This is a genomic window from Halalkalibacter urbisdiaboli, assembly GCF_002156385.1.
GTDB lineage: Bacteria > Bacillota > Bacilli > Bacillales > Bacillaceae_D > Halalkalibacter_A > Halalkalibacter_A urbisdiaboli.
The window spans coordinates 1-57671 of record NZ_MVJM01000007.1; the positions used below are offsets into that span (position 1 = coordinate 1).

Below are 57671 nucleotides of genomic sequence, written 5' to 3' on the forward strand. Positions count from 1 at the left end.
AAATGGTGAGCTGATTAGCTCGAATAAAAATAAATTGACGAGATTTGATTTTATCGAAATAAAACAATCTCTTTTTCGCTTGGCTTTTGTTCAGTTTTCAAAGAACTAGTTTATCGCATCTCAGCGACAATTACTATTATAACATAATAATTTATTCTACGCAACATTTATTTAAAAGTTTTTTTATGACGACTTTAATTTATTGTTGGAGACATATAATAATGTATCATACAACAAAGTTCTGCGCAAGAATTATTTTATTTATTTTTCAAGCTAGATTTATAACTTTATCATACCCTTCGACAAAAATCAACACCTCACTTCTACAAAAAATAAACCACGCTCGCGTCGAACGTGGATTTCTTTAAAAATCGTTTTCCATTAAATTAAGAGATGCTTACTCCTAAAAATCAATCTTCTCTAAATACAGCCCATTGGGTTCCGCCATTCGACCTGTTTTATTTCTTTCTTTTGATTCGATGATAGCCGGTATCGATTCTGCCTCCATTGCTCCTAATCCAACTTCAATCAATGTTCCAACCATCTTTCTAACCATATTATAGAGAAAGCCATTTCCTCGAATTCTAATCTCAATGAATCCTTCATTTTCTCCTATATGTATTGAATGAATTTTGCGTACCATCGACTTTTTCTTTGATTTCGCATTGGAATATGCCGTGAAATCATGCTCACCGACAAAATATTCAGCCGCTTTTTTTACCTTAACTATATCCATCTTTTTATCAATATGCATACTATACTTGCGCATAAACGGATTCGGATGAGGTTCATTCCATATTTTATACAAATACGTTTTTTCCTTTGTATTATATCGAGCATGGAAACGCTCAGGAACCGAGATAACCTCTGTCACACTAATGTCTTGAGGTAAATATTGATTTAAATAACTCTTCACTTTAGATTCTGTAAACTTTTTATCAATTTTAACATTTGCAATTTGCTCAAAAGCATGAACGCCTGCATCCGTTCGACTAGAACCAATAATCTCAACATCGTCCCCTACAAGTTCAGATAGAACATACTCAATCTTTCCTTGAATCGTATTTTCTCCTTTACCGAGGCGTTGCCAGCCCTTATAGCGTCCGCCATCGTATTGAATAGTTAATTTATAATTATTCATCCTTATCTCCTTACCTCTAAATAAATGCTTTCTTAATTGTCCCATTGTAGCATATTTAATTCGTTCAAAGCACGTACCTAAAAGTTCGCTGCAATCATTTTATAATATACTCTACATTTATTATGCTATCACAGAGCTTAGAGCGTAAACCTCTTTGTAACGATATTCTATACGCTCGCTAAATTCACAATACTTGCAAAATCTAAGTCCTATATGTTTAATCTATTATAAATCTCTTGTTTCTACTCTACATTTCCATAGATAAATTCCATGGCAAGATCGTATATCATTTCAGGACCATATAAATAAATAGAGTGTGAGCCTTTGATTTTTATTACTTCTGATTTAACTAATTGTTCGGCCGTAGCTTCATATTTTTTGTTTTTTTGGATAGTATGATGAGAATTTTCATCTTGATCTGTATACGCAGACAGGAATAGGATAGGAGTATCGTACGGTAATGGAAGGGCGACTGATTTTAATGAATTATCATAGCTCTGTAAAATCTCTCGCTCCATATCATTGTTAAAAGCTTTTTTAAAAGAAATGGCTTTAAATATTTCTTTTTCTTCATCTGACAAAAAGGATTGCTTGATTACTTCAGGGTCATAGGTAGCAGTAGGGAATAATCTATGAATTCCTAAGCTTGTAACAAGATTCATTCCTTTTATAAATAACGATTGACTTATACCTAGTTTATTTTCAACGTACTCCACAGGTAAACCAATATCTAACGCAATGATACCCTTAACCTCTTCTGGATATTTTTGCGCCCAGTAAATAGCTTCTATTCCTGATATAGAATGCGGCACCAAAACATAAGGAGGCTTATTTCCACTTAAAAATAGCGATTTTCTTGTTTGGTCTAAAATTGTATCAATGTCCCTGTCATCATAATAAATATCACTATATCCATAGCCAGCTCTTTCAACCAACGCTATCTTATGCTCTTGCGAAAACTTGCTGTACAAATCCTTCATTTCATAAATCGGGGCAGCTATCCCTGCTCCAGGCATGAATACATAGGTATCCTTCCCGTCTCCCTCAACATAAACATTTAGCTTCTTTTTATTAACCTCAACAAGTGTTCCTTTATTCGTAATTAAATCTGATTCCAAACTTAGTTGATAATGATGGTAAGAAAAAATTGAAGTTGTAATAACAACCGTTATCACAATACTAAATAAAAAAATTTTCTTTACCCATTTAGATGCTTTTTTCATAATAAGTTTCTCCCTTCTCATTATATAGAAAGGATATAACAAAAAAATCGATTTGTAATAAATTTCCTTAAATTTAATTATAATTTTCACATCATTGGTATGATTCTCACGGAATGAGATTGTCTAAGTCTTTTTGTCAGTTCTTTATATAATAGATTCATAAAAAAATAACCCACCTTCAACCACAACTGAAAGTAAGTTACTCATCTTAATCCCTAAATCAAATAAATTAGGTTACTGCGTTTTTTCTGTAATATATTTGATAAATGTTTCACGATGCATATCGTTTTCAATTATTTTTTGGACATAGTATGGATCTACTAATAACCCTTTTTTCTTATTGTCTATAATCCACTTTTTTGTATTTGGATTTTCTAACAGCTGTTTAAACCAATCCTGATTCTCAAGCTTAATCCAAAGATCGTTCAAACTCGGCTCTTCTTTTCTGAAAATAACCTTTTGAAATAAATGAATAAAAAAAGCTCCTCCAAGTAAGCATATAAACAATAAAACAAGCACGATGCTATCCCCTTCACATCAATACACAAACGATTCCATTATAAAAAGAGCAAATTCATTATTTTCGCCCCTTCTAATACGAACCAATGCAACTAACATCTACCACATTTCGGCCTCAATATACATTATCTCAGGAAAAACTCCCGAACATCTTGCCAATTGTTTACCCTCACATAACCAGTTACATTAACATTGAGATGAGATGTGAACAATATTCCCTGACCCGAAAAGCGTTTGAAATGTCTTGCATTGTCATCAATTAAATAATCGGCATTAATAATACTTTTGTCTCCACAAAAAACAAAATTCATATCATTTAAAAAGCCAAAATGCTCCTTCAACCATTCATATTTCGCAGTAAATGACGCAGGAACCTCCATTGCTGCTGTTGTAATAAATATTTCGTACTGTTCACTTAATTCCTTTATCACTTGTTGACTATCCTTCATAACTGGTAAATCACGAAAAAAGGAAGGGTCACTTAAGTGTTTCGTCAACTCCTCTTTTAAGTGTGGTCGTATTAATCTAAGTCGGGTACCATGCAAATCTTCTATTGTAAGTTTTTCTTGAAAACGTCGATTAAAATAGGCTAAATGCTTTGGAACGAAATCCGCCATTACTTCGTCCATATCTATCGCAATTCTCTTCATAAGGACCTCCTTCAACTTCGTACACTTTCTCGATATTAACCCTTAAATTAAAGAATTCATCTATTCTCATTATAGTTGATGTAAATTTAATAGAAGATGCGCCAATAGTTGAACCATTATCCATTTTATCATTAAAATTGGCTTTTTATTAGGTAAATAACTAAAAAATCATTGGAGTTTCTTGTTACACATTCATTTAGTATAGTTCAGATTCATTCCCACCCCATCTTTGATTCTATTTTTTTACACATCTGGATTAAACGTTTGCCCAAATAACAATATTTAGCTATGATTATGTCAACACAGCTGCTCTAACATGAAAGGTGGAAATTATGAAACTATCTAGCATTATTAGCGACGGCATGGTTATACAACGTAATAAACAAGTAACCATATCTGGAAATACGAAACATTTCCAGAAAGTGTGTCTAACTTTTCTTGAAAAATCATACGAGACAACTTCAGATAGTAACGGAGATTGGTCGATTAACTTAGAGAATTTAGAACCAGGCGGCCCCTATCATATGGAGATTGTCGCAGAAGAAAAAATAGTTATTCAAGATATTTTAATCGGTGATGTATGGGTGCTTGGAGGGCAATCCAACATGCAGCTGCCTATAAATCGTACACTTGACTTGTTTTCCGATGAAATAAAAGATGCTAATGAACCTTTTATCCGTCAATTCTCTGTTCCTCAGAACTACAATTTTCATAAGCCAGAGCAATATTTAGTAGGTGGAACCTGGACGAGCGCGACTCATCCTGATGTCATGAATTTTAGTGCAGTTGGTTATTTTTTCGCAAAGGAACTATACGAAAAGTATTGTGTACCAATCGGGTTAATTCAGACAGCCGTTGGTGGAACACCTATTGAGGCTTGGATCAGCGAGAAAACCTTACGAAAGATCGGAGGTTACGATGCGGATTTAGATTATTGTAAAAATGATTTCCACATTGCCGAGAAAAAGCGTAGCGACGAAGAACGACATGACCTTTGGTATAAGAATTTAAATGCCAAAGATCCAGGGCTGAAGGATATAAGTTGGTATGATTCCACCATGAATGTAGATGATTGGGATGAGTTTGAAATCCCGAATTCTTGGAAAGACAGTAACCTTGAAAACATCAGAGGTTCTGTCTGGTTCAGAAAAGAGTTTAACCTTCCTTCTTCGATGCTAGAAAACGAAGCAAAATTGGTGCTAGGGACGATCATAGACGCAGACGAAACTTATATCAATGGTACATGTATTGGAACTACTGGCTATAAGTATCCACCTAGACGCTACCTTATTCCAGAAGGGTTATTAAAGTCTGGTACAAACTCCATTACCGTCCGTGTAATTAGCACACAAACAACTGGTGGATTTGTAAAGGGTATGCCTTATAAGCTTATTGCCAATGGTAAAGAACTAAACCTACAAGGGACGTGGAAATACAGGATTGGTGCCATAACAGAAACTCTTGAACCGCCCACTTTTTTTCAATATAAACCAGCAGGTGTTTACAATGGAATGATTGCACCACTCGGAAATTATTGTATGAAGGGCGTCCTTTGGTACCAAGGGGAATCAAATACACAACATCCCAAAGGCTACAGTAGACTTTTTAATGCGTTAATGAATGATTGGCGAGAAAATTGGAAGAGCGATGCAGTTCCATTTATCTATACTCAGCTTGCAAATTTTGAGACTAGTGATACGAATCCAGACGAAGCAAACTGGGCAGTGCTTCGGGAAGAACAACGCCTGGCTCTTAATACCTCTAATACGGCAATGGCTGTGGCAATTGATATTGGAGAATATAACGACTTACATCCACAAGATAAGAAGACGTTAGGAAAGCGCCTTGCATTAGGTGCCATAAATAAAGCTTACCATGAGGACATTGTATATAGTGGACCACAGTATAAAAGAATGGAACATATCGGAAATTCCATTCATCTATCCTTTGATCATGTAGGGAGTGGTTTAACTGCACGTGATGGTAACCTAAAGTATTTCACCATCTGTGGCACGGACGGGAAGTTTGTTCCTGCTAATGCATTTTTACGTGACAACAAGGTCATCGTTAGCCATGAACAGATTAAAGATCCGTGTCATGTTAGGTATGCATGGTTAGATAACCCTGAGGGTGCAAACCTTTATAACAAAGAAGGTTTACCAGCATCTCCGTTTACTACAGAAAGTAAATAGAACATAAAGAGACAAACCCATTACCACGTAATTGGGCTTGTCTCTTTATTTTATTAAAATAGTCTAAAGGAAGCTATCGTTTTAAGGAATGGTTTGGACTAAATACAATATCAATTTTTTAGAGTTTGCAGTTAAGTATGATACGCTTTACTGCACTCTCTAGCCGCAAATCTTTAAAAAAGAACCTTCAATCCAAAGTAGATCAAAGGTTCATTGTTTTAGTTCCAATGAGTAAATGTTTCATTTTATATCTGTATTTTTCAATCCATATTATTATTAAAACAATTCGTTCATTAATGAATCTTGATGCTTAAACTTTTTCATTCAATACCTTTGCTTCTTCATCCAAAGAATGAACTAATACCTGTTCTTTTTCGCTTAGACCAAGAATCTGCGCTGTTGAAGTATGAATTTCGTGGAGAAGCTCTGGGTTTTCCATTAATGAAACGCCATAAGAAGGAATCATTTCTTTGATTTTCGGTTCCCACTCTTTCATATGTTCAGGGAAACATTTTGTCATGACTTCAAGCATGACGGAAACAGCAGTAGAAGCACCAGGAGAAGCACCAAGTAATGCTGCTATCGAACCATCAGCGGCACTAACCACTTCCGTACCAAATTGAAGCGTTCCTTTGCCACCAGCTTCAGTATCCTTAATTACTTGCACACGTTGGCCCGCTACTACTAAATCCCAATCCTCACTTTTTGCATTCGGGATAAACTCGCGTAGCTCTTCCATACGTTTTTCTTTTGATAACATCACTTGCTGGATTAGGTATTTTGTCAATGACATGTTTTTTGCACCTGCTGCCAGCATCGTTAAGAGATTATCCGGTTTTACGGAAGTGATTAAATCAAACATTGAACCGTGCTTTAAAAACTTTGGTGAGAAGCCGGCAAACGGTCCAAATAGCAATTCTTTTTTATTGTCAATAAATCGTGTATCAAGATGCGGAACAGACATAGGCGGAGCACCAACCTTCGCTTTGCCATAGACTTTAGCATGATGCTGTGCTACAACATCCGGATTATTACATACCATAAATATTCCGCTTACCGGGAACCCACCAATAGCCTTCCCTTCAGAAATACCGGATTTTTGAAGTAAATGGAGACTTCCTCCTCCGCCGCCGATAAAGACGAACTTCGCAGTATGTCGTTCGACAGTACCGCTATCCTCATTCCGTACCTTTAATTCCCACATGCCGTCACTAGTACGTTTAATACTGTTAACAGCATGTTTGTAGTTTATATCAACATTTTTATTCTCTAAGTGTTCAAATAACATGCGTGTTAAAGCGCCAAAGTTGACATCCGTTCCTGAGTCAATCTTTGTTGCTGCTATCTGTTCATTTGATGCGCGTTCTTGCATAATAAGCGGAATCCATTCCATCAGCTTTTCCGGCTCATCGGAAAACTCCATTCCATGGAATAGTGGATTATTTGACAGCGCTTCATAGCGTTTCTTTAAAAATGTTACATTTTGTTCACCTTGCACTAAACTCATATGAGGCAATGACATGATAAAGTCCTGTGGATTTTGGAGCAGATTGCTGTTTACTAGATAAGACCAAAACTGCATTGAAACCTGAAACTGTTCATTAACACTTATAGCTTTACTAATATCTATAGAGCCATCCGGTTTTTCGTTCGTGTAGTTAAGCTCGCAAAGTGCAGCATGCCCCGTACCTGCATTATTCCATTCGTTAGAGCTTTCCTCCCCTGCTTTTGCAAGCTTTTCAAATACTGTAATTTCCCATTCTGGTACTAATTCTTTCAAGAGCGTCCCTAAAGTCGCACTCATGATTCCGGCGCCAATTAAAATGACGTCTGTTTTCGTTTCTCTATTGCTCATTTTTACCAACCTTTTCACTAAATTTTATGTAGGCGTCACACCTAGCTAAGGCGCGACCAAGTCACACATCTTTTCTGTCTATTATCATATATTGTTTATTATAATTATTTATAGATTAATATATCTACTATTATATGATAATTATAAATTATTTAAAAGCTAATAAAAGTAGAAGTCCGACCAACGACTAGAACCACACATAAACTAGAGCCTTAAAATCAAGCTCTTTGTAAGGGTTAAGGCTTGGGTTTACCGTTAAACCATCAACCCCTAATTTTCGCCTTTACTTATCATAATCCTCATCAATAGTTTAACGAAATTATAAAAAATTGCAGCCTCCCTCCCCAAAAATCAATCTAAAACATCAAGATAAGTATTCTTATTATTAGTTCACGATGATAAAAAAATCCAAATTAAATAAAGTAATATTGATACTTTTCGATTATACTGAACATACTACGATTGTAAGCAGTAGAGAAAGGAACGTCACAATGACAGAACAAAATTCAACCGAAACACCTAAAAAGAAAATTAGTCTTCAAGAAGCAATCAAACAGCAACTTGAAAACAAAAAAAAGCAAGCTTTATCAGAAAAACAAGCAAAACATCACTCACATGCCACGAAACAAATGAAAAGCCAACAAACAAAAAAGCAAAATAACCAAAGAAAAAGAACAGGCGTGTAAGAACATCAAATAACAGACTAAACAGTTTGTTCAAAGTATAAGTAAGCAGAACCCTCCCTTTTAGTAGCAAATTTTTTTTAATCTAGTTACTTAAAGGGAGCTATTAACTTTAGACTATTTTCTTCATTTCAATTAAATCATCTATTTCCAAACATATTAAATAAAATAAACGAATAAATCCAATTGTCTCAAATCCTACCTATGTAACACCGAAGGACGGTAGCAAACACACCCTTACCCCAGGTTACGAGCAATTATTGATATATTTCTAACACTTTTATCAAAAAATCATTCCTTTCGTTCTTTACTTTTATCACTCTTTCTATCGTACCATATTCTAATTTCACATTTTACCATTTTACGGAGATTTTTTATTGTCGTTAACATGCAATAACAAGACGAAAATCGATGTGATTTTCGCCTTAACTATTTCGATTGTGTATTGGATTAGAATATGAACGTAACACCTACATATAAGACGGACGTAATTCCAGCTGCAATTAATGCTGGTTTTAATTTATATTTAGCGTAATCCATAACTGAAAGACCTAATATTTTTGCAATTGTATTCGTATCATCACTTAACGGCGAAGCAAAGGCACCGAAAGATCCACTTGCAAAAACAGCACCGATGACTAACGGAAGCGAAACATCCGCAACGGTTGCAAGTGATAGGCCAAGTGGCATTAAAATCCCCCAAGTCCCCCACGCCGAACCGATAAAATATGAAACCGCAGCACCAAATATAAAAATGAGCGGAGCAATGAACATTTGTGGAATCCAACCTGAATGTGCTGTAACAAAAGCAGAAAAACCTAAATCATCCGTGACAGCTGAAAGACCCCAAACAATCGATAGCAATAAAATGACCGACATTAACTCATTTCCACCCTCAATAAATCCACCGACAAGTTCGTCTAACTTAAAGCGTTGAAATAGATAGAACGCCATCGATACTAACACGGTAATAATAAGTGCAATCACCATCGCATCAAGGACATCCGCTTTAATAAATGCTTCCAAAAAACCAAAGCCTTGAACATGGCCATCCCACCATGTTAAAAATAACGTCAAACCTATAACTAAAACCAAGGGAAGCAAAAGGTTCATCGGTTTTATCGGTAATTCTTTCGCAACCGAAGGATGACAATCATGCCAATCCTCTAATTCTTCTTCTACTTCCTGCTCGTTAATTTGCATTGGAGCATTTGATTTTTCTTTCGAATGATGGAAAAAGCTTAAATATACCCCTAAAACAATGGTTACAATCGAAAAAAAGTTAAAAGGAATACTCTGGATAAATAATGAGTAAGGATCAGAAGTAATCCCTTGGTTATCTGCTGCTATTTGAATAATCGAAACCATATAACCTACAAATGCCGTCGCTACTGGGATGAGAACGATAATAGGTGTAGCTGTTGTCTCAATTACAAAACCTAGTTCCGCTGTCGTCATTTTTACTTTTTTCAGCAACGCTCTCATAATTGGCGCGATCGTAACAAAGCGAAAGGTAGGAGCAACGAAGGTTCCTATCGTTGAGACATATGTAAGCATAAGCGCTTGTTTTCGTGTTTGGATTCTTTCCGCTGCTTTTTCAACAAATCCTCTAATTCCTCCCGTCATTTTAATCATGCCCACAAGCCCAGAAAATGCATATAAAAAGACAATAATTTTTATATTATTCGTATCAATCAATGCTTGAACAACATAGACGAACATTGATTGGATCCCGCCAAGAATAGTCGGTTCCATCAGATAAGCCCCCACTAACAAGCCAAGAAATAGACCGGGTAGAACTTGTTTTGTATAGATGGCAACAGGAATAACGACTAAAAATGGGAGAATCGATAACCAGCTTGATTCCATCAACATCACCTTTATTGTATCCGACTTAAACATTCATACTGTCTTAGGTTGTGATGGAACCGGAATAATATACTTGGACTATTTTCATAATCTAAATAAAACAAAGGCTGTGCCAAAAAGGGTGTTTATTAACCTTTTGGCACAGCCTTCATCTCTAATTACACTTCAATTATTATCGGTAAAATCATCGGCTTTCTCTTAATTTGTGCAAAGAGATATTGTCCTACTGATTTTTTCACGGCTTGTTTAATCGCATTCCATTGATGTTTATCCGCTTTAGTTAAATCATGAACGGTTTTTGAAATAAGGCGATTGACATCTTGTAAAAGTTCCTCTGCATCTCTATTATAAACAAATCCACGAGAGATAGTATCAGGATCTGAAACAAGCTTGCCATCTCGTTTACTCATTGTCAAAACAATCACTAACATGCCATCCTCTGAAAGCTGCTTACGGTCACGTAACACAATTTCACCTACATCCCCAACACCGACACCATCAACATACGTATTTCCAGCGTGCACGTGACGAGTTTGTCTTGCCACAGAATGTTGAATGTCGACTACGTCCCCATTTTTCATAATAAACGTGTTTCCTTGTTCAACCCCAACAGATTCAGCTAGTAAACGATGGTGGTGCAGCATTCGATATTCCCCGTGTATAGGGATTAAATATTTTGGTTTCATTAATGTAAGCATAAGCTTTAAGTCCTCTTGGTAGCCGTGGCCAGAAACATGCATTCCAGATGAGCTACCCGAACCATATATCACATTCGCTCCAAGGGTAAATAAATTATCGACGATTCGTGTAATTCCTCTCTCATTCCCTGGAATTGGGCCTGCCGCAAAGATAACCGTATCTCCAGCCAGTACATCAACCCCTCGGAAGTTCCCCGTAGACAAACGCGATAACGCAGCCATCGGTTCACCTTGACTTCCCGTACATAAAATCGCTACGTTCTCAGGAGCCAGATCGTTAATTTGATTTTGATCAATCAACATACCATCAGGAACAGTTAAATACCCCCGCTCCATTGCAACTTCAACGACATTAACCATACTTCGACCGAGTAAGACAAGCTTTCGCCCTGTTTTCCATGCAGCATCTATAACTTGTTGAACACGACTAATATTTGAAGCAAACGTAGATACAATAACTTTACGCTCGGCTCTTATAAATGCCTCTTCAACATGCTTTCCAACCATTTGCTCAGATGGAGTTAAGCCTGGTCGTTCAGCATTTGTACTTTCTGAAAGAAGAAGCAACACACCTTCTTTTCCGAGTTCAGCCATTTTGTGAACATCTGAATGCTCCTTCGTCGCAGGGGTCAAATCAAATTTAAAGTCTCCTGTATGTACGATATTTCCTTCTGGAGTCCGAAAAACAATCCCTAAACAATCAGGAATACTATGATTTACTTTAAAAAATTCAACACGAATATCATCAAATGTCAGATTCGAATTTGAATCAATCTCAATTAATTCAGTCTCTCTTAACAATTTATGCTCCCTTAGCTTTAATTCAATTAAACCTAATGTAAATCGTGTTGCATATACAGGAACATTTAATTTTTTCAAAAAGAATGGGATTCCCCCAATATGATCTTCATGCCCATGTGTAACAATTAACGCTCGAACTTTTTCTTTATTTTCAATAAGGTAACTAATGTCAGGAATAATTAAATCGATTCCTAATAAACTTTCATCAGGAAACTTATTCCCACAGTCAATAATGAATATATCATTCGCATATTCGATGGCATACATATTTTTTCCGATTTCATTTAAACCACCTAAAGCAAAAATGGATACTACATTTTCTTGTGTACTCAAGATTGTTGCCTCCCTCTTTATATACTACTTTTTAGTATGTCCCTTATTTATTTTCTTTATAAGGAAGGGGGGATTATGGAGGCCACTGAAAAGCCCCTTGAAAGTCATAATAGAAAGCAGCACTGGCTCCGCACATTGCTTCGAGAAGAATCAAAACAGGTAAATTCTTAAAAATACTAGATTAAAACAAAATTTCTGAAATTTTTTCTTGCCCCCTTAAAACAGGCTGTCCATTCGTATAGAGTGACTAAGGACCTTCTTCCTTTTTATGTGCATTTTTATTGGGTGGTCGGGGTTGAGCCACCCAATAAATAATAAACAGCGGAATATTTGTTTTAATATAAACTATTCAATTTTAAAGGATGTTATCAAAACGAAAAAACATGATTTCCTATCACTTTAGAAACCGTCCGACTCCGAATCCACTGATCATCGGTTTTGTCCGGATTAAAAAAATAGAGAGAGCCGTTTGTCGGATCCTCACCTCGTATTGCTCGTTTTGCTGCTTCAATACTCTTAGCATCGGGTTCAGCAGAATAGATTTCGCCACTTGCTGCTGGACTAAATTGATAGTGACCACCATGTTCCTCTAATATGACGTCTTTTACACGTTCAGGAAACTCTTCATGTTCTATTCGATTTATAATCACTGCACCAACAGCAATCTGCCCCTCGATTGATTCACCTCTCGCCTCACAATAAATCATTTTAGCAAGCCATTCGAGATCATCTTCATCCATTTCAATTTCTTTTTCGGTTCGTTCCGGAATCACTATTGACTCTTCCAAATTCGGCAGTTTATTGATTTCAGACAATAGATTATCTGTTTCTTCATAAGGCTGTAAGATGTCTTCAATATCTAAAGACGCATCTGTTAAGAGAGACCCTTCATCCCCTTCTATTGAATCGGTCATAGAACGCTCAGCGCGCTTCTCATCCTTAACAGTTAGTAATCGTTTATCCTGCTCGGTTGCATCGTCTGTCTCAGCTGTAACACTTTTCTCTGTACCTAACACGAAGGAAGTCACTAGCAAAGCTCCTCCCATTATCTTGACAACGCCTTCTTTTAAGTCAGGGAGTTTATTTTTTATAAAACGAGTAGCTTCTTTCTCAAGCGTTTCTTTATCTTCAGCCCGTCTCCCTAACTCCTCCGAAATCTCCTCATAGGATTGACTCATATACAAAAGTACGTCACATCCATTTTTACTTTCTGTTACTTTATAATCACTAAATGAATACAAGTGAACACCCCCTTTTAAACTTACTCTCCCCAATCTTGAGCTTTTCTAAAATATGTGAAATGTAGCACCTAGAAAGAACATTTGACTAAATTCACTCTATAAACCTTGATAAAACGCCAAATAGAAAAAGCGTGTTCTGAAAAAAGATTGCTCAAAACACGCGTAGTATATTCATTTAAAGCTTTATAAAAAAATGCTCATTTCTATCAAGTTCCGGCAATGTTGACTGTTCGATAACGACTGGAAGAAGCCTTTGACGACTCTTCTGCCAGTTCTCTAAACTCTTTGGATTCCTCTGGTCTCTGTATCCATTTCGCTATTGGAGAAATTCCATTTTCTCACCATTTAATTTCCAAGCTTCTAGACCACAGATTTTCACATAAATATATACAAGCCTTAATTCTTATGGAGGTTATCATGAAGCTTTTCGACATGTCTTTACTGACTAAACGACTTGAACTAGTAGGATCTTTCTCTACTCCTAGAGCAATATTAAGTTTAGCTACAGTATTTATACCAATTACGTTAATAAATGAACAATTTTTAAGCTCTGTTTATTTGCAAATACTCATTATGTATTCTTCTATTACAATCCTTGGCTTTCTAATTGGCGGACAGGACTTATTAAACTACCTACAAAAAGTTAATTATTCATGGAAAAAAACCTTCAAAATAGCAATTATTATTTACGTGGCAAATATGATTTTAACCTATTTAGGAATTTTATTAGTCGGTTCAGATCCACAAGGAATCGCTGGAAAAGAAGATAGTATTTATGTTTTCTTTAAGAACCTATCCCTTCTTCCCTTCATTGGATTTGGAGAAGAAATATTTAGACTGCTTACCTTTCTTGGCTTTTTCTCATTATTGCTAGGAAATATTTATGTTAGATTTATTACAGCAAGCGTATTAACGTCGTGTCTTTTTGGCCTTATGCACACCTTTGATTATCCACTGGCAACATTTCTCCCACTCGCTTTAGGTGCTATACCAGTTATTGTGTTAACCATTTACTATAAAAGTGTGTTACCAGCAATTATTCAACACCTACTATTGGACGGATTAAGTTTTCTAGCACACCTTGAACAAATTGGCGAGTGGTTAGCTGGTACAATAATACTATTTGCTGTATTCATTTGGATATTTAGAAAGTATTTCATTAAATCCAAGGATACTACATAAAGCTTCGATTAATTCAAAAAGGTGCTATCTAAAAAACTTAAAGCAAGTAAGGCAGTGCCAAAAGGTTTAAAAAAATCTTTGGCACTGCCTCTTTTTTGCTTAGAAACGTCTGGGCTCAACTAAGATAAGTGCATTTATCATGCTTTACAAAGAAACAGTCTCATTATCTCATTTTCATAGATGTAATGTTATTATAACTCACCTCATAACCTCACCTTAAACCAACGTTAATAACTGAATATACAGGAGACCCACTAAAAGAAGCATCACGGCAAACAAAATATTTGTACGGAAGCCATTATCAATTAAACTTCGTCCGTTTTGACTACTAATTAATAGTAAAGGAACAGTAACAGGTGCAATAATAATTGTCACAGAAACACCAAGTAATAATGACAATGCTACTAAATCAGTCGGATAACCACCTGGAACTCCACTTAAAATTCCAGAAAGTAGCACCATCACCGGAATAGGCGGAAAACCACAAAAGCCGAGTAAGATCACAACGAAAGTTAAACCAACTAGGATATTTACGTTCAACCAGTTGATAGCTACTAAAAAGAATGAAAATAATTCCTGCCCATAACCTGTTTCCTTTAGGGTTCCAACTAAAACGCCTGCAGAAAAATTAGGAGCATTTCCTTTTTCTTTTTCCCTAAATCCTCTGTCACTAGACGAATCCACAAACGTTTATACTGTGCTACGTTTCGATTACTAACAAAATAAAGCGTTGTAATTACAACAATAATAACAGGGGCCGAAAGCAAAATGTTTATGTTTAGCCATTGTGTCATAGCTAAAATCCCCCCCATAAGAAGCGCAACCCAAAACAAAAATTTCCCAACAAGCCCATCGAGGCTTTCATCAGATCGTGCTGAGAGATCAGGTATGACCTCAAAGGTAATTTGCTTCCGATTCAGTTGCAAACGGTACATAATTACACAAAGAATAAAGCCGACACAAGCCAAACCAAACCCCTTTACCATTGTTGGTAATAACGGAGCATTTGTACCTGCAATCACATAAGCAAACGCCGGATGGACAGCCGTCCATAATACTGTTAATGTAAAACCCCTCATAATTGCACTACTTAAAGTAAAATCCCATGCCTCCTTTACAGCTGACTCTTTTTTCGCGTTACGAAACATATGATACACAAAAGGAATCCCTCCAACTGTCATAAAGGAAGAAACAAAGTGTGACAAAGCCGCAACAAGAGTATAAAACCGAGTTGGCGTTGTAATATATTGTTTACCACAAATCAAAAGAGCTTTTACATAAGGCCGGTCGCCAATTATCCAACTGACAAGACTAAACAAAATAACAAGCGGGATAATCGAACTCATCTCGCGCAGTCCTATCCATAAAACAACCGGAGAGGAAGAAGTAACTCCCAAAATAACAATTGAAACAGTGATTAAACAAACAGGGAGAATCATACTCCGTTTCGAACTTACAAAAAAAATAGATAAAAGCATCAATAAACCCGCACCAGAAATAAATTCCCCCAGAAGAGTTAGGTTCCAGACTGTTGAAAGAAAATATAATAGAATAAAAGCAACGAGTGAATAAACAAAAAGTTTATTTATTATAAAAGATAGCATCTTTCTCTCTCCTTAGAGCACCATATAGTTCCTTCTTTTGAGTTTGTGATGAATATTGAAAACCTTTGTCAATCATACCTGAGTTTATAAATTTTTACTGATTATATGCTTACTTCCAAAAACTTTAATGGAAATAAAGCAGTTTTATTAAAATTCTTACACAGGACAAGCTTTTTGCCGTCACAAATATCTTACGGACACATCTTTTTCACCACCTACACGCAATTTTTGTACAATTCAAAAAAGCATAACCCGATTGGGCTATGCTTTATCTGCTTGGCAACGTCTTACTCTCGCAGGAGGAATCCTCCAACTACCATCAGCGCAAAAGAGCTTAACGCTCGTGTTCGGCATGGGAACGGGTGTGACCTCTTCGCTATCGCCACCAAAACTTGTCCGCCGCATTCTAGCGACAGGAATATTAATCATTTAACAACAAGTAACTTTTTCCAAACCTTTTTAAAGCCACATTTGCCGTTTCAATCATCGAGTTTCAAACCACCACTTCTAAAAGTGGGTGTTTGCAGAACTGTTTCAGACGTCCTCTAGCGTTCAAGGCTTGTCATCCACAATACAATGTAAAACTCCCGATATAAGCTTAAAGGTTGAAACATGTATTTACACGAACAACGTAGCCTGTATAAAAGAACTTGTTCGTCGCATCTCTTATTGACATTTATTATCATAACATAATAATTTATTCCACGCAACATATTTTATGATATTTTATATATATAAATTAAATTATATCTAATATAAACTTTTAATAATGTACCACACTAATTAATTCTACGCAATTGTATTTCCGGGTAATAATCTACAGCTAGGTTTAATAATTTATCATAATCATAGTTTAATAGCAACCGTTCATTCTCCTATAATCGAAATTCTTTTTTAATCATTTGGGCTGTTTCTTCTGGACTTAACGTTGTGTTATTTATTTTCATATAATTCTCTTTTTGAATTTCTCCTTCATTAGAGTTTAACCTGTACTTTTGCATACTGTTTTTCAATTCAAGTTCCGACTGTTCGATATTTCTCTTTGTTAGCTTATGTTCTAGCCTATATGGACTTCTATTTCGCTCGAGTCTAGCTTCTATCTCTGCCTCAAGTTCAACAAAATAAATCTCACCTCCATTCGATTCAAAGATTTCACATACCTCCTCTACAAAATCCCAGTCCTCCTGTTGATCAAAAGCCCAAACAAAGGTAAAGATGAGGCCATTAATTGTATTATTTTCAGAAACAACTTTAAATATTTCTTTTCGAAATAGCGTTGATAATCGCCAAGTTTCACTACTGAAGCCAAAAAACGGATAGAGTAGTTCAAGCGTCATATGATTATGGAATAATTTTAATCCTGTTACGTTTTCTAATTCACGGCCTACCGTCATTTTCCCAACGGCTTGTGGTCCAAAAACAATAATAACCTTCATTTATTCACTTCCTCTCAATTGATAAAAGCCGGCTTCATCTTTGAAAGAACACGATGGACCTCAAGAACATTCACCTTTTCAAAGTATGTTTCAAAAAGAAAAAAACCCACGAAAAGCGGATTTTCTTCTTGTACTGTGTCTTATTTTTTTAAGTCTGAAGAATCATCATAATCATAGCGAAAGCCGTCTTCTTGGACGGATTTCGCTTGTTTTGCTTCCGCATTATCAACTGCACTTTGTACTGACTGTTGCTTATTGCTCATTTTTTTGTTTTGTTCTTTATCCACGTGAATACCTCCTAGAAACTTAATTCTCCACATTTATTATCTCTAGAAGTTAAAATTGATATTCACCATGTTCATTCTTCAATCTTTCTTAGTGGCACTTAATAGCGGAAAATGCATAATAAAGGTTGTCCCTTTATCAAATTCACTATCTATCTTTAGTTTTCCTCCCATTCCTTCAATCAAACGAAACGACCATCAAAATGCGGCATTCATTTTTCTGATCAAGAAAAAGGGCTTCCGACTCGGTATGATTTTTCAAAATCCTATATTTTAAAAAGCGTTGATGGGATCCTAACAAGACTTGGTATCGACTACTTAGATATTCTCTTACTCCACCGTCCTGATGCGTTAATGGATTCACATGAAGTTGGAGAAGCCTTTCATGAGCTAAAATCTTCTGGTAAAGTCCGCTATTTTGGTGTTTCCAACATGAGTGCGGGGCAAATCAGATTGTTGCAGCAGCACTGCAATGAGAAAATAATCGTTAATCAATTAGAAATGAGTTTACATAAACTCGGCTGGCTCGATACTGGTGTCCACGTAAACCAAGCAGCAGCTCGTAATAACGTATTTCCTGAAGGGACACTCGAATTTTGTCAAATGGAAAACATCCAGCTACAAGCATGGGGCTCTCTTGCACAGGGCTTGTTTTCCGGAAAAAATATTGATAACGAACGCGACACAGTTAAAAATACCGCTGCCCTTGTAAAGCAGCTTGCCGATGAAAAACAAACGTCACTTGAAGCGATTGTCCTTGCTTGGCTAATGAGACACCCAGCTGCGATTCAACCCGTTATCGGTACGATCAACCCTGCTCGTATTAGAGCATCCGCCGAAGCCATGAACCTAACCTTAACTCGCGATGAATGGTATAGCTTATACGTTCAATCAAGAAGTGTCGCATTACCGTAAATACTTAGAAAGCCTGCTAGTAATGCAGGCTTTTTCACATCGATATCATCATTTCTCTGTTTTTATCATCATTTTTATCGATTTATCATCATTTTTTGAAAGTTATCATCATTTTTGCGCCTGTTATCATCAAACTTCCCACCGAGCTATCTCTTCACGAACCTCACGCAATCGTTGTGCATGACTGATCACCTTACCCGTTTCGGGGTCTGGCGTTGTTTCAACAAAAGTACTTACACCAATTTCCACAAACAATTCCTTCTACTTTAGGTCCGTTTTCGATCAGTTTTATTTTAACTGACCAATTTCTTTTTAACAAAATTAACGTATCCACTGTCTTAATGTACAGCAAAAAACCCCAGGTAGCCCTGGAGTTTAATCGTTCTTATGAAACATGGAGTTAAGCTCTACGATACATCCAACTATTTAAATAGAAGAAAACGGTCGGTAAGCCTCCGAATTTTATAAACCGCTTTGCAGTTTTCTTTAGCTCTTTTTGCACTTGAACCTTTTCATCGGCTAAATAGAGTGCAATAAGCCCCTTGTTTATCATTTTGTGAAACTTCCAATCAGGGAGGCTTCGAATGCTTATTTCCGCTTGTTCTTTTACATATTTCATTCGTTCGACCATTTTCTCTTCACTTTCATAGTAAAACATAAAATTGAGGTCATTCTCTTGTCGGTCTTCTTCTTGATCGATAAAATAGTCAAGCATAATATGCAGACCTTGAACCCAAGGAAAATAACCCTTTTTCAACAAGTTTACACGTTCTCGGTCCAATACACTATTCGCAGCATAGGCAGCAAAGCAAAAAATCCCTAAAGTCGAGCCGGCGCAAGCTGAGAATTCATACCACGTCATCTCAGGCCAGTCGTGCTTATGTCCATCAAACCAATTTTCAAGCAATTCGACTCGTTTACTCTTTTCTACATGCTTATACACCTGTAAATCCACATAGTACTCCGCTAACTGCAACATTTCAGATTGAGCATGTTGAAAGCCTGGCAACTCCATAAGGACCTCCTGACAAGTCGTAACAAGCGAAGCTAAATATCCACCGTCATCCTGCTCGTCCCGGTAACGATAATAATTCATTGTGCTCTTTCCGGGGGTTAATGCATGAAACATCGATGTATGCAGCTCTCGAAAGTCATTCATATCTAAAGAAGTACTTCTGTCACACAAATTATCTAAATAATCACTAATCGTTTGATACGCAACAATAAAACGAATAATTTTTCTGCGATTTTTTCCAGCCAATAGTCCATAAACCGCCCCACCTTCACAGTGAAAGGCTTTATCTTTAATACTGGCAAGTGCCTGTTTACGAAGCTCTAGATCGGGAATCGTCTTTGCCTTTTCTCTCCATTTGTCTAATTCTTTATGTGAATCTGGCAGAACATCTCGGTAAATGTTGAATAACAACGTCCACGGTTTAGTCGGTACTTTCAATCGTTACCCTCCTATTAAGAAATTTTCAGCATAATAATCAGCAACAAGCTTCCAATCTTCAAAAAATAGAGACCGTAAATTAGGGCGCCGCCTCACAGCTAATGGATGATACGCGACAGCAGTTTGAAAGCCTTGAACATTATGAATACGGCCCCGTAACGATTTTACATCCTCATCTGGATTCCTAAAAAAGGATTGAACAGCCACGTTTCCTAAGCAGAGAATTAAAAAAGGTTGTTTCTTTTCAAGTTGGTCATAGAGATGCTCCATACATGCTTGTCGTGCATGCTCCTTGTCGTAGGTGCGTACTGGCTTTCTTTTTAAAATAGATGTTATGTATAAATCATTGTTCGACAACCCCACAGCATGCGCAGCCTCTTGTAACGTTTGCCTCGTCCCACACACAAATGGTTGGTCTTCACGATCTTCACGTGCACCTGGGTTGTCAAGGATGACCATGATTGGCGCTTCTGGATTTCCTTCTCCCCAAACCATTCGTGTACCATGTTGATCTAAGCCACATTCGCTACACGTTATAAGATTGTCAGGCGTTGGTTCCTCTGGCCAGATAACCGGACAAAAATCAGTCAAACTATCCCGCCCCCCAGATTCATTTTTTACATTCCTTAGTATGTCCTTTTATGATTTTCAATACTTTATTAGGCCAAATAAATCACTAAAATTTCTCTAAAGTTAAAAATGGCTAAACTGTGAACAAAATAAGCCAAAGATATTGACAAATTTGTGAAATGATTTGATAATTAATGGTAGGAGGTTGATTGATATGGAAACAAGAGCTAAGCTTTTAAATGCTGTTAAATATATAGGTGGAACCGTTCTTTCTATTGGAATTTTGATTTTTTTAATTGGTTTTTTCGGAAACGATTACACGATTTTAACATCCATCGGGGTTGGCACGATTGTTGGAGCCGTATTTATCTTTTTAATGGGCGTATTCTTTGTTGTAACAGAAGAAATGCTTGAAAAGACGTATAAAGGCGAAAAGGTACTACCAAAACTAAACAAATAAGGAGCATCTTTTGAGATGCTCCTTTTTTCGTTCGTATATCTAAAAATACCCCCAGCTCATTGCTAGTAATGTCCCGAAAACGGTGACGATCGCAATGAACACTCCATAATAAATATTAGCGTAGATTGACTTACTATCCTCTGTTTCACCTGCATGCATGAACACAATTAACTGAACAGCGGCTTGCGTAAATGCCGTAACAAGCAAAATTGACATCCCAACCGCAAATGACATATCTAAGAAATAAACACTAAGTGCAATCACGGTCAAGAGCAATGAAAACACAAAGCCCAGGATTTGTTTCATTGGAAATAATTCTTTCATCTTACATCATTCCTTTCAAATAGACGAAGCTGAAGATGAAAATCCAAACAACGTCTAAGAAATGCCAGTATAGAGAGAAAATAAACGATTTATTAGCTGTTTGCGGTGTCAGCCCTCGTTTTTTTACTTGCATGATGATGAAAATTCCCCAAAACAAACCAAAGGTAACGTGCGCCCCATGTGTGCCAAGTGTCGTTAACAAAATCGCTGAGAACGCACTCACCTGCAATCCTGCCCCGACATGAACATAATGGATAAACTCATAAATCTCAAAGCCTAAAAAGCCAGCCCCTAACACAAGCGTTAGCACAAAGAACGTAATCATCGCCTTTTTGCGGCCAAGACGCATCGCGTGAATACCTAGACCAATTAGAAAGCTACTCGTTAAGAGCAAGAGCGTTTCAATAATAACCGGAGCAATTTCAAATATCTCCGCACCAGTGGGTCCACTTCCTGTGCGATCAACTAACGTAAAATAAGAGGCAAATAGTGTTCCGAACAGCATAATTTCGGCACCAAGGAAAATCCAAAAGCCTAATATCTTTAAACGATTTTCTTCAGAACGATATTCAAGTGGAAGCGAGTGATCTAGTTTCATTATTTAGCACCTCGCAATTCGATTTCTGTTTCTTCAACCTCTTTCACAGAAATATGATATCCATGGTCCTCTTCAAATGAGGAGTAAATCATACACGCAAAGATTCCTAGAGTCGTGATAATTAATAGTGGCCATAATGCGAACACAAAGGCAAATCCCCAAACGAAGAAAATACTACTCATAATAAATGGGATGCCACTATTATTCGGCATATGAATTTCTTCATAATCCCCTTTGAACAATTGATGCCCTTTCTTTTTTGAATCCCAGAACGCTTCACTTGAGTTCACCTCTGGTACAATCGCAAAGTTATAGGCTGGTACTGGATTGTGTGTTGCCCACTCTAGAGAACGAGCATCCCACGGATCAGCACCGATATTTCTTGAAGCGAAACGTGTACTGTAATAAATGTTGTATACTATTAAAGCGAATCCAACTGCCAGCCCAAGTGCACCGATAAACGAAATCATATTCCAAATGCCAAAGCCAGTCGCTTCAGAGTACGTATACATCCGACGTGCCTGCCCATCTAATCCTGAAATAAACATCGGGAAGAAGGCGACACACGTACTAACGGCAATAAACCAAAACGCCCAGCGACCAATTCGTTCATTCAACAGGAAGCCAAACATTTTTGGCCAATAATACGTGAGACCTGCAAGTAAGGCAAACACAACACCCGGGATGATCACTAAATGAAAGTGCGCCACTAAGAACATCGTATTATGATACTGATAGTCGGCAGCTGACATTCCAAGCATAACCCCGGTTACCCCACCAATTGTAAAAATTGGAATAAATCCGATTGTATAAAGCATAGGAACCGTAAATTCAATCTTCCCTCTCCATAACGTGAACAACCAGTTAAAAATCTTAATTCCCGTTGGTACGGCAATTGCCATCGTTGTAATCGAGAAGATACTATTCGTAAGTGCTCCCTGCCCCATCGTAAAGAAATGGTGAACCCATACTAAGAATGAGAGGAAGCAGATGATAACCATCGAGGCAACCATAGATTTATAACCATATAGATTTCGTTTCGCAAACGTAGAAATAATCTCACTATAAATCCCAAATGCTGGTAATATTAAGATATATACTTCAGGATGTCCCCAAACCCAAAACAAGTTTGCCCAAAGCATATCCATTCCACCATTTGACGTTGTAAAGAAGTTCGTCGCAAACAAGCGGTCCATCGTTCCCATCGCCAGTGCCACCGTTAAGACGGGAAAAGCAAACACGATAATAATGTTCGTAATTAATGAAGACCACGTAAACATCGGCATTTTCATTAACGTCATACCAGGTGCTCTCATTTTTAAAATCGTCGTGATAAAGTTAATCCCCGTCATCAACGTCCCGAACCCGGCAATTTGCAAGGCAATCATGTAATAATTTGTTCCAACCGAATGACTAAACTCTGTCCCGGCTAATGGGAAATATGATGTCCATCCCGCGTCAGGAGAACCACCGATGACGAACGAAATGTTAATCAGCATCGCGCCCATGAAGAACAGCCAAAAGCTTAAGGCGTTCATCCGCGGAAAGGCAACGTCACGTGCCCCAATTTGTAAGGGAATGACAAAGTTCATCAATGCCATAATGAACGGCATCGCCATAAAGATAATCATAATTATCCCGTGAGTCGAAAACACCTCGTTATAATGCTGAGCATCTAACACCGTGTTTTCCGGTACAGCCAGCTGCGCTCTCATCATCAGTGCATCGACACCACCACGGAATAGCATTAGTAAAGCTGAAATCAAATACATAATCCCAATCCGTTTATGATCAACCGTCGTCAGCCATTCACGCCACAGATAGCCCCATTTTTTAAAATAGGTTAAGCCGAAGATAATTGCTATCGTCGTAAGGGCAATCGCAACCATTGCCGCGTAAATCGCCGGACTTGGATGAGGTATCGCAAATCGTTGAAAGAATTCCATGCTTTTTCTACTCCTCTCGAAAGGAAATAATAAGACACTATGAAAGAATGAAACTATTCATGATGACTGTGATCCGTAGCCTCATCTTCTGAATGAATAACAGAATCACCGTGATTATGACCACCATGCTCAGCTGAAGGAGGTGGGAAAAACGATAGCTGAGTACCTGTGTATGTTAACTGGCCTAAATGGCCTGGCTCTAGCAGCTTCGTAAATGTATCCTCTGTTAACGGCTTCGCTGTTGCTTTCACTTCTTCGACCCAATCTTCAAATTCAGCTTCTGACATCGCAGCCACGTTAAATGTATTTTCAGCAAACCCTTCCCCGCTAAAGTTCGAATTTCGTCCCATAAATTCACCCGGTGAATCAGCTGCTAAATGCAACGTGTTCACCATGTCAGCCATTGCATATTTCTGTCCACCAAGTTGTGGAATCCAGAAGCTCGTAATGGGCCCATGCGAATAAAGTTTGAATTCGAGCGGGCGTCCCGTCGGAATATACAAATAGTTTACCGTTTCAATCTCTTGCTCTGGGTAACTAAAATGCCACTTCCAATTCGAGGATGTCGCGTAAATAACCAAAGGCTCCTTATCCTCATACCCTTGCGGTGGTGCTTCGATTTTGTAATTACTCTGAACATTAACAAATGAAAGGAATGCGACAATTAGAACCGGAATCCCAACACAAATCCATTCAACAATCGCATTTCCCTCAATGTGAGGCGGTTCATAATCCTCACTTTGCTTAGAAGCACGAAATTTTATTAACATAAAGACTAAAATCGCCAAAACAACAATCACAACAAACAACATCACCCACATCGATAATACGATGTCATTAGCTAGTACTTGAGCTTGAGGACCCTTTGGATCCAGAACCATTAATGGTTCACACCCTGTAAGTACCGTGAGTATAGTGAAAACGATTAAAATAAAAGCCCATCTCATTTTCATAGAGGAACCCCTTCCTTCTGTTCAAAAAGTTTAAAGCTGGGAAACAATCATCTAAGATAACCGTGTGGACCTTATATTAATACGTACGATTACTTTAAACAATTATTTATAATAATTATCACAAATTATTCACGAAGTGTTTGTGAAGTTTGTCACAAATTGTTCAATGAATCCTGCCAAACTCCTGTTATATATGGATTTTGTAAAATTGTCGAAATGAAACCGTTCAAATCGAATCACTATTTTGAACGGTTTCTTGTGACTGCCTTTCATTTTATCAGCGATTTTAGAGGATTTTTCAGCGAATTTGCATTTGAATACAGCGATTTCACTAACTTAATCAGCGATTTCACTATTTTTAACAGCGTTCCTAACTTGCTGTTATAATAAGGAACAGTTAAACTAAAATTTGTTCTAAAGACTAGTGAACTAGTATTTGGCTATTGTTAAATAGCTTCAGGAGGTAAGAAAAATGAACGTAATTGAAGTTCAAAATTTGCGCAAAGAGTTTAAATCACATTCAAGTCGCTCTGGTTTATCAGGGGCATTCCGTGACTTATTTACGAGAAATTATAAAGTGCTTGCGGCGGTTGATAATATTTCATTAACCGTCAAACAGGGAGAAATGGTAGGCTACATCGGTGAAAATGGAGCTGGTAAATCAACGACCATAAAAATGTTAACCGGAATCCTCACACCAACTTCCGGCTCAGTTATCGTAAATGGGATGGATCCACATAAAGAACGCGAACAGTTCGTTCGCTCCATCGGCGTCGTTTTCGGTCAACGCTCCCAATTATGGTGGGATATTGCCGTACAAGAGTCCTTTAAGTTATTGAAAAAAGTATACCGCGTTTCGGATGAGGATTATGAGAACCATATGGGCCATGTCATCGACACCTTAGAAATTGGTCCATTATTAGACAAGCCCGTCCGAAAGCTTTCACTTGGACAACGAATGCGCTGTGAATTAGCAGCGGCACTTATTCATAATCCCCCCCTCCTCTTTTTGGATGAACCAACGATTGGCTTGGATGTGTTAGTAAAATTAAAGATTCGAAAATTCCTTAAAGAAATCAATGAAACCTATAAAACAACGATTCTTTTAACAACACATGACTTAACCGATATTGAAGCCCTTTGTGAACGAGTCGTGCTACTGGACGAAGGAAAAATCATTTATGATGGCAAGTTGAATCAACTTCAAACACAAGCTGTTGAAGGAAGAAAACAAGTAGAATTTGAATTCCTAAAAGAAGTTCATGATATCGACTTACGAGGTACTGCAAACGTTCATTGGGAACAAAAGGATGCGACGACGTGGCTTGCCTACGTTAATGGTGATGAACGATTTGTTTCCGAGCTCATTAGCGATGTTGTTCAAAAGAACCCGATTAAAAATGTCCGGATCAATGAAATTTCCACAGAAGAAATTGTTCGAAAGATTTATGAAGAAGGAATGGCAATCACATGAGTCAATACATTGAAATGATTCGCATTCGTTTTTTAATGATGCTCGCCTATCGGACGAACTATTATAGTGGAATTTTAATTTATAGCATTAACATTGGGGCTTATTATTTTTTATGGTCTGCGATTTACGGAGGAAAAGAAGAAATTCAAGGGCTATCCGTTTTACAAATGACCACTTATGTTGCTGTTGCTTGGATGGCACGAGCGTTTTATTTTAATAACATCGATCGAGAAATCGCTATGGAAATCAAAGAAGGTAAAGTTGCGATTGAGATGATTCGACCATACAACTATTTAGGGATGAAAACGATGCAAGGTCTCGGAGAAGGACTATTCCGATTGTTGTTTTTCTCTGTCCCAGGTATGGTTATTGTGGCCCTCATCTTTCCTATCAGTTTTTCTGCGAGCTTGGCAACATGGGGTTTCTTCTTCCTCTCGCTCGTGTTTAGCTTTATCGTCAATACACAAATTAATTTACTTACAGGAATTATGACGTTTTTCTTATTTAATAATTCTGGGTTGATTCGAGCCAAGCGTGTCGTTATCGACTTATTTTCAGGTCTATTACTCCCAATCTCGTTTTACCCACTTTGGGCTCAATCTGTCATGACGTATTTACCATTTCAAGCGATAAGCTATATTCCTAGTATGATTTTTACTGAGGGATTCGTAGGAAAAGAGATTTATACCGCTGTCCTATTGCAAGCATTTTGGGCACTGATTTTACTCATTCCGATTCGTCTGTTATGGGCTCTCGCAAAAAAACAATTAATCGTACAAGGAGGCTAAGAATGTTTTATATCTCAATTTTCTTTCAATACGCCTCTCAATATTTAAAAACAAGATTAACCTATCGTGTTGACACCGTAGTCGAAATTCTATCGGACTTATTATTTCAGGCTGTCAATTTAATTTTTATTTTAGTCGTTTTCGGTCATACGACCTTGCTAAGTGGATGGAGCCGTGAAGAAATTATCTTTATTTATGGATTTTTCCTCGTTCCCTACTCAATCTTTACATCCTTTTTTAACATTTGGGATTTCAATGATCGCTACATCGTCAAAGGTGAAATGGACCGTGTGTTAACCCGACCGATTCATAGTTTATTTCAAATCATTATGGAACGAATGGAGTTAGAATCATTATTTGGTGTCATTACAGGGTTAGTGATTATGTTTTATGCCGGATCGAACTTAGGATTAACACCCGCTTGGTATGATGTATTAATCTTTCTTGCCATGGTTCTTGGTGGAGCGTTTATATACGCGGGGATTTTTATTTCGATAGCTTCGATTGGTTTTTGGTCAGATAGCCGAACCGACATTATGCCAATGATGTATAACATCGGAAATTACGGTCGTTATCCGGTTGATATTTATCACCGTGTCATTCGGTTCGTTTTAACATGGATTTTACCATTTGCCTTTGTAGGCGTGTATCCCGCAGCTTACTTTTTACAAAGAGAAGAGTGGTATGTTTATGCGTTCCTAACACCTGTCATGGGAGCCATCTTTTTAACACTCGCAGTGCTGTTATGGAATGCCGGGGTTAAGAAATATCGCGGGGCTGGGAATTAAAAAACACAAAAACTCCAGGTTATCCTGGAGTTTTTTTAGATCTACTGCAGCATAGGGTGTGATGTATCAGCGTTTTTTGGCTGTTTATCATCATTTTTTTGTGTTTATCAGCGTTTTTTACAATTAATTCAGCGAAAATGGCACTTTTATCAGCGAATTATATAAAAAGGCATCTACTCTCCAAGTGGGAGTAGATGCCTACAGGATTACAGTACAAACTTTGATTTTAAATAATGATAAACCCCATCTTCATCACATGTAAACTCAGTTACGTCATCCGCCACTGCTTTGATGTGGTCTGGTGCATTTTTCATCGCCACGGCAAAGCGAACAAAGTCCAGCATCGGCAAATCGTTATCACTATCGCCAATCGCCATAATATCATTCGCTGACAGCTCAAAACGGTTTAACATTTGTTTAATTCCAGTAGCTTTATTTACGTTCGCCACCATGAGCTCGACATTATAAGGAGAAGAAATAGAGGTCGTAAAGTCAACTTCTTGCTTTAGTTGCTCAAGCTCCTCTTTCCATTCGTTAATATGCTCTTTCGTTCTAGCAAAGAAATAAAATTTTGAGAAGGCAGTCCCCTCTATTTCTTCCTTCCAGGCAATTTCTTCTTTAATCGCTTGTTTACGTGAAAGCCACTCATTAATCCCAACATTGTCAGGCTTCGGATCACTAATCTCAGCCTCTACATAAGACTGGTCTTGCTTTAATGTTATCCGAGGTGCACCATAAGGAAAAAGCTCATAATACACTTTGTTGATTCTTGCTCTGTGAATCACCTCGTCCACTAATTCACGCGAAAGAGAATGTTCAAATACGACTTCATCTCCTATGTACCCTGCCATTCCGTTTGAAGAAACAACTCCATCGACTAAAAAGCCCTTAGGTACAACTCCGTCAATTTCATCAAAGGAACGGCCTGTCGCGATAAAAACAAATAGTCCCTGATTGCGTAATTCATCAATGATTTCCTTTGTATGAATACTCACTTGATTATGATGATTTAGAATGGTCCCATCCATGTCTAAAAAAATGGCTTTCGGTTTAAATTCCATTTTTGTTCCTCCATTTAATTTTAGTCGCGGCATTATATTACCAAAGTAGTATGTAGAAAAAATACTCATTATAAATATACTTAACTCACTGATACACAAGGTACAATTTCCCACAAAAAAAGGACTCAATAGAGTCCTTTCAATTAATATGCTTTGTTTACGTTTGTAGCTTGAAGTCCACGGTTACCTTGCTCTGTGTCAAATGTAACTTTTTGGCCTTCGTCTAAAGATTTAAATCCTTCGCCTTGGATAGCTGAGAAATGTACGAATACATCATCTCCACCTTCAATTTCAATAAAACCGAATCCTTTTTCAGCGTTAAACCATTTTACTGTACCTTGTTGCATATGTGTAATCTCCTTATGTGGACTCAAATCCACGTTTTATTACTATCGTTGCTCAATTAGATATCAAAGGCGAAAAGTTTAATACTTAACTTTTAATATAGACCGAACAAAAATAACTTCTTAATAATATCATATAATTTTTTGGAAAGCAACCTTTCATTGGATTTGTTACAAAAGAAAGATGCTGTGCCAAAAGGTTAAGAAACAACCCTTTGGCACAGCCTTCATGCTTTAAGCTTTCGAGACAGCACCTTCCATTAATTAGTTAGTTCATTAACTGCTCAGCAAATGCAATCAAATAGTCAGCCTGTTCATTAGTTAATGCTTTGTCTATTTGAACTTCGACTTGGTTAATAAATGCTTGCAGTTGACCATCTCTTGCTTTTGTATTGCCTTTTTCCTCAGCAGCTTTGGCTGCTTCTAATTTTGAAACGAACGAATTGGCATCCTTATTTTCACCATTTTCTGTTGAAAATTGCTCTGTTAAGCTAGCCAGCTTACGATGATGGTGATTGCTGTATTCCCTGCTTTGTCTACTGCTTCTGCTTCAAATATATGCTCACCTGCTCCAAGTTCATACGCAGAATGTTTTTAGCTTCCAACCGTTGAACAAACCACCCGTGAGAACAGGTGGTTTGTTCAACGGTTGGAAGCCTTTGTTACTGACCAGACCCTAAAGGGCCACTGAATGGTTCGCCATGTGTACTACTTTTACTGGCCAGACCTAAAGGGCCTCTCTCTACTTTATTTTTTCTTCTGTTCTTTTTTACCTCCTCTCCTGTAAATGGATCTATATATTCTAATAAACTTAATTGTTCTGCGATTATATCATCTTGTATTTTACTGTAATCATACATATATTAAACTATCCTAACTTATTGGTTATATTTGTTTACATAATAAATTTATAAACAACTAATGTAAAAACAGACCGAATTCTGTGCGAATTGGTCTGTTTAATCAGTAAATTAAAGCAATGCCGTACTCTTAGCTAATTCAACTTGAGCGCCGCCTTTTACTTCAACAATCCTCTCATCAACACTTAGCCATACGGACATGGCAGAAGGATTATAAACAAAATGGCTATCGGCAGAAAACTTCAGATGTTGAAACGCCTTTATGTAATCAACGATTTCAATGTTTGTCGCATACCAGATGTCGTCACGATTGCCGATATATTTGCAAAACCCTTCAATCAAATCCCAATTTTGGTCGTTGTCAAATTCATAGCTGTGCCCCCACACATACATCATATATAAATACTGCTTTTTGTGGAGGTTTACAAAATCCTCCGCAATATTCATTAACTCCCGCTTATGATGACACGTCGGATTCCATTCTAAGAAATCATCAGGCATCGAAAAGTTACCCGTACTATTCACGGTTCTAGAATACTCGATACCCAAATACGGCAATAAGTCCTTAATATAACTGCTATACGATCCGTTTGGATACGAAGACCCTCTTACGGTATAGCCAACGATGTTCTCTAAATTTTTGCGGTCCTCCACAAATTCTTCAACAAGCTGTTCTTTCGGGGAGCGAGCAATTGTCGGATGAGTAACTGTATGAGTCGACACCTCATGACCAGCGTATAGTTGGGCAATTTCCTCCTTTGGAATCCGATCACCTATGCCAAGTAAACCTGAGTTAATATGAAACGTTCCTTTTACCCCATTTTCGTTAAAAATCTTAACCAGTCTCCTATCAGCAGCCTTCCCATCGTCATAACTCATCGTCAGCACCTTATGCTTTCCTTCAGGGAATGTCATAATTACTTTTGGCATAACCTTCATCTCTCCTCTTTTTTCCGTTTTTTTATTAATTGGTCGTGAAACGGTGAATGAGCTTTAATAAAATACTCATAGTTAGAGAATTTTTTTAAGCTTAACTCATCACGCATCCATACCCAGTCGTTCATTTCTGATTGGGTTTGATGGGCGCGGTATGCTTGTAATTTGTACGGAAGATAATCCTTTACCTCAATCTTCGTTACTTGCTGTGGTAAAAGTCCATATTGGTGCGGGTTATTTGCAACATGACCATTAGAGACATAAAATAAGGTCACATCGGTATTCCCACGTTTTTCGTACAGTTCAAACGCTTTCGTTGTAGCAAGTCCAATTGCACAGTGATCAGGGTGCCCGCCCAGCGATTCATGAAACGTAACGACGGTATCTGGTTGGACATCCGTCATTTGCTCAAGAATCATTTGTGTCAACGTTTTCAAAGGTTGAATTTCAACTAATTTGTCACGAATCCCCAAAAATCTCAAACTATCAATTCGTAACGCATTGCACGCGCTTATTAATTCTTGTTCACGAATGAGTGGAATATCTTCACGCGTTGCAGTTGGCGGGACCCCCATCCGTCGCCCCATTTCCCCTTTTGTTGCGCAAATCAATACAACACGATGACCTTCATATGCGTATTTTGCGAGCGTTCCACCACAAATAAAGGTTTCATCATCTGGATGTGCAAATACTGCTAATATCGTTGCCATATGTAGAATCCCTTCTCTTTGTTAAAAAGTTAGATTGGAAACGGCCGAGAACTGACTTCCAACGTCCGCGCTAGTCGCCCATGCTCATCATAAGCTGTAACGATCACCAGATCATCTGCTAAACGCATATGGGTCAAATGATCAACATGAATGATCGACGCTTGTTCGTCTAATTCTAAAAAAACACGAATTGACTGCTCACCTTTTACATGCACTTGATGCAAAGATGCTTTGCCGTTTCGAAAATAACCGCCCGGATTCACCTCAATATGGACGTAAATATTCGTCCCAATCCAATGTTGAAGCTTTTTCAACAGCAAGTCCCTGGATATCTCTTCCAAGCTCCACCCCTCCTCAGATTTAATGGACTTTACGATGTGTCAACATGATGGTATACAGTATTATACAACTTTGTAACCCCTTTCACCAACAAAATGGCCTGACCTCCACCACTGCGATTAATTTACTACAAAAAAACTCATCCCCAACAAAAGATGAGTTCCATGCAATTATTATCCTTCCTTCCAACACCCTAACGCCAACAGCCGCTTCGAAATCTCGCCCCACTCTTTCGAAAGGTCGAGCGTCTTTATTTGGATGACATTGTCTCCTATTTATAAATAACTAACCCGAACATTCATTCTATCAAATACCAAATTTTATGTTATAATTACAATGTAATAGAATATGGTTTCTTAAGGGTGGCGGCACATCCCCATTAGAAAGGGGGTGATGCCTATGATGACAGTGTATGAAGCATTAAGGTTAATGCTTTTATTTGGTATGTTTGTCATTGCCTTGCTGTCGTTTAAAGACACAAAATAATCCACCCTTAAGCTCCCTAGGCTGAGGTGGATTATTTTCCCTTACGGCCGCCCCTCTTAAGGGCACTCTATTGCATTAACCGTTGATGTTCCCGCATCAGCGGTCTTTTTATCTTACACTTATAATAATTATTTTATGCGACATTGTCAATTAATGGTGCCTAACCCCTGTCGTTTTACCTCTTTAATTACACTTTATATAAGGTACCTGACCCCTTCCCTACTAATCCATCAAATGGTATAATCGACTACAAATTTCGTTTGAAAGGACACTGATTATGCAATCATATGTAACGCAGAAGGATGGCGTGTTTCCATCAGTATGTTCCCTCGACTGTCCTGACCAGTGTGGATTACTCGTTCATAAGAAGGACGGAAAAATCATCAAAGTAGAGGGCGACCCAGCTCACCCTGTTACCAAAGGTGCGATTTGCAACAAAGTAAGACATATGACGGAACGAATCTATGATTCTAATAGATTAACGACTCCACTAAAACGAGTTAGTGCAAAAGGCTCAGGCCGGTTTGCTCCCATTAGCTGGGAAGAAGCGATTGAACTAATTGTGTCCAAATGGAAAGCATTGATTGACGGGCACGGTCCTGAGTCGATTCTTCCTTATAGTTTCTATGGAAACATGGGTAACCTGACTGCCGAAGGGATGGATCGCCGCTTTTTTCATCGCCTCGGCTCGAGCCAATTAGAGCGTACGATTTGTTCTGTCGCTGGTGGAGTTGGTTATTCATACACAATGGGCTCGGCTGCTGGAATCGACCCCGAAGAAACGATCCATTCAAAGCTATTTATTATGTGGGGTATTAACGCTGTTAGTACGAACATGCATCAAATGACAATTGCCCAAAAAGCACGCAAAGAGCATGGTGCCAAGATTGTTGTCATTGACGTTCATAAAAATCAAACAGGTCGCATGGCAGATTGGTTTATCCCGATTCACCCAGGAACAGACAGTGCGCTCGCGCTTGGCATGATGCATATCCTTTTTTCTGAACAGCTCGTCAATCACAATTTCTTGAAAGACTATACAGTAGGCTATCAACAACTAGAAGAACATGTGAAACAATACGACCCAAAAACCGTATCGTCGATTACCGGTGTCCCTGTTGAAGATATTTATAAATTAACACGTATGTATGCCGAAGCTTCCCCCTCTTTCATTAGAATTGGAAACGGCTTGCAGCATCATGATAATGGGGGCATGATTGTTCGAACCATTGCTTGTCTGCCTGCATTAACCGGGGCTTGGCTCGAGCGTGGGGGCGGTGCTTTGAAATCGAGCAGCAGTATTCTTGCTTATAACGTAAATGCCCTCCAAAGACCGGACCTCTTAGAAAACAAACAGACTAGAAGATTTAACATGAATCAATTAGGTCAGACCTTACTAGAAACGGAGCCACCTGTTTACTCTTTATTTGTATACGGGACGAACCCGGCGATTGTGGCGCCGGAGAGCAATAAAGTACGCCAAGGACTTGAACGAGAGGATTTATTTACCGTTGTCCATGATCTGTTCCTAACAGAAACAGCAAAATATGCAGATGTCATCTTACCCGCAACATCTGCCTTTGAGAATTTGGACTTTTATACATCCTACTGGCATCACTACTTACACCTGCAGCAACCTGTTATTGAACGATACGGTGAGAGCAAATCAAACACAGAAGTCTTTCGCCTACTTGCAGAAGCAATCGGCTTTGATGACGAAGCCTTAAAAGACTCAGATGAAGAATTAATCCGTCACGCGCTAGATTATCCAGAAAATCCATATCTAGAAAAAATAACGTATGATGCGCTAGTGGACGAAAAATATATAAAAGCCAATCGCTCGGACGACTTTCTTAAAAATCTCCAAACCCCAAGCGGAAAAATTGAGCTTTACTCAGAGCAAATGGTGCGTCACGGCTACCCTGCCCTCCCGACGCATACACCGTTAGTTGAGGATGGACACTTCCCGTTCTTATTTATACCTGGGCCAAACCATAATTTCTTAAATTCAACATTCTCTAATAATGAAAAGCATCAATCGTTAGAGAAATCAGCAAAAATTCACCTCAATCACGAAGATGCAAAACAACTAGGAATAGAAGATGGTGAGGTCGTTAGAATTTGGAATGAGCGCGGCGAATGTGAAATCATCGCGTCCGTTGGTGAGAATGTTTTACCTGGGGTTGTCGTGAGCCAAGGCCTCTGGGCCGACATGCCAGGGAAAAAGCAGTTAGTGAATGCACTCGCACCAGACCGACTTGCAGATATGGGCGGTGGCGCAACATTTTTCTCTGGACGTGTGAATGTGAAGAAGCTCTCTTAACGATGATGATCCTGTTCCAACTTCGAACAGGGTCATCTTATATTAAAGAATTGCTATGAATATCTGTATCAAGTAAGTCACTTAACCAAAACTGCTCAATTCCTCCGCTGCTATCTTGTTTTCCATACGAAATTTTTTGTAGACCACTCCTTTATCCGTTTCTCTCTAATGTCATGAGCTATTGCTTTATATTACCAAGCCATAGCTTAAGCTTATTAATTCATTAAACAATGCTCCATGTAAGGCATTGCTCTATATTTTTAAATCTTGAAAACTTCATTTATATTATTAGTAGGTTTTGTACGAAAACAGCATAAATAAAAATTCATAAGCTTTGACAGCTTCTCTGAAGGCTGTAAGCCCCTCATCCAAGGTCATTACTCATTTAGCTCATGGGACAAAAAACAGTGAATTCAGATGGTGGTTTGATAGTTTTTTCAAGGAAGGTGGTAAAACAGATGTTATTGGTGCATCATTCTACCCTTATTGGGAAGGTAAACCGTATTGGGAGCTGATGGATGCTTTATCCTACAACTTGAATGACATGGCTTCCCGTTATAACAAGAACGTTATGGTTGTTAAAGTAGGCGGTCACGAAAATAACCCTACAGATACTTATTGGACAATTTATGAAACGATTAATATAGTGAAAGCAGTTCCAAACGGAAAAGGGACTGGCGTATTTTATTGGGAACCTGAGGCTCATTCAAATGTACTTCCAGATAGCTATTCATTAGGAGCAACTAGCGAAGTATCTACGAATGTCTTACAGTATACAACTGCTATCGATGCCTTCAGTGATGTATTCTCAGGGTCAACACCACCTCCCTTATCTGAAGAAGATAATCTTGTTTCAAATCCTGATTTTGAATCAGATGGAGCGACACAGAATCCATCAGGTTGGACGACTTGGTCAAATGGAAATGATGATGCTAATTATACCGAAGCTGGTGGATATTCAGGAAGCTACAGGTTATCCCATTGGAAAAACAAACCATATCAAATCAGTACCTACCAGATTAAAACAGGGCTTACAAATGGCACGTACACCATGAAAGCATGGGTGAAAAGTAGTGGTGGCTTTAAAACAAGCCAAATGTACGTCAAAAACTTTGGAGGAACAGAAAAAAATGTTGCTATTCCCGCAACAAACACCTGGACTCAAATTACGATAACAGGAATTAATGTTACAAACGGGCAAGCTGAATTCGGTTTTTGGACTGATGCAAATAGAAATAACTGGATTAATGTTGACTACGTGGAGTTTTATATAAATTAAAATGAAGGAATGAAAAAAAGGAATCAATTATTTTAGATTCCTCAGGTTGTAGAAAGGAGTGCGCGGAGTCGCTACATGTTTTAAAAGCCTTATGATGAGAAGGCCACTGAAAAACTACTTCTTTGTAACTCAAAGAAGTAGTAATGACTTCACACGTTGCGCGCCTTGCTATGAGAAAACCACTCATAGCAAGGCTTTCAAACCATGCAACGGCTCCGCACATTACTTAAGGCTCGTAGCGAACTCGCCCTACTGTAGTTTAAAGACGCCTTAAGCAGTCTTGGTGAATGATTTGCCAACAGCCGACCATAAAGGGCAGTTCTATTCATTGACCGTTGATATATTCGCATCAGCGGTCTTTTTGATAATTTTATTTTATACAGTGTTGTCGACTTGTTTATTCGTGCCATGCAACGCATTAACGCAGCATGGGCAGGCACCCGCAATTACAGTTCAGCTGCTTCCTTCCATTTTCCCCGCCACTTTCCCCGTTCTTGCTCCTCTATTTGTTTTTCAAGTGTATCATCCCAGCGTTCGAGCCACGTATTCCAGACACGTGCATAGAAAATGTCTTGGTCTTTATTGTACAGTTGAAATTCCAGACATGGTACATGTTTGACTGTCTGTTGCTCAAAGCTCTTTACGTCAGCCACGACCGTTTGATAGCCATTTTCGTCCAACCCATTTTCACTATCGGAGAGAACCTGCACCATATGGTCCGTATTGATACGCTCCTGATTATTCGCATAGCGATACACCGGCAATTTCCCCTCTGTTTCGTGCTCAGCTACGGTCATCTCCGGCCAGTATTCATCATGACTTGGACTATAAAAAAGCTCTGTCCATTCTTCTTCCATTTCCTCTTCAATGATACCTGTCTTCAACTGTTCATGCCCTTTTGGTGTAAGCTTGTAGATGGCTTTTTCCAGCCGAATTAAGCCTGTTCGCTGCATTTTTTCAATCAAATCTGCAATGAACAGCTCCTCTACTAGAAGCATTTCGGACAAATTGGCTGCACGACGGATTTCTGTTTCCTCAAAAGTAATCAGCAACATTTTCATGAGAATATCCATTTTAGACCTCTTGACCCGGTTAAATGCCACTTGCAATGTCATGACCGGCAAATACCAACTAGCAGACTCTTTGATTTGAACAGCTGGATTTTCAAGCAAGTTGGCCCGTAAACGTTGTGTCAGCTTATCCATGTTACTTCACCTCTTCAAGCATTCGCAGCCCTTGTTGTTTTTTTACAGTTTCTAATACGTGCGTATACATGCGTTTCGTATCGGCGTGCCTTGTCCGTTCTGTAAACATCTTTGTGCTTCCTATTAAAACGAGCAGCTCTTTCGCTCTCGATAGGGCAACATTTAGCCGGCGGTAGTCTTTGGCAAAGCCAATATCGTCGTGCTTATGATCATGATTGCGCACCATACTTAATAGGATAATGTCCATTTCCATCCCTTGAAACTTGTCCACTGTCCCCGTGCGAATCGCCAAGTGGCACAGAGATAGCTCTTGATGAATCATGCGGTCGATTCTTTTTACTTGTTCCCCGTAGAAACTGATCACGCCAATGCTTTTTTTCTCGTCTGCTTTCATTCTTCCGGCTTGCTTCGCCTGTTCTGCCGCTTCGTTCATTTCCTTAAGCAAGCCACCAATCTCACTCAATTCAGCTGGGTTATACAGGCTTTTTCCGCCTTTCATTCTTTCTTCAAAAAATGCGGGCTCATTCGGCATATCCAGCCATACTAAATGATCGTCACGCTGAATACGTGCTGACTCTAACAAATGGTCCCGTACCGAATCGGAATCGGTCAGGCCACATTGAAGCCGTTCGTTTTCCTGCTCATAAAACGGCGCAATTGTTGCCATAATGTTTTCATGCATCCGATACTGAAGCGCAAGCATCGTTTTATTGCTTTTCGGCAAGTTTTTATACAATCGTTCAAACAATGATTCTTTTAACAGCTTTTTTAATTCCGCTTTGCCTTCAAAGTCTTCGCTTTTGTCCGCCATTTCCTGCAGCGTCTCTTCTAGCGTATCGTTTCCTAAAAGAGGTGGCAGCTGGTGATGGTCACCAACTAAAATGATTTTTTTCCCTTTCAACATCGGTAACAGTAGCTCAGGCGGGGTTGCTTTTGATACTTCATCAATAATCACGACATCAAAAACAGGGTAATTGTCGATAAAATCTTTTCGTGCCGATGCCACACATGTCGTTCCGATCACGTTCGCATGCTTTACATAAAGCTTGCGAATTTCATCTAGGTCATGGTCATTTGCTTCTTCAAGCAACGAAAGCCACTTCCCTTGGATGGACTGGAACAACGGGAGTTTCTGCTGTTCCTGCTTTAATGACTCCCGATTAAATGACAAACTCGCGAGTTGCTTTAATAACTGTTCATGTTCTAGTTCCGGTTGCATAGACAGAATCTCCTTTAAAGATGTCTGTTCTTCTTCCAGTTGCTTAATCATGTGATACAACTCGGTTAATCGAACCTGATTTTGGTCGAGTTTCTGTTCCTGTTCCTGCAGCTGAATCGTTTCTGTCTCACGTTTTTCGCTATTTATTTCAACGCGCAGCTTTACTTTGTCATACTGTTCTTTCTTTTGCTGCAGTTCAAGAGCTTTTGCTTCTTTTTGAACGAGTAATTCTGTTGCGTTTGGAATCAGTTCTACTGATGCCGTGATTTGCTTATACTCGCTTTGAAGAGCGTGAAGCTCACTGCTCTGCTCTTCCAGCATCCGCAGCCACTTTTGATGCGATTGTTTGTTTTCATGCTGCTTATGCTCAAGTTGTTTTATCATTTCTTGCTTCAACAGCTGAAATGCTTCCTGCGCCACTTTTTTATACGTGTCAAACGACTCTAGTCGTTCTCTTTTTTGCCATATAAAGAGTCTCCTACTATATAAGCCTTTGAGAGATTCAACTAGCATCTTTGGGTAGATGTTTGGTCTTCTTGCTAATTTGCTTCTAAGTTCAGTTAGATATTGATCAATTTCCTCAGCTGTATAAACGGCTGACCGATTCATTTGACGCAGTTGCTCAAATGATACGCGATTCTTCACTAAAAGCGATTCAATATATGAAATTGCGTTAGTTAGTTTATCATTATACTCTTTTAATTTTTCCAGCTGGTTTATAGCTCCACGAATGTCCTCTAGCTTGTCGATTAATTCCTGAACTTGTTGAGGTCGTTCCAAATTTTGTTCAAGGATGATCCATCTCAAGCCGTCGATTTGTTTGACGGCTGTTATTTTTGCGATTAAAGCATCCATATGCTTGGTTGCCTCTACCCATTTTTTACGTTCGGCAGTCGTATGCTCGATCGTTTGTTTTCTATCATTTATCTTGCTTTCTAGCTCATGACACGCAATGCTGTGCCGCAATTGCTGTATAACTTGTTCGTTAGCATCCCACTCTTTTTGAATTGCGTCAGTATCCGGCCCGCTACGAAGAAAGATTTCATCTTCTTCAATCGATAAAAGCAATGAACGAAGAGATTCTCCGAGTTCCTCGACGTGTTGCTTAGCCTTTTGCTTCTCCTGCTCGGTAACATCGACAGTCTGTTTTTGCTCATGAATTATTGTCTCAATGTCGCTAAATCGTTTTTCTGCATTCTGTTTCGCTTCAAGCTCCGCCTCTACCCGTGCAAGCACCGGCTCTAGCTGCTCTTGCTCCCGTTCATTCACTGCCCATTCCGCTTCGATTTCTATTTTTCGTTTTTTACGAGCTTCATCATGAGCAAAGACTTCTTTTAACGTATGCTCTTTCCAATACTGACCGACATTTTCTTCAATGAATCTTTTGCCTTCTTCTTCAATGCTTTCCGTACGCCCGACGCGAAGAATGCGAATGTCTTTATTCTCCAGCAATCGTCCAAGAGCATTGTCGACCGCCAAATTGGACTGCGAAGCAACCAATGTCCGCAGTCCTGCCCGCGCATTTTGCAAGCAAATTTCAGAAATGACGGTTGTTTTTCCGGTTCCAGGCGGCCCTTGAATGACGTATAAATCTTCAGCCGATATCGCGCCTCTGACCGCTTCTTGCTGGAACTCGTTCAAGCGATTGTGAAACCGAAGTAAGGCTTCGTTTTTCGACGCTCGAACTGGTGGCTTATTTTCAAATAAAAGCCGCTCAAGATCAGGATTTGCAGCCAATCCGTTTTCTAAATGCTTAAACCCTTGCCGCAATCTTTTCACCTGACTCAATGCCGCAAAATTACTGAAGATAACTTCTTTTTGCTTCATGTCGAATTGCTGCTGCCGGGCCCGTTCCTCCATATACCCGTGCAACTCCACTTCAACTGATTGAGCAGAACGATTCGCTTTTAGCACCTTCCCAACATCCTGGTCAATCCCTTTGAGTTTCACGCTCAAATCTTTAAGTGATTTCCATTCCTTATCACGCAATTGGCAGCCGGTAATCGTCATCCGACTGAAATCACCATTGAACGAAAGTCCTGAATAACGAGAGGTCATGTCTGGGATATCCGCAGAACGCTCTTGAATGTTCAAATAACCTTCCCAACTCGCTATACGCTTTTTCACATAAAGTGAACTTTCCTGTGCAACTGGCATGTCGTGAATCACGTTCAACAACTCAATCGGGACCATCCCTCCCCGCTGTACATTCATATCAAACGTGATATCCACCGCTCGTCGCCAATTTGTTTGAACTGCTGCTTGCGCCGTTCTCGTCGTTACATTCGTCGTAATGAATCGGTCCTTTTCCACTACACAGTGCAGAATGACTACAAGCTCACTGTATGTATCGGACATTCTCACATTCTTCTTATTGTCAATAAATAATGCGACTGAAAGAGGGCGCTCCACCGTTTGTGGATACTTTTCTATATAAACGTGAAGCGATGTCTCCAAAGAAAAAAACGAGTCCCCATCAAGCCCGAGTTCCCGCATCTTGTCCTTCGCCTTATTCGTCAAAGTTACCGGACATCGATATGTCGTACGATGTTTCTTCATGTGTTCACCTGCTTTATTCAGCACCACTAGTATGAATGGTTTTCTACCAAACTGAATTATAGCATACTATACACGTGCTTTTAGTAGAAACAAGCAAACCTAATTTTACCTATTGGCATTGGATGTGACTGGACATTCATAGCGTTGATAGCCGGAGACTTCATGTTAGTAGAGGGTTTTCTCCGTAATTTTGTTGCAGTTTTCGCTTTATTTCCCAAAAGGATTTGCTGTCCCTTTCTATCAGTTTAAAAGATGATTTCTGTATCGAACACAGGTCATTTTTTTCTATAATGTTGCTCCAATCAAAACTCGATGAAAAGGCTGAATTTTCATATCATTTAAATATTTTCATATAATAGCTCTCATTACTTCCCCTTCATTCACAATCGACAACTTTCGTGTTAAACTAGCAATTGTGTCTTAAATCACAGAATCGCTTTACGTATTCTTATATTATGATAGTATTACCAAAATTCGGAGGGAAGTAATGAAAAATCTATTCCACAAATGGAATCAAATCAGCCTAGTAAAACGAATACTTGTAGGGATTGTTATTGGTATTCTTTTAGCTGTGACCATTCCTGATGCAGCAAAATGGGTGACCATTTTCGGTTCTTTATTTGTTGGAGCTTTGAAAGCAGTTGCTCCAATACTGGTTTTCTTCTTAGTAATGCATGCCATCTCTAAACATCGAAGTGGCCAGAAAACAAACATGAAAACGATTATTATTCTGTATGGTGTAAGTACATTTTTAGCCGGATTGGTCGCCGTTGTTACTAGTTTTCTGTTTCCAGTACGTTTATCCCTTGTGACAGGCGCAGAAGGCCTGACTCCTCCTAGTGGGATTGTCGAAGTCCTTCAGACATTGCTGTTTAACGTTGTTGATAACCCGATCCATGCACTCTTAAATGCCAACTATATTGGGATTCTCGCATGGGCGATCCTACTTGGCATAGCACTAAGACATGCGCCTGATACAACGAAAAACACGCTTGCTAGCTTTTCTGATGCGATTTCCAAAATCGTGAAATGGGTGATCCATTTAGCGCCGATCGGGATTATGGGTCTAGTCTTTGACGCGATTGTCTCAAATGGCCTTTCAGCGTTGCTTGATTACGGAATTTTACTATTCGTATTAATTGGATGTATGTTATTTATCGCTCTTATCATTAATCCAATGATCGTCTATATGACGATTCGTCAAAATCCATATCCACTTGTCTTTAAATGTTTAAGAGAAAGTGGGATTACAGCCTTCTTTACTCGTAGCTCAGCAGCCAACATTCCAGTCAACATGCGTTTATGTGAAAAGCTAGATTTAGATAAGGATACGTATTCAGTATCGATTCCATTGGGCGCCACGATTAATATGGCAGGTGCAGCAGTTACGATTTCGGTCTTAACGCTTGCAGCCGTTAACACACTCGGCATTCAGGTCGATATCGGTACGGCACTTATTCTCTGTGTTCTTGCAGCTGTATCTGCTTGTGGAGCATCAGGTGTTGCCGGTGGTTCGCTTTTACTCATTCCTTTAGCAAGCAGTCTATTCGGAATTCCAAATGAAATTGCTATGCAAGTCGTTGCGGTCGGTTTCATCATCGGTGTGTTACAAGACTCTTGTGAAACGGCGCTGAATTCATCATCAGATGTCCTTTATACTGCAACAGCTGAATATGCGAAAATCCGTAAAGAAGGAATTTCGTAAAAGAGCATCATACTTTTAGAGATTTATATCGTTAAACGCAACAGCGCCTACAAATCGGAAGTTTGTAAGGCGCTGTTTTATCATTTCCAGTCTAAACCTCATTTTTACACCCAAACGATATAACCTTTCAGTTCAAAAAAGATTTTGTATGTTCTTTCATTATCTTGTTACCTACTCCCTTGCTAGTGTTAAATAAAAAAACGCGACAGGAGATCCATCCCCCATCGCGTTACAAATACCGAATTATTTACTTAAGATTGTCAATCGCCGCTCTTTCGATTGCAAGTCCCTTCGTATAACGTTCCATAAATTGCTCAAAGCCCTCTACATCCTTAGGATCAGGAGACATCGTATCGCCTTCTTTTCCAGCAAAGACGTTTTGGTTTAAATACTCTTCTAGTGTTTCATTATCGCCTTTGTTAATCATGTAAGAAGCAAGCAACGCGATCCCCCATGCGCCACCTTCTCCTGCTGTTTCCATTACAGACACAGGTACATTAAGAGCACCAGCCATGATGCTTTGTCCAACACCTTTCGTCTTAAACAAACCACCGTGACCTAAGATTTCATCCAGTTTAACTTCCTCTTGTTTAAGCAAGATATCCATTCCGATTTTCAACGCACCTAATGCTGTAAATAAATGCACACGCATGAAGTTAGGAAGATTGAAATTGCTATCAGATGAACGAACAAACAATGGACGACCTTCTTCAAAGTGAGTAATATGTTCACCAGAAAGATAGCCGTAAGCCAATAGACCGCCAGCATCTGGATCTCCTTGAAGCGCCAGATTGTAAAGCGTTCCATACAACTGATTCATGTCAACGTCCATACCCATCGCTTTTGAATATTCAGCAAACAATCCAACCCATGCATTCAAGTCTGAAGAACAATTATTAGAATGAGCCATCGCTACTAGGTTACCAGTCGGCGTCGTCACAAGGTCAATTTCAGAATAGACTTTAGACAGTTCCTTCTCAAGAACAACCATCGCAAATACAGACGTTCCAGCAGATACATTACCAGTACGCTTCGCTACACTGTTTGTTGCGACCATACCTGTTCCTGCATCACCTTCAGGAGGACAAAGCGGAATGCCAGCCTGTAATTCTCCAGTAACGTCAAGAAGTTTTGCCCCTTCTTCAGTAAGGACACCGGCGCTTTCACCCGCTCCTAAAACATTAGGCAGAATATCTTCAAGTTTCCACGGTAAATTCTTAGGTCCAATCAATTCATTAAATTGATTGATCATCGATTGATTATAGTTTTTCGTATTCAAGTCAATTGGGAATACACCAGATGCTTCCCCAACTCCAAGAACCTTCTCTCCTGTCAATTTCCAATGAACATAGCCAGCTAGAGTAGTCTGGAAAGAAATATTAGCAATATGCTCTTCCTGATTTAAGACAGCTTGATACAGGTGAGCGATACTCCATCTTTGCGGAATGTGGTAGTTAAACAAACCTGTCAGTTCTTTCGAAGCCTGTTCGGTAATATTATTACGCCATGTACGGAAAGGAACGAGAAGCTCTCCATCTTTGTCGAATATCATATAGCCATGCATCATCGCACTGAAACCGATGGCACCTACTGTCTGTAGAGTTACTCCATATTGTTCTTTCACATCGCTAGCCATCTTTTGATAACTATCTTGTATACCCTTCCAAATATCTTCGACGCTATAGGTCCAGACATTGTTCTCAAAGCGATTTTCCCAGTCATGGCTACCAGATGCAATTGGTGCATGATCCTCTCCAATAAGAACGGCTTTAATCCGGGTTGAACCTAGTTCAATCCCAAGTACAGTTTTGCCACCTTGAATGGCAGTTTTCACATCAAGACTCATGTAATTTTCCTCCTATAATAGCTAAAATAATGTATGTAAAAAGTGAAGCTTTGTTAGAAATTTTAGATATAACTAGACTAGCATACCTACGTAAAATTTAAAACGATATTTCTAATAACAATCAACTTAATCGTCATTTTTCATAACCTTTACCATTATATCACATGTAAAAGGCTATCGTTTATATATTTGTGAAACTTTCGTAATTTTGTTTATTAAATATAGCTTAAACTACAAAAATCGTATTCCGTATATATCTCAATAATTAATGAAGTAAGGGTAATGACTCCGTTCGCTACTCGCCTTTATGAGGATAAAACCACTCCTCATAAGGCTTTCATTGCGTCGGGGTCGTGTAAAATGGTAAAAGCCTACCCTTTTGACACGCCCCCGACATTTTTTCTTAGTTTTTATGATTAAGTTGTCTCAAAAAGAAAGAATAAGATTTCCACATTTATTGATACCTGTACATTTTTTTCTATTAAATGAGTCCTTTTGTTTAATTGTTTAGGATTTTATACATTTATCATTTATCAATTCACCCTAAAAAAGACCTCTTCATTGATAACATAAATCTACTCTTCACATCATATGTAAAGAGTAGGACATGCTCTTCTTCTCTTTTTCCAAATCGACTTTCTTCTACTATTCTTTTGATTTAATAGGGAGTTTTCGTTTTAATGTAAGGCCTTGGCTTGCCTTAGGTACCATTCCTTCTCCTGTCTTACTCTCCTTATCTTCATAATTTATTTAATATTTTTCGTAAGTTTTAAACATTTATTCTTTCTTTTTAATAAATAGTTTATTATAATAATTCTAAGAGAATAATTAATGTCATTTAGTTACAAGTTTTAATAACTTATTGGCATAATTATTTGCTATATTTTACTTTGAAGGGAGAAATAATAATGCAATCTAACGACAATTCAAACATTGGAAAGTGCCCAGTTATGCACGGCGCTGCTACTAGTCCAAAATCTAGTGGTACGACAAATAAAGACTGGTGGCCAAACCAGCTCAACTTAAACATTCTTCACCAGCATGATAGAAAAACGAACCCTATGGGAGAAGAATTTGATTATGCAGAAGAATTTAAAACATTAGACTACCAAGCTCTTAAACAGGATCTTTATGATTTAATGACAAACAGTCAAGATTGGTGGCCTGCTGACTACGGTCATTATGGTCCACTCTTTATTCGTATGGCTTGGCACTCCGCAGGTACGTATCGTACAGGTGACGGGCGTGGTGGTGCTGGATCAGGCACACAGCGTTTTGCTCCACTTAACAGCTGGCCTGATAACGGCAACCTTGATAAAGCCCGTCGACTGCTATGGCCGATTAAGCAAAAGTATGGCAACAAGATCTCTTGGGCCGACTTACTCGTACTAGCAGGAAATGCTGCAATCGAATCAATGGGCGGTAAGACATTTGGTTTTGGAGGAGGACGCGAAGACGTTTGGCATCCAGAAGAAGACATTTATTGGGGTACTGAAACGGAATGGCTAGGTGATAACCGTTACACAGGCGATCGTGAGCTTGAGAATCCACTTGCTGCGGTACAGATGGGTCTCATCTATGTTAACCCAGAAGGTCCAAACGGAAATCCTGATCCATTAGCAAGTGCTCGCGACATTCGCGAAACCTTTGCACGTATGGGAATGAACGATGAAGAAACGGTTGCACTAGTGGCTGGTGGCCATACGTTTGGTAAGGCACACGGTGCAGGAGATGCGGCTCTTGTTGGTCCAGATCCAGAAGCTGCTCCTCTTGAAGCACAAGGCTTAGGATGGCTAAGCAAACACGGTAGCGGAAAAGGGCGTGACACAATTACAAGCGGGGTTGAAGGTGCTTGGACAGCGAATCCGACACAGTGGGATAATGGTTTCTTTGACCTGCTTTTTGGATATGAATGGGAGCTTACAAAGAGCCCTGCCGGTGCACATCAGTGGAAGCCTGTCGATCCTGTTGAGAAGGATCTTGCACCAGATGCCGAAGATTCATCTGTTCGTGTTCCAACGATGATGACTACAGCAGATATGGCCTTGCGAATGGATCCAGACTATGAAAAGATTTCTCGTCGTTACCATGAGAATCCAGAAGAGTTTGTAGATGCATTTGCTCGTGCATGGTTCAAACTGCTTCACCGTGACATGGGTCCTCGTGCAAGATATTTAGGCCCAGAAGTTCCAGCAGAAGATCTAATCTGGCAAGACCCTGTACCATCTGTTGATTATGAATTAACAGATGAAGAAGTAGCAGAGCTTAAAGAAAAGATCCTTAACTCAGGACTTACAGTCAGCGAGCTCGTAACAACTGCGTGGGCTTCAGCTAGTACGTTCCGTGGCTCAGATAATCGTGGTGGCGCAAATGGTGCCCGTATCCGTCTTGCTCCACAGAAGGATTGGGAAGTGAATCAACCGGAACAACTTTCTAAAGTACTTACTGTGCTAGAAGGCATTCAAAAACAACTAGATAAGAAAGTCAGCATCGCTGATTTAATTGTCCTTGGTGGTAGTGCTGCAGTAGAAAGAGCTGCTCAAGATGCAGGCTTTGATGTAACGGTTCCGTTTGCTCCTGGGCGTGGCGACGCAACTCAAGAGCAAACCGATGTAGAAGGCTTTGAGGTGCTAGAACCTATCGCTGATGGTTTCCGCAACTATCAGAAGAAGCAGTATAGTGTGAGTGCAGAAGAGCTCCTAGTTGATAAGGCACAACTACTTGGCCTAACTGCACCAGAAATGACTGCGCTAATTGGCGGTTTGCGTGTTCTAGGAACAAACTACGGTGGTACCCTACACGGTGTATTTACGGATCGTGTTGGTACACTCTCTAACGACTTCTTTATTAATTTACTTGACATGGGCGTTGAGTGGAAGCCTGTGGACGGGACTGTATATGAAGGACACAATCGCAAAACAGGTGAGCTTGTGCATACAGCAACGAGAGTTGACCTAGTTTTCGGTTCAAACTCTGTTCTACGTGCTATTGCAGAAGTTTATGCTCAAGACGATAACAAAGGGAAATTTGTGAAAGACTTTATCGCAGCTTGGGTTAAAGTCATGAATGCAGATCGTTTCGACCTTAAGCTTAAGAAATCTCAACTAACAGGTAATTAAAAAGTATAAACCGCCGTCTGTTTATGGACGGCGGTTGTTTTTACATAAAATATCAAGCTAATTATCAGTGATAATAAAATTGTTTAATTTCAATGTTATAAACGAGCCTGATTGTGGAAGAGTACAACCTTTCATATAGAAAGACACGTTACTATAACAGAAATGCGTCTGATACAGGAATAGAGTTGTTCCACTCACGCCCTCGTTAGTGGATAACAGGAGGTGCCAAACCAACTTTTGTTAAACACACGATAGTAACCAAGGTTTTTTTCAGATTTATAATAAGTTTCTTTCGTAATGGAAACGAAGCAACTCATCTCTATGTTCCAACAAATCAATTAAGAAATAATAATACCGATTATTATAAAAGTTTCCTTGAATAGAGGAATGGGCCTCATTTAATATTCTGGATGTCGTTTTACCACAAAAAACTAGTTTCACGGTAGAAACGAATTTTTTGATGACATCGCATTGGCCTTAAAAAGAAATAAATGAATCTATCGAAAATACACGAACAAACATTCTTATCCATTGAAGATTCTGCTATAATACCAATGTAATAGAATATGGTTACTTAAGGGTGGCGGCGCATCCCCGTAAGAAAGGGGGTGATGCCAAATGACAGTATTCGAAACACTCAAATTGATGCTGCTTTTCGGAACGTTTGTCATTGCCTTGCTGTCGTTTCTAGACAGAAAATAATCCACCCTTAAGCTTTTGCCGGCTAGGTGGATTATTTTATCCCATCATTTGCCGCCCCTTTATAGGGCAGTTCTATTACATTGACCGTTGATGTTCCAGCATCAGCGGTCTTTTTATCTTATTCTTATCTTATTTTTTTCATACGTTGTTGTCAATTATCTAATACATTACCCTCTTCGCTCAAAATACCGTTGCAATCGATACTCACATACTTCCCTTGTCCTCCTAAACAATATCCTCATTATACATTTCCTTCACGTCAAAATTCATTCGATACTGACCATCAAATGTTATTATTTCACAGTCTCCCCTAGATGCATCGTTCATTTTTCCAAACCCTTTAATAGGAAATAGCTCTTATTGAATCTTTTCCTTTGCATATTATTTCTTGTTTAATGAAGATACTTTTACGTTTGGGATCTGTGGTCTTCAGTTTTTATCAAAATATTCTATTCCATTAAATTGGCACCACTTAATCGCAATCTCTTTCAGTCTCTCTGTACGAAAAGCATACCACTGGTCTTCAATCGTAAATTCCGCAATTGTATCCTTAAACCTTCTAAAGGCACCCTTTCCCCTTATGGCTCTTAGTAAGATGTCTTGTTTACGTGCATCGTTCATAGAAAGACAAAACTCTTCTATGATTTCATATTCATCGATATCCTCTTTTGCTGGTAATTCTATATAATCATCCTTATTCTCGATAATATCAATGGCAGTTTCCCTTATCTCCTGTTGCCACTCTGGTAAATGCTCGTATGGTTCATCATCTTCAGCAGCACGTAAATCCTCCGTAAAAACATTTACAATATCACCTGTTTTCAGATGAAAAAATGAACGGCCCTCTTCCATTTGTATTTCTAGTTCCTCGATTAGTTGGTTAAAGTTTATTTTTGCCGACATTTGCAGATCACCTCTTTATTTAACATTTTATAATAGGTGCCTGACTCACGCCACTGTACAGCTTTAAAGCACTTCTGGTTAGGTACTGAAACTTCTTGTCGAAATTTCTTAGTTTTTTTTTTATAATCTCTTGATATTTTAATAAGATGTTGTTAATCTAGAGAAGCATTAATTTGGAAAGCTAAAATTTACAGCATCAGGTCTTTCCAAGCAGATAATTTTGACCACTTACTTATGTAAGTTAAAGCCATACGGACAGCTGGGTCAAATGCCGACTGGCAACTTTGTTGCCTTATTGATTGAGTTAAAAGCTCAAATTTTATAAGTTGGTTACTTTACAACCAGTGCATTTGCACACAACTTGTGAAACGGTCAATAAGAGTGCTAAGAAGTAATTATTTGCTATATAGACTCTGATCCTATTAAGATATAGTTAATATTAAAGAGCTTTCTATCATAAATTTCCAGACTATTTGTGATGTAGTTATATATTAAATGGTCTTGGAATTACTTTGTCTTTTTAATATTGATAATTGATCTTAACAAGTGTTGTGCGCGATATGCGTTTTGCACTTGTTTTTTTGTTGTCGTCTTTTAAGCCGTTTATTTTGCTTAAGACATTCTCAGCGGGTAAGCTTGTGCTAATTGAGGTTGTTCGGACTTCTCACGCATGTTGCAAAATATTTTAGTTGGGGGTATAGATACTATGGGAAAAGCGCTTATTATTGGTTGTGGTGGTGTGGCATCGGTTGCCATCCACAAATGTGTACAGAACAGTGATGTATTTGAAGAGATTTGTATCGCTAGCCGTACAAAATCAAAATGTGATGATTTAAAAGCGAAACTTGATGGCGGGAAAACAAAAATTACGACTGCCCAAGTGGATGCGGATAATGTGGATGAGCTTATTGCGTTAATTGAAGAAGTTAAACCAGATATCGTAATGAACTTAGCTTTACCATATCAAGATTTAACGATTATGGATGCTTGCCTAGCAACAAAAACACATTATATGGATACAGCGAATTACGAGCCGGAAGATACGGCGAAATTTGAATATAAATGGCAGTGGGACTACCGCGAGCGTTTTGAAAAAGCTGGGATTACTGCTCTATTAGGCAGTGGCTTTGATCCTGGTGTGACAGGTGTATTTTCTGCCCATGCCCTAAAGCATCACTTTGATGAAATTGAATATATTGACATTCTTGACTGCAATGCAGGCGATCACGGCTATCCTTTTGCGACGAATTTCAATCCTGAGATTAATATCCGTGAAGTATCTGCAAACGGACGTTACTGGGAGAACGGGAAATGGATCGAAACGGATCCAATGGAAATTAAACGTGTTTATAACTTCCCTGAAGTTGGGGAAAGAGATATGTATTTGTTGTATCATGAAGAACTTGAATCTCTTGCTGTTAATATTCCTGGTATTAAGCGAATTCGTTTCTTTATGACATTCGGTCAAAGCTACCTCACTCATTTAAAATGTCTTGAAAATGTTGGCTTAACTTCAATTGAGCCGATTGAATATGAGGGACAACAAATTGTTCCACTTCAATTCTTAAAAGCATTACTGCCTGATCCAGCTTCACTTGGCCCTCGTACAGTAGGAAAAACAAACATTGGTTGTATTTTCAGAGGGAAAAAGGATGGCAAGGAAAAAACATACTATGTTTACAACGTATGTGACCACCAAGAGTGCTATAAAGAAGTTGGCTCACAAGCCGTTTCTTATACAACGGGTGTTCCCGCGATGATTGGTGCGATGATGGTCATGACGGGTCAGTGGAACAAACCAGGTGTATACAACATCGAGGAATTCGATCCAGATCCATTCATGGAAGCATTAAACAAATGGGGTCTGCCATGGCAAGAAAGCTTCGATCCAGAGCTTGTTGATAGCGAGCCTGTCAAAGAACCGGAGACTGTGCGTTAAGATGCGGTTTGAAGAATTACCAACACCTTGTTATGTAGTAGATGAAAGCCTGTTAGAGAAGAATTTAAAAACCTTAAATGGAGTCATGGAACGGACAGGTGCGAAAATCTTACTCGCACAAAAGGCCTTTTCAATGTCCGCAATGTATCCACTTATCTCCAAATATTTAAGTGGGACAGCCTCAAGTGGATTATATGAAGCACGCCTCGGATATGAGGAAATGGGCAAGGAAAATCATTGCTTTGCCCCTGCCTACCGTGAGGATGAAATTGATGAAATTATCACCTACTCTGATCACGTAATCTTTAACTCCTTTTCACAGGTTGAAAAGTTTAAAGACAAAGTGCTTCAAGCGGGAAAAAAGATTGGTCTGCGCATCAATCCTGAATGCTCCACACAGGTTGGGCATGCGATCTATGATCCATGCTCACCTGGTTCCCGTTTTGGTGTAACAATTAAGAATTTCCGTCCAGAGCTGCTTGATGGTGTGTCGGGATTCCATTTCCACACTCTTTGCCAGCAAAACTCTGACGATTTAGAAACAACGCTTCATGCAGTTGAAGAAAAGTTTGGCCCTTGGCTATCACAAATGGAATGGATTAACTTTGGCGGTGGTCATCACATTACGAGAGAAGATTATAACATTCCATTATTAGAAAAATGTATTAAGCGAATGCAAGATAAGTACAATTTAAAAGTCTATCTTGAGCCAGGAGAAGCGATTGCCCTTAATGCTGGCTACTTAGTTACGACGGTTCTTGATACGCTTGAAAACGGCATGGAGATTGCAATCCTTGACACTTCTGCAACCTGCCATATGCCAGATGTATTAGAAATGCCTTACCGCCCTCCTCTTCTAGGATCAGGCGAAGCAAATGAAAAGCCATATACGTATCGACTTGGGGGGCAAACGTGTCTTGCCGGTGATGTTATTGGAGAATACTCGTTTGATCAGCCGTTAAAAAACGGAGAACGATTAGTGTTTGGTGATATGGCAATCTATACAATGGTGAAAAACACGACGTTTAACGGTATGCCCTTACCAGCTATCGCCTTGAAAGAAAAGGATGGAGATTATCGTATCGTGCGTGAATTTGGCTATCAAGATTTCAAGGTGAGACTTGCTTAATCGAAAACGAACCAGATTCGAAAATACGAATCTGGTTTTTTTAACTTAGAATGATTAATATTTAGACTCACTCTAGGTGGATTGGTTATAATATTTTTAAAAAGTGTTAAAAGAGGCTGAACGTGTGTTATACAAGAAGATTGAGTTTAAAGATATTACAGGACAGAAGGTTAAAGTCACTGAAATCCTGTATTAAGCTCAACGGATCGTTATTATTTTATGATTCAAGCACGTTTGCAAATCTTTATCTCCTCCCTTTACAATAACCCTCAGGAAAAAAGATGCTCTTCCTTTCGAGCGTATTTAAAACGAAAAATACGATGGTCTGATTTCGAGGATTTATATTATGAAGTTAAAAACAATGTATGAGTGTCTTTTTATCAAGGGAGCAGACACTATATGAAACTTCATTATCTTGACGAGTAACTGCCCTACAATTTTATCATTCACTTCTCCTAGATTTACTCCTTCAATTGTTGTAGCTACAAAAAAGATTCCTCCCCCCACCACTTTAAAAGCACTGGGAGACAGGAACCACAAAATGACACTTATTACGATTGCAACATTTTAAATACTTGGTCTACGTCCTTATCCCCTCTTCCGGAAAGGTTAACAATGATAGAATCTTCTGGATCAAGTTCTTTAGCTAACTTCATTGCATAGGCAATCGCATGTGCACTTTCTAGTGCAGGGATTATTCCTTCGACTTTAGAAAGAATTTGAAAAGCTTCTAACGCTTCTTGCCCTGTTATCGTAACATACTCTGCACGATTTATTGTTTTAAGGTGACTATGCTCCGGTCCAATTCCGGGGTAGTCAAGTCCCGCTGCAATTGAGTAGGTTGGTTGCGGCTCTCCATTTTCATCTAAGAGGGTCAAACATTTAAATCCATGGATGACTGCTGGCACTCCCTTTGTTAAAGATGGAGCCTCTGCCGGTTCAACACCAATTAAGCGAACAGAATCCTCGTCAATATAATGAGCAAATGAACCAATCGCGTTACTGCCTCCACCTGCAACTGCGACAACTGCTTTTGGAAGCCTTCCTTCTTTTTCGAGGATTTGCCGCTTTGACTCTTCACTAATAATCGATTGGAAATGCTTCACCATTGTAGGAAACGGATGTGGCCCTACAGCTGAACCTAAGAGATAGAACGTATGTTCATAGTTAGCAACTAAGTCATTTAATGCCTCGTCCACTGCATCCTTTAATCTACCTTGTCCCTTTTCAACAGGAACGACCTTTGCACCTAGCAGCTCCATTCGAAACACATTTAAAGCTTGTCTTTCTGTATCTAGTTTCCCCATGTAAATGGTACAATCCATCCCTCCAACGATTGCACATGCAGTTGCAGTCGCAACCCCATGCTGCCCGGCACCAGTCTCTGCAATAATTCGAGTTGCTCCCATACGCTTTGCTAACAAAATCTGGCCAATTGCATTATTGATTTTATGAGCGCCTGTATGGTTTAAATCTTCTCGCTTCAAATAAATTTTCGCTCCGCCAACCTGCTTTGTTAAATTTTCTGCAAATGTTAACGGATTCTCGCGACCAATATACTCTTTCATATAATAATTAAATTCATCTACAAATTCAGGCTCATTCTTAAATTTTTCAAAATTTTCATCAAGAATACCTAATACTTTTTTTAAGGAGTCGGGTACGAAACTACCACCAAATTCGCCGAAATAGCCCTTTTCTTCAATTCGTTCTGTCATAAGAATTACCCCTCTATTCATTAGATTATATCATTTATTTGTATTATATCACTTTTCTGAATATTTCAACGAGGTATAAAACGTTTTTTCCTACATTCTCTAGAATGAGCCCTACTCCTTTTTTGGCCCTCATTACATAAACATGTCTATTGCCTTTAGTTAGACTTTGCAAATATCATGTCCTATTCGTATCCAAAGTCCAGTTACAACTTCGTAACCAGACTTTGTAATCTATTGTAACCATTTTGTAATACTATTCTTTTTGATTCTTTCATAGGAATAGAGTGAGATAAGAGCTCAATAAACAAGATTCACTAGGAGGACATGCTATGAAAAAACTAATTTTTTTCCTAACATTATTAATCGCAACTCTAATTTTTACGACACCTACGTTTGCTTATACAGTTGAAAAAGGTGATACCATGACGAAAATCGCACGAGAGCACGGCTTAACAATAGATGAATTAGCAAAGGCTAACCCACAGATTAAGAATCTCGATCTTATTTTTGTCGGTCAGCATATACATACACATAACACAAACAACTCCCCTGAACCAGATTTAGAAGTTAGCAGTTCAAAACATATAAGTTTTTCGAAAGAGGACATAGATTTATTAGCTAGAATCGTAAGAGCCGAAGCCCAAGCAGAACCTTTCGAAGGAAAAGTCGCCGTAGCTGATGTTGTTTTAAATAGAGTAGAAAGCCCTCAATTTCCGAATACAATAAAAAAAGTTATTTATGAACGAGGTCAATTTCAACCGGTTGCAAATGGACAAATCAATAAACCTGCTGATAAAGAGTCCATCAAGGCAGTGTATGCCGCATTATCAGACATGAGAAACATAACGCAGAATTCATTATTCTTTTACAACCCGAAGATAGCAACAAATCGGTGGTTAGATTCAAGAAAGACAAGCGTTGTGATTGGACAACATGTATTTAAATATTAACTGCATTTATATTAAGTTTGTTCCTTTTAAGGACAAACTTTCCGAGTAGCAATAAAGTTTGAGCAATAAGCGCCCTTCATCCCTTATACAATTCCAAAAGAAAACCAACACTTTGAAAAAAAGATTGATCAAAATGTTGGTTTTTTTTTATAAAAAGAATACCATTTTTTGATATAAAGCATCGATGATGTAAGAAAATTCTTTGATTCCTTTTTTAAATAATAATGCTTAAAATCTCTACCTACATTATCTATACTCCTGAACACTTGATAACCATTCTTTTCACAGAAATCCAATGCTTGAAAACTCAATGTATCTACTTTTATGAAGTCACATTCTTTTTCTAAAGCTACTTTCTCTAGTTCTAATAATAATTTAGTTCCATATCCCGATTTTCTTATATCCTCATCTATCATAAAAGTATGTATCTCTAACCAATTCCAACATATTTCACTAAGGATACCGCCACGGACAATGCCATTATCGTCCTTAAGAAATAAGCAAATTTCTTCATATCTACCTCCCAAATCTATTGGGAAATTGTAAGTCTTCACAAGCTTAAATTCAAAAGGCTGTTTTCGTAAAGATTATTGCTAATGGGGTTTATTTACTATTTTATGGTGCCATTAGATGTCGATTTCTTCTTCAACTAACGAGGCAGCTTAGAATGATATCGGGTTAAACAATCCCAATAATTTACAATTTGTGTTAAAATTAAAATAAATAAGTTATTTTAAGGAGGGCGTATGGGTTCTTATAAAAAAGGTGTATTACTTTTAAGCTATTTAACAGCGTTCTACGGCTTAATAGCTGTATTATGTTACTTCAACGGATTTGGCGGTTTAATAGGTGGAACATTTTTTTCAGATTTGAATTCAGTTAAGGGAATTGGAGATGACGTTCCATTAGCAATAGCCAGTGGTCTTGTTTTTCTTTGGTTACTTTTTGGGGCTTTCTATGTTGTAAACAAATATTTTTCTTCCTACAACGTTGTTGATTACGAGACCGAAAACGTTAAAAATCTAGTCGCTGCCACGAACGAAGATGATAGGTTTCACAAAATAGGAACCAACAATGGACCGAAAAAAGCTAATACGGAAATGGTGTTGTATGTATTAGGTCTTTTCATTTTTTGTGGTTTATTGTTTACCTCAATTATTGATGCGAGCTTCTATATTGAAAAATATTCAACGTACACATTGTGGGAATTCCGTATTAGCACTATTCTCATTGCCATATTATATTTTCTTATTGTTTATTTTTATCATAAGAAATCCAATAAATTGTTAAGTGTACTAGCCACTATGAACAAGTATAAAAAGAGTTCATAAAATCATTTTGTGAAAGATTACACTCAAACTCATGTGTTAGTTGAATAACGAGTGCAGCCGCTTCCTTTGGGGAGTGGCTGTTTTTAGACCTCACGCAAAAATTTGACCGTAATCAAATTGGATTTCTGACACGCACTTAAAAGCATTTGGTTTACTCGTTCTTTGGTCGCCATTTTCTTGCTCTGTTGAAGAAAGTTAAACCAATAGAGGTAGTTGTCCAAATATTTTGTTGCCGCGCCTTGGAACCGTTGCATCCAGTCCTTCAATCGCTTACGGTAACTGTTTACATGTTGAAGATGGTATATACCTTTTTTGACATATCCCTCTTTGCTTAGGTGAATCGTCTCGTGTTTAAGCTCCTTGATAAGAGAAAACTTCTTATAGTTTGTAGCCGTATCTGTGCATAACCAAGAAGATGGGTCTATATAATTCCCAATGACCGCATCAATTTCTTCTGCTCTTACACGACCAGTACCTGTTTTTTAGCAATAACTTGTCCATTGCGGTCTTGTACTACCACAACAGCGATTTTGAGGTTACTTATCCCTCTCTTCTTATCATTCCCACCACGTTTTTTAGGCTTTCTCTCAACCACTTCACGCCCTTTAAAGACTCCTTAAAGAAGGTCTCGTCACTTTCAACGATACCTTTTAAGGTTTGAAATCCTAATGAAGAAGGGCGAAAAGTACCTTGTGTCGCCAGTAGAATGCAGTAGAGAGATGGATACCCATCCTTTCAGCAATTCTCGGCAATGTATATGCCTCAACCATTAAATGAAAGAAGGTAGACCACTTCCCAAGATAGCGAGTTCCCGATATAGGGGTGTTTGTAAGGTCGTTGAAAGACTTGCCACAGCCACGATAAAGGATACCTTTGTCTGTCTCTGTATTTGCCGTTTCGTTTCACCTTTACACTACCACAATGAACACAACCTAGCCCTTCGTTGAAGCGTTTCTCTCTAATGAATGTAAACGCATCTTTCATATCTTCATCCTCATCAGAGAAGAAGTCTTCTTTTATAAGGTTAA

46 protein-coding genes, 1 rRNA gene, 1 other RNA gene and 4 pseudogenes (1 of these 52 running past the window's edge) are annotated in these 57671 nt (G+C 38.6%); 19 read left to right on the forward strand and 33 right to left on the reverse strand.

Features of this window, described 5'->3' with window-relative positions; all coding sequences use genetic code 11:
- Positions 1 to 403: 403 nt before the first annotated feature.
- The 4 genes from truA to B1R93_RS21545 form a co-directional block, all read right to left on the reverse strand.
- Positions 404 to 1141, reverse strand: coding sequence for a tRNA pseudouridine(38-40) synthase TruA (truA, locus tag B1R93_RS21530; RefSeq protein WP_088105971.1), 738 nt, complete (start codon positions 1139 to 1141; stop codon positions 404 to 406).
- A gap of 242 nt (positions 1142 to 1383) precedes the next feature.
- Positions 1384 to 2364, reverse strand: coding sequence for an alpha/beta fold hydrolase (locus B1R93_RS21535; protein WP_088105972.1), 981 nt, complete (start codon positions 2362 to 2364; stop codon positions 1384 to 1386).
- Between the two features lie 234 nt (positions 2365 to 2598).
- Positions 2599 to 2883 carry a hypothetical protein gene (locus B1R93_RS21540; RefSeq protein ID WP_088105973.1) on the reverse strand — a complete coding sequence of 95 codons (285 nt, stop codon included), beginning with the start codon at positions 2881 to 2883 and terminating at the stop codon, positions 2599 to 2601.
- A gap of 125 nt (positions 2884 to 3008) precedes the next feature.
- A complete protein-coding gene (locus B1R93_RS21545; RefSeq protein WP_088105974.1) occupies positions 3009 to 3533 on the reverse strand; it encodes a 5' nucleotidase, NT5C type in 525 nt (174 codons plus the stop codon).
- 332 nt (positions 3534 to 3865) lie between these two features.
- On the opposite strand from B1R93_RS21545, the gene B1R93_RS21550 reads away from it, so the two are divergent.
- Entirely contained in the window at positions 3866 to 5725 is a 1860-nt protein-coding gene (locus B1R93_RS21550) for a sialate O-acetylesterase (RefSeq protein ID WP_088105975.1), read from the forward strand.
- Positions 5726 to 6035: 310 nt separating this feature from the next.
- Here B1R93_RS21550 and B1R93_RS21555 read toward each other — a convergent pair whose 3' ends face one another.
- Positions 6036 to 7580 (reverse strand): malate:quinone oxidoreductase, encoded by a 1545-nt coding sequence (locus B1R93_RS21555; protein ID WP_088105976.1) that lies wholly within the window; start codon positions 7578 to 7580, stop codon positions 6036 to 6038.
- A 491-nt stretch (positions 7581 to 8071) separates the two neighbouring features.
- Between B1R93_RS21555 and B1R93_RS21560 the strand changes: the two genes are divergently transcribed.
- Positions 8072 to 8266 (forward strand): hypothetical protein, encoded by a 195-nt coding sequence (locus B1R93_RS21560; protein WP_088105977.1) that lies wholly within the window; start codon positions 8072 to 8074, stop codon positions 8264 to 8266.
- 447 nt (positions 8267 to 8713) lie between these two features.
- Here the strand turns inward: B1R93_RS21560 and B1R93_RS21565 are convergent, their stop codons facing one another.
- The 3 genes from B1R93_RS21565 to B1R93_RS21575 all read right to left on the reverse strand — a co-directional run bounded on the left by B1R93_RS21565 (position 8714) and on the right by B1R93_RS21575 (position 13205).
- Positions 8714 to 10132 (reverse strand): Na+/H+ antiporter NhaC family protein, encoded by a 1419-nt coding sequence (locus B1R93_RS21565; RefSeq protein ID WP_088105978.1) that lies wholly within the window; start codon positions 10130 to 10132, stop codon positions 8714 to 8716.
- Between the two features lie 158 nt (positions 10133 to 10290).
- Complete coding sequence (locus B1R93_RS21570; RefSeq protein ID WP_088105979.1) at positions 10291 to 11964, reverse strand: ribonuclease J; 1674 nt, start codon at positions 11962 to 11964, stop codon at positions 10291 to 10293.
- 368 nt (positions 11965 to 12332) lie between these two features.
- Positions 12333 to 13205, reverse strand: a complete 873-nt coding sequence (locus tag B1R93_RS21575) for a cell wall hydrolase (protein ID WP_088105980.1) — start codon at positions 13203 to 13205, stop codon at positions 12333 to 12335.
- Positions 13206 to 13622: 417 nt separating this feature from the next.
- Here B1R93_RS21575 and B1R93_RS21580 point away from each other — a divergent pair, with 417 nt between their 5' ends.
- On the forward strand, positions 13623 to 14387 hold the full coding sequence (locus B1R93_RS21580) for a CPBP family glutamic-type intramembrane protease (protein ID WP_088105981.1): 765 nt from the start codon (positions 13623 to 13625) through the stop codon (positions 14385 to 14387).
- A gap of 216 nt (positions 14388 to 14603) precedes the next feature.
- Here the strand turns inward: B1R93_RS21580 and B1R93_RS21585 are convergent, their stop codons facing one another.
- The 6 genes from B1R93_RS21585 to B1R93_RS23170 form a co-directional block, all read right to left on the reverse strand.
- Positions 14604 to 15071 carry a hypothetical protein gene (locus B1R93_RS21585; RefSeq protein ID WP_133058696.1) on the reverse strand — a complete coding sequence of 156 codons (468 nt, stop codon included), beginning with the start codon at positions 15069 to 15071 and terminating at the stop codon, positions 14604 to 14606.
- A complete protein-coding gene (locus tag B1R93_RS21590) occupies positions 14996 to 15991 on the reverse strand; it encodes a hypothetical protein (protein ID WP_088105983.1) in 996 nt (331 codons plus the stop codon). Before B1R93_RS21590 ends, B1R93_RS21585 begins: the two co-directional genes overlap by 76 nt.
- Positions 15992 to 16265: 274 nt before the next feature.
- Positions 16266 to 16381 (reverse strand): 5S ribosomal RNA (gene rrf / locus B1R93_RS21595).
- A 68-nt stretch (positions 16382 to 16449) separates the two neighbouring features.
- A non-coding RNA gene (ssrS, locus tag B1R93_RS21600) (6S RNA) lies at positions 16450 to 16632 on the reverse strand.
- A 234-nt stretch (positions 16633 to 16866) separates the two neighbouring features.
- Positions 16867 to 17427, reverse strand: coding sequence for a DEAD/DEAH box helicase family protein (locus B1R93_RS21605; protein WP_088105984.1), 561 nt, complete (start codon positions 17425 to 17427; stop codon positions 16867 to 16869).
- Positions 17428 to 17567: 140 nt separating this feature from the next.
- A complete protein-coding gene (locus B1R93_RS23170) occupies positions 17568 to 17714 on the reverse strand; it encodes a hypothetical protein (protein ID WP_165763914.1) in 147 nt (48 codons plus the stop codon).
- A 195-nt stretch (positions 17715 to 17909) separates the two neighbouring features.
- Between B1R93_RS23170 and B1R93_RS21610 the strand changes: the two are divergent.
- Positions 17910 to 18626 (forward strand): annotated as a pseudogene (locus B1R93_RS21610) (aldo/keto reductase); the annotation flags it as partial.
- A 400-nt stretch (positions 18627 to 19026) separates the two neighbouring features.
- Here B1R93_RS21610 and B1R93_RS21615 read toward each other — a convergent pair.
- Positions 19027 to 20079 (reverse strand): tetraprenyl-beta-curcumene synthase family protein, encoded by a 1053-nt coding sequence (locus B1R93_RS21615; RefSeq protein WP_088105986.1) that lies wholly within the window; start codon positions 20077 to 20079, stop codon positions 19027 to 19029.
- A gap of 3 nt (positions 20080 to 20082) precedes the next feature.
- Positions 20083 to 20670: a uracil-DNA glycosylase gene (locus tag B1R93_RS21620; protein WP_088105987.1), complete on the reverse strand. Its 588-nt coding sequence runs from the start codon at positions 20668 to 20670 to the stop codon at positions 20083 to 20085.
- 193 nt (positions 20671 to 20863) lie between these two features.
- Between B1R93_RS21620 and B1R93_RS21625 the strand changes: the two genes are divergently transcribed.
- Complete coding sequence (locus tag B1R93_RS21625) at positions 20864 to 21109, forward strand: hypothetical protein (protein WP_088105988.1); 246 nt, start codon at positions 20864 to 20866, stop codon at positions 21107 to 21109.
- Positions 21110 to 21148: 39 nt separating this feature from the next.
- Here the strand turns inward: B1R93_RS21625 and qoxD are convergent, their stop codons facing one another.
- From qoxD to qoxA, 4 genes are read right to left on the reverse strand one after another with little or no spacing between them, the layout of a single operon-like run.
- Complete coding sequence (gene qoxD, locus B1R93_RS21630) at positions 21149 to 21433, reverse strand: cytochrome aa3 quinol oxidase subunit IV (RefSeq protein ID WP_088105989.1); 285 nt, start codon at positions 21431 to 21433, stop codon at positions 21149 to 21151.
- A 1-nt stretch (position 21434) separates the two neighbouring features.
- Positions 21435 to 22031 carry a cytochrome aa3 quinol oxidase subunit III gene (gene qoxC, locus B1R93_RS21635; RefSeq protein WP_088105990.1) on the reverse strand — a complete coding sequence of 199 codons (597 nt, stop codon included), beginning with the start codon at positions 22029 to 22031 and terminating at the stop codon, positions 21435 to 21437.
- Positions 22031 to 23977 carry a cytochrome aa3 quinol oxidase subunit I gene (gene qoxB / locus B1R93_RS21640; RefSeq protein WP_088105991.1) on the reverse strand — a complete coding sequence of 649 codons (1947 nt, stop codon included), beginning with the start codon at positions 23975 to 23977 and terminating at the stop codon, positions 22031 to 22033. Before qoxB ends, qoxC begins: the two co-directional genes overlap by 1 nt.
- A 53-nt stretch (positions 23978 to 24030) precedes the next feature.
- On the reverse strand, positions 24031 to 24930 hold the full coding sequence (qoxA, locus tag B1R93_RS21645) for a cytochrome aa3 quinol oxidase subunit II (protein ID WP_088105992.1): 900 nt from the start codon (positions 24928 to 24930) through the stop codon (positions 24031 to 24033).
- Positions 24931 to 25402: 472 nt separating this feature from the next.
- Between qoxA and B1R93_RS21650 the strand changes: the two genes are divergently transcribed.
- From B1R93_RS21650 to B1R93_RS21660, 3 genes are read left to right on the forward strand one after another with little or no spacing between them, the layout of a single operon-like run.
- Complete coding sequence (locus B1R93_RS21650; protein WP_088105993.1) at positions 25403 to 26404, forward strand: ABC transporter ATP-binding protein; 1002 nt, start codon at positions 25403 to 25405, stop codon at positions 26402 to 26404.
- Entirely contained in the window at positions 26401 to 27192 is a 792-nt protein-coding gene (locus B1R93_RS21655) for an ABC transporter permease (protein ID WP_088105994.1), read from the forward strand. Before B1R93_RS21650 ends, B1R93_RS21655 begins: the two co-directional genes overlap by 4 nt.
- Positions 27193 to 27194: 2 nt before the next feature.
- Positions 27195 to 27980 carry an ABC transporter permease gene (locus tag B1R93_RS21660; RefSeq protein ID WP_088105995.1) on the forward strand — a complete coding sequence of 262 codons (786 nt, stop codon included), beginning with the start codon at positions 27195 to 27197 and terminating at the stop codon, positions 27978 to 27980.
- Positions 27981 to 28186: 206 nt separating this feature from the next.
- Here B1R93_RS21660 and B1R93_RS21665 read toward each other — a convergent pair whose 3' ends face one another.
- The 6 genes and pseudogenes from B1R93_RS21665 to B1R93_RS21690 all read right to left on the reverse strand — a co-directional run bounded on the left by B1R93_RS21665 (position 28187) and on the right by B1R93_RS21690 (position 32232).
- Complete coding sequence (locus tag B1R93_RS21665) at positions 28187 to 29041, reverse strand: HAD family hydrolase (protein WP_088105996.1); 855 nt, start codon at positions 29039 to 29041, stop codon at positions 28187 to 28189.
- Positions 29042 to 29184: 143 nt separating this feature from the next.
- A complete protein-coding gene (locus tag B1R93_RS21670; protein ID WP_088105997.1) occupies positions 29185 to 29388 on the reverse strand; it encodes a cold-shock protein in 204 nt (67 codons plus the stop codon).
- Between the two features lie 746 nt (positions 29389 to 30134).
- A pseudogene (locus tag B1R93_RS24000) lies at positions 30135 to 30227 on the reverse strand (IS200/IS605 family transposase); the annotation flags it as partial.
- Positions 30228 to 30356: 129 nt separating this feature from the next.
- Complete coding sequence (locus B1R93_RS21680) at positions 30357 to 31175, reverse strand: polysaccharide deacetylase family protein (protein ID WP_088106015.1); 819 nt, start codon at positions 31173 to 31175, stop codon at positions 30357 to 30359.
- A gap of 5 nt (positions 31176 to 31180) precedes the next feature.
- Positions 31181 to 31891, reverse strand: a complete 711-nt coding sequence (locus B1R93_RS21685; RefSeq protein WP_088105998.1) for a PIG-L family deacetylase — start codon at positions 31889 to 31891, stop codon at positions 31181 to 31183.
- A gap of 29 nt (positions 31892 to 31920) precedes the next feature.
- Entirely contained in the window at positions 31921 to 32232 is a 312-nt protein-coding gene (locus tag B1R93_RS21690; protein WP_088105999.1) for a DUF1806 family protein, read from the reverse strand.
- A gap of 400 nt (positions 32233 to 32632) precedes the next feature.
- Here B1R93_RS21690 and B1R93_RS23570 point away from each other — a divergent pair, with 400 nt between their 5' ends.
- The 3 genes from B1R93_RS23570 (at position 32633) to B1R93_RS21700 (ending at position 36318) form a co-directional block, all read left to right on the forward strand.
- On the forward strand, positions 32633 to 32716 hold the full coding sequence (locus B1R93_RS23570) for a putative holin-like toxin (RefSeq protein ID WP_425348996.1): 84 nt from the start codon (positions 32633 to 32635) through the stop codon (positions 32714 to 32716).
- A 277-nt stretch (positions 32717 to 32993) separates the two neighbouring features.
- Positions 32994 to 35039 (forward strand): molybdopterin oxidoreductase family protein, encoded by a 2046-nt coding sequence (locus tag B1R93_RS21695; protein ID WP_088106000.1) that lies wholly within the window; start codon positions 32994 to 32996, stop codon positions 35037 to 35039.
- Positions 35040 to 35373: 334 nt separating this feature from the next.
- Entirely contained in the window at positions 35374 to 36318 is a 945-nt protein-coding gene (locus B1R93_RS21700; protein WP_088106001.1) for a glycosyl hydrolase 53 family protein, read from the forward strand.
- Positions 36319 to 36764: 446 nt separating this feature from the next.
- Here the strand turns inward: B1R93_RS21700 and B1R93_RS21705 are convergent, their stop codons facing one another.
- Positions 36765 to 37523 carry a helix-turn-helix domain-containing protein gene (locus B1R93_RS21705; protein ID WP_088106002.1) on the reverse strand — a complete coding sequence of 253 codons (759 nt, stop codon included), beginning with the start codon at positions 37521 to 37523 and terminating at the stop codon, positions 36765 to 36767.
- A gap of 1 nt (position 37524) precedes the next feature.
- Complete coding sequence (locus tag B1R93_RS21710) at positions 37525 to 41301, reverse strand: DEAD/DEAH box helicase (RefSeq protein ID WP_088106003.1); 3777 nt, start codon at positions 41299 to 41301, stop codon at positions 37525 to 37527.
- A 487-nt stretch (positions 41302 to 41788) separates the two neighbouring features.
- Here B1R93_RS21710 and sstT point away from each other — a divergent pair, with 487 nt between their 5' ends.
- Complete coding sequence (gene sstT, locus B1R93_RS21715; protein ID WP_088106004.1) at positions 41789 to 43006, forward strand: serine/threonine transporter SstT; 1218 nt, start codon at positions 41789 to 41791, stop codon at positions 43004 to 43006.
- Positions 43007 to 43253: 247 nt separating this feature from the next.
- Here the strand turns inward: sstT and B1R93_RS21720 are convergent, their stop codons facing one another.
- The gene (locus B1R93_RS21720) at positions 43254 to 44852 is read right to left on the reverse strand and encodes a xylulokinase (protein WP_088106005.1); all 1599 of its coding nucleotides are present in this window, start codon (positions 44850 to 44852) and stop codon (positions 43254 to 43256) included.
- A 908-nt stretch (positions 44853 to 45760) separates the two neighbouring features.
- Between B1R93_RS21720 and katG the strand changes: the two genes are divergently transcribed.
- Both katG and B1R93_RS24005 read left to right on the forward strand, forming a co-directional pair.
- Positions 45761 to 47971: a catalase/peroxidase HPI gene (gene katG / locus B1R93_RS21725; RefSeq protein ID WP_088106006.1), complete on the forward strand. Its 2211-nt coding sequence runs from the start codon at positions 45761 to 45763 to the stop codon at positions 47969 to 47971.
- 618 nt (positions 47972 to 48589) lie between these two features.
- Positions 48590 to 48673, forward strand: a complete 84-nt coding sequence (locus B1R93_RS24005) for a putative holin-like toxin (RefSeq protein ID WP_133058700.1) — start codon at positions 48590 to 48592, stop codon at positions 48671 to 48673.
- Between the two features lie 429 nt (positions 48674 to 49102).
- On the opposite strand, the gene B1R93_RS21730 is transcribed toward B1R93_RS24005, so the two are convergent.
- Complete coding sequence (locus B1R93_RS21730) at positions 49103 to 49576, reverse strand: UPF0158 family protein (RefSeq protein ID WP_088106007.1); 474 nt, start codon at positions 49574 to 49576, stop codon at positions 49103 to 49105.
- Positions 49577 to 50282: 706 nt separating this feature from the next.
- Here B1R93_RS21730 and B1R93_RS21735 point away from each other — a divergent pair.
- From B1R93_RS21735 to B1R93_RS21745, 3 genes and pseudogenes are all read left to right on the forward strand, one after another.
- Positions 50283 to 51515, forward strand: a complete 1233-nt coding sequence (locus B1R93_RS21735) for a saccharopine dehydrogenase family protein (protein ID WP_088106008.1) — start codon at positions 50283 to 50285, stop codon at positions 51513 to 51515.
- Between the two features lies 1 nt (position 51516).
- Positions 51517 to 52644 (forward strand): carboxynorspermidine decarboxylase, encoded by a 1128-nt coding sequence (gene nspC, locus B1R93_RS21740; protein ID WP_088106009.1) that lies wholly within the window; start codon positions 51517 to 51519, stop codon positions 52642 to 52644.
- Positions 52645 to 52768: 124 nt separating this feature from the next.
- Positions 52769 to 53013: pseudogene (locus B1R93_RS21745) on the forward strand (DUF2535 family protein).
- A 182-nt stretch (positions 53014 to 53195) separates the two neighbouring features.
- Here B1R93_RS21745 and trpB read toward each other — a convergent pair.
- Positions 53196 to 54362, reverse strand: a complete 1167-nt coding sequence (gene trpB, locus B1R93_RS21750; protein ID WP_088106010.1) for a tryptophan synthase subunit beta — start codon at positions 54360 to 54362, stop codon at positions 53196 to 53198.
- A 329-nt stretch (positions 54363 to 54691) separates the two neighbouring features.
- Between trpB and B1R93_RS21755 the strand changes: the two genes are divergently transcribed.
- A complete protein-coding gene (locus B1R93_RS21755; RefSeq protein WP_088106011.1) occupies positions 54692 to 55312 on the forward strand; it encodes a cell wall hydrolase in 621 nt (206 codons plus the stop codon).
- A 128-nt stretch (positions 55313 to 55440) separates the two neighbouring features.
- On the opposite strand, the gene B1R93_RS21760 is transcribed toward B1R93_RS21755, so the two are convergent.
- Positions 55441 to 55866, reverse strand: a complete 426-nt coding sequence (locus B1R93_RS21760; RefSeq protein WP_088106012.1) for a GNAT family N-acetyltransferase — start codon at positions 55864 to 55866, stop codon at positions 55441 to 55443.
- A gap of 192 nt (positions 55867 to 56058) precedes the next feature.
- Between B1R93_RS21760 and B1R93_RS21765 the strand changes: the two genes are divergently transcribed.
- Positions 56059 to 56643, forward strand: coding sequence for a hypothetical protein (locus B1R93_RS21765; protein ID WP_088106013.1), 585 nt, complete (start codon positions 56059 to 56061; stop codon positions 56641 to 56643).
- An 83-nt stretch (positions 56644 to 56726) separates the two neighbouring features.
- On the opposite strand, the pseudogene B1R93_RS21770 reads toward B1R93_RS21765, so the two are convergent.
- A pseudogene (locus tag B1R93_RS21770) lies at positions 56727 to 57671 on the reverse strand (IS1595 family transposase) (it continues 61 nt past the right edge of the window).

Bases quoted from the DNA above. Each gene is read 5' to 3' on its own strand.
- truA (WP_088105971.1), bottom strand. From the start codon at position 1,141: ATGAATAATTATAAATTAACTATTCAATACGATGGCGGACGCTATAAG.
- B1R93_RS21535 (WP_088105972.1), bottom strand. From the start codon at position 2,364: ATGAAAAAAGCATCTAAATGGGTAAAGAAAATTTTTTTATTTAGTATT.
- B1R93_RS21545 (WP_088105974.1), bottom strand. From the start codon at position 3,533: ATGAAGAGAATTGCGATAGATATGGACGAAGTAATGGCGGATTTCGTT.
- B1R93_RS21550 (WP_088105975.1), top strand. From the start codon at position 3,866: ATGAAACTATCTAGCATTATTAGCGACGGCATGGTTATACAACGTAAT.
- B1R93_RS21555 (WP_088105976.1), bottom strand. From the start codon at position 7,580: ATGAGCAATAGAGAAACGAAAACAGACGTCATTTTAATTGGCGCCGGA.
- B1R93_RS21560 (WP_088105977.1), top strand. From the start codon at position 8,072: ATGACAGAACAAAATTCAACCGAAACACCTAAAAAGAAAATTAGTCTT.
- B1R93_RS21565 (WP_088105978.1), bottom strand. From the start codon at position 10,132: ATGGAATCAAGCTGGTTATCGATTCTCCCATTTTTAGTCGTTATTCCT.
- B1R93_RS21580 (WP_088105981.1), top strand. From the start codon at position 13,623: ATGAAGCTTTTCGACATGTCTTTACTGACTAAACGACTTGAACTAGTA.
- B1R93_RS21590 (WP_088105983.1), bottom strand. From the start codon at position 15,991: ATGCTATCTTTTATAATAAATAAACTTTTTGTTTATTCACTCGTTGCT.
- B1R93_RS21605 (WP_088105984.1), bottom strand. From the start codon at position 17,427: ATGAAGGTTATTATTGTTTTTGGACCACAAGCCGTTGGGAAAATGACG.
- B1R93_RS21625 (WP_088105988.1), top strand. From the start codon at position 20,864: ATGGAAACAAGAGCTAAGCTTTTAAATGCTGTTAAATATATAGGTGGA.
- qoxD (WP_088105989.1), bottom strand. From the start codon at position 21,433: ATGAAAGAATTATTTCCAATGAAACAAATCCTGGGCTTTGTGTTTTCA.
- qoxC (WP_088105990.1), bottom strand. From the start codon at position 22,031: ATGAAACTAGATCACTCGCTTCCACTTGAATATCGTTCTGAAGAAAAT.
- qoxB (WP_088105991.1), bottom strand. From the start codon at position 23,977: ATGGAATTCTTTCAACGATTTGCGATACCTCATCCAAGTCCGGCGATT.
- qoxA (WP_088105992.1), bottom strand. From the start codon at position 24,930: ATGAAAATGAGATGGGCTTTTATTTTAATCGTTTTCACTATACTCACG.
- B1R93_RS21650 (WP_088105993.1), top strand. From the start codon at position 25,403: ATGAACGTAATTGAAGTTCAAAATTTGCGCAAAGAGTTTAAATCACAT.
- B1R93_RS21655 (WP_088105994.1), top strand. From the start codon at position 26,401: ATGAGTCAATACATTGAAATGATTCGCATTCGTTTTTTAATGATGCTC.
- B1R93_RS21660 (WP_088105995.1), top strand. From the start codon at position 27,195: ATGTTTTATATCTCAATTTTCTTTCAATACGCCTCTCAATATTTAAAA.
- B1R93_RS21665 (WP_088105996.1), bottom strand. From the start codon at position 29,041: ATGGAATTTAAACCGAAAGCCATTTTTTTAGACATGGATGGGACCATT.
- B1R93_RS21670 (WP_088105997.1), bottom strand. From the start codon at position 29,388: ATGCAACAAGGTACAGTAAAATGGTTTAACGCTGAAAAAGGATTCGGT.
- B1R93_RS21680 (WP_088106015.1), bottom strand. From the start codon at position 31,175: ATGCCAAAAGTAATTATGACATTCCCTGAAGGAAAGCATAAGGTGCTG.
- B1R93_RS21685 (WP_088105998.1), bottom strand. From the start codon at position 31,891: ATGGCAACGATATTAGCAGTATTTGCACATCCAGATGATGAAACCTTT.
- B1R93_RS23570 (WP_425348996.1), top strand. From the start codon at position 32,633: ATGACAGTGTATGAAGCATTAAGGTTAATGCTTTTATTTGGTATGTTT.
- B1R93_RS21695 (WP_088106000.1), top strand. From the start codon at position 32,994: ATGCAATCATATGTAACGCAGAAGGATGGCGTGTTTCCATCAGTATGT.
- B1R93_RS21705 (WP_088106002.1), bottom strand. From the start codon at position 37,523: ATGGATAAGCTGACACAACGTTTACGGGCCAACTTGCTTGAAAATCCA.
- B1R93_RS21710 (WP_088106003.1), bottom strand. From the start codon at position 41,301: ATGAAGAAACATCGTACGACATATCGATGTCCGGTAACTTTGACGAAT.
- sstT (WP_088106004.1), top strand. From the start codon at position 41,789: ATGAAAAATCTATTCCACAAATGGAATCAAATCAGCCTAGTAAAACGA.
- B1R93_RS21720 (WP_088106005.1), bottom strand. From the start codon at position 44,852: ATGAGTCTTGATGTGAAAACTGCCATTCAAGGTGGCAAAACTGTACTT.
- katG (WP_088106006.1), top strand. From the start codon at position 45,761: ATGCAATCTAACGACAATTCAAACATTGGAAAGTGCCCAGTTATGCAC.
- B1R93_RS24005 (WP_133058700.1), top strand. From the start codon at position 48,590: ATGACAGTATTCGAAACACTCAAATTGATGCTGCTTTTCGGAACGTTT.
- B1R93_RS21730 (WP_088106007.1), bottom strand. From the start codon at position 49,576: ATGTCGGCAAAAATAAACTTTAACCAACTAATCGAGGAACTAGAAATA.
- B1R93_RS21735 (WP_088106008.1), top strand. From the start codon at position 50,283: ATGGGAAAAGCGCTTATTATTGGTTGTGGTGGTGTGGCATCGGTTGCC.
- nspC (WP_088106009.1), top strand. From the start codon at position 51,517: ATGCGGTTTGAAGAATTACCAACACCTTGTTATGTAGTAGATGAAAGC.
- trpB (WP_088106010.1), bottom strand. From the start codon at position 54,362: ATGACAGAACGAATTGAAGAAAAGGGCTATTTCGGCGAATTTGGTGGT.
- B1R93_RS21755 (WP_088106011.1), top strand. From the start codon at position 54,692: ATGAAAAAACTAATTTTTTTCCTAACATTATTAATCGCAACTCTAATT.
- B1R93_RS21765 (WP_088106013.1), top strand. From the start codon at position 56,059: ATGGGTTCTTATAAAAAAGGTGTATTACTTTTAAGCTATTTAACAGCG.